This is a genomic window from Pseudomaricurvus albidus (assembly GCF_018863235.1).
Taxonomy (GTDB): domain Bacteria; phylum Pseudomonadota; class Gammaproteobacteria; order Pseudomonadales; family Cellvibrionaceae; genus Pseudomaricurvus; species Pseudomaricurvus albidus.
The window spans coordinates 286,317-343,403 of sequence record NZ_JAHKRS010000003.1 but is presented as its reverse complement, the minus strand read 5'-3'; the positions used below and the strand labels follow the sequence as shown (position 1 = coordinate 343,403).

At 53.8% G+C, this 57,087-nt stretch carries 54 protein-coding genes (2 of these 54 running past the window's edge); 27 read left to right on the top strand and 27 right to left on the bottom strand.

Annotated features, from left to right (window positions below):
• Both KOI40_RS08030 and KOI40_RS08025 read right to left on the bottom strand, forming a co-directional pair.
• On the bottom strand, positions 1–451 hold the 5' portion of the coding sequence (locus KOI40_RS08030; protein ID WP_216096981.1) for a glycerophosphodiester phosphodiesterase. 344 nt of this gene lie to the left of the window's left edge; the window shows 451 of its 795 coding nt (coding positions 1–451); its start codon is at positions 449–451; the stop codon falls past the left edge of the window.
• 58 nt (positions 452–509) lie between these two features.
• Complete coding sequence (locus KOI40_RS08025; protein WP_216096980.1) at positions 510–1,439, bottom strand: fructosamine kinase family protein; 930 nt, start codon at positions 1,437–1,439, stop codon at positions 510–512.
• Positions 1,440–1,630: 191 nt separating this feature from the next.
• Between KOI40_RS08025 and can the strand changes: the two genes are divergently transcribed.
• Positions 1,631–2,239, top strand: a complete 609-nt coding sequence (gene can, locus KOI40_RS08020) for a carbonate dehydratase (protein WP_216096979.1) — start codon at positions 1,631–1,633, stop codon at positions 2,237–2,239.
• Positions 2,240–2,287: 48 nt separating this feature from the next.
• Here can and KOI40_RS08015 read toward each other — a convergent pair whose 3' ends face one another.
• Positions 2,288–2,989 (bottom strand): TetR/AcrR family transcriptional regulator, encoded by a 702-nt coding sequence (locus KOI40_RS08015; protein WP_216096978.1) that lies wholly within the window; start codon positions 2,987–2,989, stop codon positions 2,288–2,290.
• Positions 2,990–3,099: 110 nt separating this feature from the next.
• Here KOI40_RS08015 and KOI40_RS08010 point away from each other — a divergent pair, with 110 nt between their 5' ends.
• From KOI40_RS08010 to rhlB, 5 genes are all read left to right on the top strand, one after another.
• Positions 3,100–4,617, top strand: coding sequence for a sodium:solute symporter family protein (locus tag KOI40_RS08010; RefSeq protein WP_216096977.1), 1,518 nt, complete (start codon positions 3,100–3,102; stop codon positions 4,615–4,617).
• Between the two features lie 180 nt (positions 4,618–4,797).
• Entirely contained in the window at positions 4,798–7,086 is a 2,289-nt protein-coding gene (locus tag KOI40_RS08005) for a TonB-dependent receptor (RefSeq protein WP_216096976.1), read from the top strand.
• Positions 7,087–7,225: 139 nt separating this feature from the next.
• Positions 7,226–8,167 carry an alpha/beta fold hydrolase gene (locus KOI40_RS08000; RefSeq protein ID WP_216096975.1) on the top strand — a complete coding sequence of 314 codons (942 nt, stop codon included), beginning with the start codon at positions 7,226–7,228 and terminating at the stop codon, positions 8,165–8,167.
• Between the two features lie 67 nt (positions 8,168–8,234).
• Positions 8,235–9,017, top strand: a complete 783-nt coding sequence (locus KOI40_RS07995) for a 3-hydroxybutyrate dehydrogenase (protein WP_216096974.1) — start codon at positions 8,235–8,237, stop codon at positions 9,015–9,017.
• Positions 9,018–9,174: 157 nt separating this feature from the next.
• Entirely contained in the window at positions 9,175–10,788 is a 1,614-nt protein-coding gene (gene rhlB / locus KOI40_RS07990) for an ATP-dependent RNA helicase RhlB (protein ID WP_233710106.1), read from the top strand.
• Positions 10,789–10,873: 85 nt separating this feature from the next.
• Here the strand turns inward: rhlB and KOI40_RS07985 are convergent, their stop codons facing one another.
• Positions 10,874–12,811 (bottom strand): acyl-CoA synthetase, encoded by a 1,938-nt coding sequence (locus KOI40_RS07985; RefSeq protein WP_216096972.1) that lies wholly within the window; start codon positions 12,809–12,811, stop codon positions 10,874–10,876.
• A 489-nt stretch (positions 12,812–13,300) separates the two neighbouring features.
• Here KOI40_RS07985 and KOI40_RS07980 point away from each other — a divergent pair, with 489 nt between their 5' ends.
• The 4 genes from KOI40_RS07980 to KOI40_RS07965 all read left to right on the top strand — a co-directional run bounded on the left by KOI40_RS07980 (position 13,301) and on the right by KOI40_RS07965 (position 17,462).
• Entirely contained in the window at positions 13,301–14,566 is a 1,266-nt protein-coding gene (locus KOI40_RS07980; protein ID WP_216096971.1) for an ABC transporter substrate-binding protein, read from the top strand.
• Positions 14,566–15,474 (top strand): carbohydrate ABC transporter permease, encoded by a 909-nt coding sequence (locus tag KOI40_RS07975; RefSeq protein ID WP_233710105.1) that lies wholly within the window; start codon positions 14,566–14,568, stop codon positions 15,472–15,474. The genes KOI40_RS07980 and KOI40_RS07975 overlap by 1 nt, the downstream gene beginning before the upstream one ends.
• 1 nt (position 15,475) lies before the next feature.
• Positions 15,476–16,318, top strand: coding sequence for a carbohydrate ABC transporter permease (locus tag KOI40_RS18410; protein ID WP_216096969.1), 843 nt, complete (start codon positions 15,476–15,478; stop codon positions 16,316–16,318).
• A 64-nt stretch (positions 16,319–16,382) separates the two neighbouring features.
• The gene (locus KOI40_RS07965; RefSeq protein WP_216096968.1) at positions 16,383–17,462 is read left to right on the top strand and encodes an ABC transporter ATP-binding protein; all 1,080 of its coding nucleotides are present in this window, start codon (positions 16,383–16,385) and stop codon (positions 17,460–17,462) included.
• A 100-nt stretch (positions 17,463–17,562) separates the two neighbouring features.
• Here KOI40_RS07965 and KOI40_RS07960 read toward each other — a convergent pair whose 3' ends face one another.
• The 9 genes from KOI40_RS07960 to gatC form a co-directional block, all read right to left on the bottom strand.
• Entirely contained in the window at positions 17,563–18,720 is a 1,158-nt protein-coding gene (locus KOI40_RS07960) for an AI-2E family transporter (RefSeq protein WP_216096967.1), read from the bottom strand.
• Positions 18,696–18,965: a hypothetical protein gene (locus KOI40_RS07955; RefSeq protein ID WP_216096966.1), complete on the bottom strand. Its 270-nt coding sequence runs from the start codon at positions 18,963–18,965 to the stop codon at positions 18,696–18,698. The genes KOI40_RS07960 and KOI40_RS07955 overlap by 25 nt, the downstream gene beginning before the upstream one ends.
• Entirely contained in the window at positions 18,940–19,446 is a 507-nt protein-coding gene (locus KOI40_RS07950; protein ID WP_216096965.1) for a hypothetical protein, read from the bottom strand. The genes KOI40_RS07955 and KOI40_RS07950 overlap by 26 nt, the downstream gene beginning before the upstream one ends.
• An 80-nt stretch (positions 19,447–19,526) precedes the next feature.
• The gene (locus KOI40_RS07945; protein ID WP_216096964.1) at positions 19,527–19,811 is read right to left on the bottom strand and encodes a glycine zipper domain-containing protein; all 285 of its coding nucleotides are present in this window, start codon (positions 19,809–19,811) and stop codon (positions 19,527–19,529) included.
• 161 nt (positions 19,812–19,972) lie between these two features.
• Entirely contained in the window at positions 19,973–20,731 is a 759-nt protein-coding gene (gene cysZ / locus KOI40_RS07940) for a sulfate transporter CysZ (RefSeq protein WP_216096963.1), read from the bottom strand.
• Between the two features lie 130 nt (positions 20,732–20,861).
• Positions 20,862–21,158: a PA4642 family protein gene (locus KOI40_RS07935; RefSeq protein WP_216096962.1), complete on the bottom strand. Its 297-nt coding sequence runs from the start codon at positions 21,156–21,158 to the stop codon at positions 20,862–20,864.
• A 63-nt stretch (positions 21,159–21,221) separates the two neighbouring features.
• Positions 21,222–22,673, bottom strand: coding sequence for an Asp-tRNA(Asn)/Glu-tRNA(Gln) amidotransferase subunit GatB (gatB, locus tag KOI40_RS07930; RefSeq protein ID WP_216096960.1), 1,452 nt, complete (start codon positions 22,671–22,673; stop codon positions 21,222–21,224).
• Positions 22,674–22,742: 69 nt separating this feature from the next.
• A complete protein-coding gene (gatA, locus tag KOI40_RS07925; RefSeq protein WP_216096958.1) occupies positions 22,743–24,197 on the bottom strand; it encodes an Asp-tRNA(Asn)/Glu-tRNA(Gln) amidotransferase subunit GatA in 1,455 nt (484 codons plus the stop codon).
• A gap of 55 nt (positions 24,198–24,252) precedes the next feature.
• Positions 24,253–24,534 carry an Asp-tRNA(Asn)/Glu-tRNA(Gln) amidotransferase subunit GatC gene (gene gatC / locus KOI40_RS07920; protein WP_369413160.1) on the bottom strand — a complete coding sequence of 94 codons (282 nt, stop codon included), beginning with the start codon at positions 24,532–24,534 and terminating at the stop codon, positions 24,253–24,255.
• 484 nt (positions 24,535–25,018) lie between these two features.
• Here gatC and KOI40_RS07915 point away from each other — a divergent pair, with 484 nt between their 5' ends.
• The 6 genes from KOI40_RS07915 to KOI40_RS07890 all read left to right on the top strand — a co-directional run bounded on the left by KOI40_RS07915 (position 25,019) and on the right by KOI40_RS07890 (position 33,896).
• Positions 25,019–26,053 carry a rod shape-determining protein gene (locus tag KOI40_RS07915; RefSeq protein WP_216096956.1) on the top strand — a complete coding sequence of 345 codons (1,035 nt, stop codon included), beginning with the start codon at positions 25,019–25,021 and terminating at the stop codon, positions 26,051–26,053.
• A gap of 97 nt (positions 26,054–26,150) precedes the next feature.
• Positions 26,151–27,014 carry a rod shape-determining protein MreC gene (gene mreC, locus KOI40_RS07910; RefSeq protein ID WP_216096955.1) on the top strand — a complete coding sequence of 288 codons (864 nt, stop codon included), beginning with the start codon at positions 26,151–26,153 and terminating at the stop codon, positions 27,012–27,014.
• The gene (gene mreD, locus KOI40_RS07905; RefSeq protein WP_216096953.1) at positions 27,015–27,497 is read left to right on the top strand and encodes a rod shape-determining protein MreD; all 483 of its coding nucleotides are present in this window, start codon (positions 27,015–27,017) and stop codon (positions 27,495–27,497) included.
• 137 nt (positions 27,498–27,634) lie between these two features.
• The gene (locus tag KOI40_RS07900) at positions 27,635–28,225 is read left to right on the top strand and encodes a Maf family protein (protein WP_216096952.1); all 591 of its coding nucleotides are present in this window, start codon (positions 27,635–27,637) and stop codon (positions 28,223–28,225) included.
• Between the two features lie 81 nt (positions 28,226–28,306).
• On the top strand, positions 28,307–29,800 hold the full coding sequence (gene rng, locus KOI40_RS07895; RefSeq protein ID WP_216096950.1) for a ribonuclease G: 1,494 nt from the start codon (positions 28,307–28,309) through the stop codon (positions 29,798–29,800).
• A 58-nt stretch (positions 29,801–29,858) separates the two neighbouring features.
• Complete coding sequence (locus KOI40_RS07890) at positions 29,859–33,896, top strand: YhdP family protein (protein ID WP_216096949.1); 4,038 nt, start codon at positions 29,859–29,861, stop codon at positions 33,894–33,896.
• Between the two features lie 15 nt (positions 33,897–33,911).
• On the opposite strand, the gene yjgA is transcribed toward KOI40_RS07890, so the two are convergent.
• The 12 genes from yjgA to KOI40_RS07830 form a co-directional block, all read right to left on the bottom strand.
• Entirely contained in the window at positions 33,912–34,436 is a 525-nt protein-coding gene (gene yjgA / locus KOI40_RS07885) for a ribosome biogenesis factor YjgA (RefSeq protein WP_216096948.1), read from the bottom strand.
• 25 nt (positions 34,437–34,461) lie between these two features.
• Positions 34,462–35,826: a magnesium transporter gene (mgtE, locus tag KOI40_RS07880; RefSeq protein WP_216096947.1), complete on the bottom strand. Its 1,365-nt coding sequence runs from the start codon at positions 35,824–35,826 to the stop codon at positions 34,462–34,464.
• Positions 35,827–35,968: 142 nt separating this feature from the next.
• A complete protein-coding gene (locus KOI40_RS07875; protein WP_216096946.1) occupies positions 35,969–36,238 on the bottom strand; it encodes an HPr family phosphocarrier protein in 270 nt (89 codons plus the stop codon).
• A 15-nt stretch (positions 36,239–36,253) separates the two neighbouring features.
• Positions 36,254–37,120, bottom strand: coding sequence for an RNase adapter RapZ (rapZ, locus tag KOI40_RS07870; RefSeq protein ID WP_216096945.1), 867 nt, complete (start codon positions 37,118–37,120; stop codon positions 36,254–36,256).
• A 246-nt stretch (positions 37,121–37,366) separates the two neighbouring features.
• The gene (ptsN, locus tag KOI40_RS07865; protein WP_216096944.1) at positions 37,367–37,816 is read right to left on the bottom strand and encodes a PTS IIA-like nitrogen regulatory protein PtsN; all 450 of its coding nucleotides are present in this window, start codon (positions 37,814–37,816) and stop codon (positions 37,367–37,369) included.
• Positions 37,817–37,837: 21 nt separating this feature from the next.
• The gene (hpf, locus tag KOI40_RS07860; protein ID WP_216096943.1) at positions 37,838–38,131 is read right to left on the bottom strand and encodes a ribosome hibernation-promoting factor, HPF/YfiA family; all 294 of its coding nucleotides are present in this window, start codon (positions 38,129–38,131) and stop codon (positions 37,838–37,840) included.
• A gap of 176 nt (positions 38,132–38,307) precedes the next feature.
• Positions 38,308–39,846, bottom strand: a complete 1,539-nt coding sequence (locus KOI40_RS07855) for an RNA polymerase factor sigma-54 (RefSeq protein ID WP_216096942.1) — start codon at positions 39,844–39,846, stop codon at positions 38,308–38,310.
• A 274-nt stretch (positions 39,847–40,120) separates the two neighbouring features.
• Complete coding sequence (gene lptB / locus KOI40_RS07850; protein ID WP_216096941.1) at positions 40,121–40,846, bottom strand: LPS export ABC transporter ATP-binding protein; 726 nt, start codon at positions 40,844–40,846, stop codon at positions 40,121–40,123.
• Positions 40,847–40,905: 59 nt separating this feature from the next.
• Positions 40,906–41,433, bottom strand: coding sequence for a lipopolysaccharide transport periplasmic protein LptA (gene lptA, locus KOI40_RS07845; protein WP_216096940.1), 528 nt, complete (start codon positions 41,431–41,433; stop codon positions 40,906–40,908).
• Entirely contained in the window at positions 41,420–42,007 is a 588-nt protein-coding gene (lptC, locus tag KOI40_RS07840) for an LPS export ABC transporter periplasmic protein LptC (protein WP_216096939.1), read from the bottom strand. Before lptC ends, lptA begins: the two co-directional genes overlap by 14 nt.
• 11 nt (positions 42,008–42,018) lie before the next feature.
• On the bottom strand, positions 42,019–43,014 hold the full coding sequence (locus KOI40_RS07835; RefSeq protein ID WP_216096938.1) for a KpsF/GutQ family sugar-phosphate isomerase: 996 nt from the start codon (positions 43,012–43,014) through the stop codon (positions 42,019–42,021).
• Between the two features lie 115 nt (positions 43,015–43,129).
• Positions 43,130–44,110 carry a calcium/sodium antiporter gene (locus KOI40_RS07830; protein ID WP_216096937.1) on the bottom strand — a complete coding sequence of 327 codons (981 nt, stop codon included), beginning with the start codon at positions 44,108–44,110 and terminating at the stop codon, positions 43,130–43,132.
• 348 nt (positions 44,111–44,458) lie between these two features.
• Here KOI40_RS07830 and KOI40_RS07825 point away from each other — a divergent pair, with 348 nt between their 5' ends.
• From KOI40_RS07825 to hisD, 5 genes are all read left to right on the top strand, one after another.
• Positions 44,459–45,115, top strand: a complete 657-nt coding sequence (locus tag KOI40_RS07825) for an MlaC/ttg2D family ABC transporter substrate-binding protein (RefSeq protein WP_216096936.1) — start codon at positions 44,459–44,461, stop codon at positions 45,113–45,115.
• 281 nt (positions 45,116–45,396) lie between these two features.
• Entirely contained in the window at positions 45,397–45,636 is a 240-nt protein-coding gene (locus KOI40_RS07820; protein WP_216096935.1) for a BolA family protein, read from the top strand.
• 78 nt (positions 45,637–45,714) lie between these two features.
• The gene (gene murA, locus KOI40_RS07815; RefSeq protein ID WP_216096934.1) at positions 45,715–46,977 is read left to right on the top strand and encodes a UDP-N-acetylglucosamine 1-carboxyvinyltransferase; all 1,263 of its coding nucleotides are present in this window, start codon (positions 45,715–45,717) and stop codon (positions 46,975–46,977) included.
• A gap of 74 nt (positions 46,978–47,051) precedes the next feature.
• Complete coding sequence (gene hisG / locus KOI40_RS07810) at positions 47,052–47,684, top strand: ATP phosphoribosyltransferase (protein WP_216096933.1); 633 nt, start codon at positions 47,052–47,054, stop codon at positions 47,682–47,684.
• A 55-nt stretch (positions 47,685–47,739) separates the two neighbouring features.
• Positions 47,740–49,050 carry a histidinol dehydrogenase gene (hisD, locus tag KOI40_RS07805; RefSeq protein WP_216096932.1) on the top strand — a complete coding sequence of 437 codons (1,311 nt, stop codon included), beginning with the start codon at positions 47,740–47,742 and terminating at the stop codon, positions 49,048–49,050.
• Positions 49,051–49,152: 102 nt separating this feature from the next.
• On the opposite strand, the gene KOI40_RS07800 is transcribed toward hisD, so the two are convergent.
• Both KOI40_RS07800 and KOI40_RS07795 read right to left on the bottom strand, forming a co-directional pair.
• The gene (locus KOI40_RS07800; protein ID WP_216096931.1) at positions 49,153–50,316 is read right to left on the bottom strand and encodes a trypsin-like peptidase domain-containing protein; all 1,164 of its coding nucleotides are present in this window, start codon (positions 50,314–50,316) and stop codon (positions 49,153–49,155) included.
• Positions 50,317–50,496: 180 nt separating this feature from the next.
• Entirely contained in the window at positions 50,497–51,003 is a 507-nt protein-coding gene (locus KOI40_RS07795) for a Z-ring associated ZapG family protein (protein ID WP_216096930.1), read from the bottom strand.
• Between the two features lie 459 nt (positions 51,004–51,462).
• Here KOI40_RS07795 and zapE point away from each other — a divergent pair, with 459 nt between their 5' ends.
• The 6 genes from zapE to sspA form a co-directional block, all read left to right on the top strand.
• Positions 51,463–52,608, top strand: coding sequence for a cell division protein ZapE (zapE, locus tag KOI40_RS07790; protein WP_233710104.1), 1,146 nt, complete (start codon positions 51,463–51,465; stop codon positions 52,606–52,608).
• A gap of 137 nt (positions 52,609–52,745) precedes the next feature.
• Positions 52,746–53,174 carry a 50S ribosomal protein L13 gene (gene rplM, locus KOI40_RS07785; protein WP_216096929.1) on the top strand — a complete coding sequence of 143 codons (429 nt, stop codon included), beginning with the start codon at positions 52,746–52,748 and terminating at the stop codon, positions 53,172–53,174.
• 16 nt (positions 53,175–53,190) lie between these two features.
• Positions 53,191–53,583 carry a 30S ribosomal protein S9 gene (gene rpsI / locus KOI40_RS07780; protein ID WP_216096928.1) on the top strand — a complete coding sequence of 131 codons (393 nt, stop codon included), beginning with the start codon at positions 53,191–53,193 and terminating at the stop codon, positions 53,581–53,583.
• 292 nt (positions 53,584–53,875) lie between these two features.
• Positions 53,876–54,475: a ubiquinol-cytochrome c reductase iron-sulfur subunit gene (gene petA / locus KOI40_RS07775; protein WP_216096927.1), complete on the top strand. Its 600-nt coding sequence runs from the start codon at positions 53,876–53,878 to the stop codon at positions 54,473–54,475.
• A 2-nt stretch (positions 54,476–54,477) separates the two neighbouring features.
• Positions 54,478–56,697, top strand: a complete 2,220-nt coding sequence (locus tag KOI40_RS18740; RefSeq protein WP_216096926.1) for a ubiquinol-cytochrome c reductase — start codon at positions 54,478–54,480, stop codon at positions 56,695–56,697.
• Positions 56,698–56,782: 85 nt separating this feature from the next.
• Positions 56,783–57,087: the 5' end (the start) of a stringent starvation protein SspA gene (gene sspA, locus KOI40_RS07765; RefSeq protein WP_216096925.1), read on the top strand. 328 nt of this gene lie beyond the right edge of the window; only the first 305 of its 633 coding nucleotides appear in the window; the start codon lies at positions 56,783–56,785; its stop codon lies beyond the right edge, outside the window.

Genomic DNA, 57,087 nt, shown 5'->3' with positions numbered 1-57,087 from the left:
GCTTGAATTCATACAGTTGACGGTGGTCAAAACTGGATACGACATAGTGTTCAAAACTCAGGTCGTTATCGCGGACAAACATTTCAAGGGTGTCGGCCACCAGATCGGCACAGTCCGGACTCTTTAACTCAATATTGAGGGTGGCCCGGTCACCGATGAGTTGCAGGGCTTCTGTCAATGTTGCAATCCGATTACCGCAGGCGAGAATCAATTCTTTCAGCTGTTGCGGGTGTTGATCGATCAGGCGACCCTGGCCGGGCAGTGTTTTGCCCAGGCGGCGGTCGTGTGTGATCAGCAACTCTCCGCCCAGATTCCAGACATCCAGTTCAATGGCATCTACTCCAATGTTGAGGCTTTCTTCAAAGGCTGCCAGTGTGTTCTCGGAAAATTGCTGGCTGCCGCCCCGGTGGGCGATGCACAACAGCGGTTTGGCCAGTAGGGTGTCTGTCATTGAATGTGCTCTCTGTGTTTTCGGTGCTCTGTTGCCGGCCGCAAATTGATGCAGTGATTTACACCAGCTCTTTTAGCTGCTGTTCGGCTTGCTGTCTATAGTTGGCGCCAAACAAATTGGCGTGATTCAGCAAGTGATAGAGTTGGTACAGAGGGCGTCTCAATGGGTAGTCTTTGTCTACGGGCAAGACGCGGTTATAGCCCCGGTAGAAGTCTTCCGGAAAACGCCCAAAAAATTCACTCATCGCCAGATCCGTTTCCGGATCGCCATAATAGCAGGCAGGATCAAACATGACGGGTATGCTGGCGCCTTGTGTCTGTCGATGAAATCCAATGTTGCCCCGCCAGAGATCTCCGTGCACCAGTGCAGGAGCGGGATTGCGGTGTTGCAGGTGATCCTGAACCGTTTGTACGATGCGCTGAATTTTCGGGTTGTCGGCGGAGGTTTTCCAGAGCAGCGTCAATTGGTGTCCTATGCGGTGATGGGCAAAAAACCGTGCCCAGTTTTGCTCCCAGTGGTTGGGCTGGTAACTGCTGCCACAATAACTGGGATGTTCAAAACCAAATTGATTCCCGACGGGAGTCTGATGGAGCCTGGCCAGTTGTTGGCCTGCTTCTAGCCAGTTGCCATCGGATTGCAAATCCAGAGCTTCCAGCAGCAGGTAACTGAATTGCTGATAGTGGCCGCTATCCAGGACTTTGCAGGTGCTAATGCAGCCAGGGTTCTGATGTTGATGAGCCAGGATTGCTTGTAGTCCCTGGGCTTCGGCCGTGAATAACGGTTGCCTGGCCAGCTGGTTGAGTTTCAGGAAAAACCGGGCTCCCGGTTTGCTGGGTTCGGTACTGTGAAGCAGATAGCTTTGGTGGGTATCGCCGCCGCTCACGGCCTGGGCTTTGGTGATGGGCCAAATTTGGGACGGGCCGGCTGGTGTCTTGTTGAGTGCATACTCAACCAGCCGGTTGATATCGTCGAGCGTCGGTTGCAGCATGGTGTGTCCTCTTGGCCGAGGTCTTATACTGCGATGATAGCCAGTGTCTGCCGTTTGGCAAGTGTGTGAGTGCTGGTGAACACTGACGGTTTGCGGTATAAATGTTTCGATATTGAGCCTGATTCCCCGGGGCATTTTCCCTTGTTATTCATCCTGAATAAACGCCCCCGGACCCCTGATGCGGAGCCGTCATGAGTAAACCCAAAGATCTTTTAGAAAACAACCGGTTATGGGCCGAAGGTGTCAAAGCGGCCGATCCGGAATATTTCAATCATTTGTCCCAGCAGCAAACGCCGGAATACCTTTGGATCGGTTGTTCCGACAGTCGTATTGCGGCCAACCAAATCGTTGCCATGGAGCCGGGCAGTGTTTTTGTGCATCGCAATATTGCCAATGTGGTTGTGCATACCGATCTGAACTGTCTGTCAGTGATTCAGTACGCTGTGGAAGTCCTGAAAGTGAAGCACATCGTAGTGGTCGGTCATTACGGTTGTGGAGGCGTTCAGGCGGCACTGGGGCCTGCGACCAACGGTTTGATCGATAACTGGCTGGAACATATTCGCGATGTGTATCACGATCATCAGGCGGCGGTTGACAGTGCTCCCTCTGAAAAAGAGCGGGTAAACCGGCTGTGCGAACTGAATGTGATTGCTCAGGTGGGGAATGTGGCGCAGACAACCATTGTCCGCAATGCATGGCGTGCCGGGCAGGATTTGACGTTACACGGTTGGGTTTACAGTCTGGAAGATGGGCTGGTGCGCGATTTAAAAGTCACCAAGGATGCGTCTGCCCTGAAATAACAGCTGGGTTTATTCTAAAACGTTTGTTTTCTTGATGTTGGCGAGTGATTAATGCTCGCCGCAGACTTGTCTAAAGCCCGCCGCCACAAACGGGATCATCCGGTCATAGGCTGCCCGGAAGTCATCGGAGCGGCACAGCCCCCGAGACATCTTGTCGATACGTCCTGTATTGGCAAAAGTTAACGACATGGCCCCGGACATATAGTGGTAGCACCAGTAGAGGTCTGCATCGTCCGACTGGGGCAGGGCTTCCCGCAATGCATCCACAAACACGTCGACCAGATCGTTGTAGTGTTTGCTCATCAGTACTGGGCCCCATACGGCGGAGTTGTTCACATACGCCAGCAGTGCGCAGTAATTCTTCCAGCCCTCATCATCACTTTCCTGTGCCACTTCCAGTGGGCGTAAAAAGGCTTCGATGATTTTTTCCACTGAAATTACGCCCGGTGCCGCCTCCTGCTGTGCATCCTGCAGGGCAGTCAAACGCTGTTCATTGAGAATCTGTGCGCGACGCTTGAAGACGGTATCGAACAGTTGCTGCTTGGGTCCGAAGTAGTAGTTGATCAGTGCCACATCCACGCCCGCTGCGTTGGCCAGAGTCCTCAGGGTTACGCCGTCGTAGCCGTGCAAGGCAAACAGCTCCTCCGCGGCATTCAGTATGCGGTCACCGCGTTCGGATTTGTCTTTGTCAGAACTGCGTGGGCGGCCGACTTTGGCGGGAGTCTTTGGGACTGTTTTCTGGGCGGGCATGGGAGTTTTCCGGTGGATTGAGACATCGATTCTACGCAAGGCTTGACAATTCAACAAGCGATGAATTTAAATGAGCTCATTCTAACGAGAATAATACAAGAGAGTGATTTATGTCTGCCGAACTGTTCAAGATCGTGGTAGTGGGCTTTTATGTGCTGCTGACCCTGTGGCTGTCCTGGGTGGGAATGCGCAAGACCCGGGATATCAAAGGCTTTTCCATCGGTAACAAAGACATGAGTCCCTGGGTCATTGGTATCACCATGGCGGCATCAGTCTCTTCTACCGCGACTTTCGTTATCAATCCCGGATTTGTCTATGTGCATGGTATGTCCGCGTTTGTGCATTACGCCGTGGCGGGCAGTGCCGGCATCATGTGTGCTTTTCTGCTGCTAACCCGACGTTTTCGTCAGTTGGGGGACGATAGCGGGGCAATCACCATTCCCGACTGGATCTATCAGCGCTATCAAAGCCGTTCACTCAGCACCTTCTTTGCGCTGATCAACTTGTTGTCCGTGGCCTTTGTGGTGCTGATTCTGGTGGGTTGCAGTCTGTTGTTGAGCCAGCTGTTCCCGATATCACAAACATGGTCGCTGACTCTGATCTTGCTGTTTGTGTTCTCCTATGTGTTGATGGGCGGCAGTTATGCTCATGCCTACACCAACACCTTTCAGGGTGTGATGATGATCGGTGTGGCACTGTTCATTTTTGTGCAGGGTTTTCACTATTTTCAGGGGGATGTGCTGGGGAGTTTGCGCTCTGTCGGTGAGAACTACGTGAGCATTTTCAATCCGGACAGCAGTCTCTATTACAGTTTCTTTTCGGTATTTTTCAGCGGATTTGTGGTCACTTTTGCGTTGATGATGCAACCGCATATCCTGACCAAAATGCTGTACCTGAAAAACGATGGCGATGTAAAACGCTTTCTTTGGTCCACCTTTTTGTCCGGCACCTGTTTTATGTTGATGCTGTCGGTGGGGTTTTACGCCCGTCTCAAGGGAATGGATGTACCTCAGCAGGATGGTGTGGTGGTGAGCTACATCACCTCGGAATTTTCCAATGTCAGTTGGGGGCCCTACGCGCTGGTCTTTATTTCCATCACTTTGCTCGCGGCAGGCATGAGCACCCTGGATGGTATTTTGGTGTCGGTATCGGCGATGGTCGTTAAAGATCTGTACCAGCCGTTCAGTGGCAAGGGGCAGTTTGAACATGGGCGTGGCCTGCTGCTCTCCAGAGTGGTGCTGGTGGCTGTCGGGCTGCTCGCGTATGTGGTGGCGTTAAATCCTCCGGCGTTGGTGGGATTATTCGCACAGAAGGGCGTCTACGGTCTGGCGGCAGCGTCTATGGTGCCGATTGTGCTGGGGACTCTGTTGCGCCAGCCGCCACCGGTTGTGGTGGCCTGGGCATCGGCTGCAGTGGGCTTGGTGGTGCATCTGCTGTGTACCTTTGCGCTGGGGGTGGCGAATCCGGCTGTTTCGGCCACCTATGCCATCGTACTTTCAGCGCTGACAGCCGCCATTTTGATGCTCGTTATTTCGTTTAAAAATAAAAATCCTTCTATCGATTCTGAATTATATTCAACATCTGTTGAAAATCCCGTTGACAATTCATCGGGTGTTGAATTTAAATAGGTTGCAAGAGTTAACGCTGTCCGAAGTTAGCTCACCTTTGCCATTCTCGTGTGATGGCAATTGGTAAGAGCGTGAAGTTTCAGGTCAGAGGTGTGGTGGTGAGAATGTGGTGCAGTCAGTGCCACTCTTATTGCTGCTACCGATGCCAATAATAAAAATCAAACAAGCAGGTTCAGAGCCATGAAGACAATTTCCCTTAGCAAAAAACCCCTCGCCGGAGTCATCGCTGTAGCTGTTGCCCTGTCCGGTTCCAACGCAGTTTTGGCGTCCGATAAAAAAATTGCCCTCGAAGAAGTGATTGTTACCGCGCAAAAACGTGAACAGAACATGCAGGAAGTTCCCGTGGCGGTGACTGCTTTTTCCGCAGATGACTTGAACAATGCCGGCGTGCAGGATGTGACTGAAATTCAGAAGTCGGCACCCAACGTCACCATGCAGGTCAGTCGCGGTACCAACACAACCCTGACCGCCTATGTGCGTGGTATTGGCCAGGCAGATCCCCTGTGGGGCTTTGAGCCTGGCGTTGGTTTGTATGTCGACGATGTCTATCTGGCTCGTCCGCAGGGTGGCGTGCTGGATGTCTACGATGTAGAGCGAATTGAAGTGCTGCGTGGCCCGCAGGGCACGCTGTACGGCAAAAACACCATCGGTGGTGCCGTGAAGTACGTCACCAAGCGTCTGACCGGTGAGCCTGAATTGAGCATCAGTGGTGCATTGGGTTCTTACAATCAGCGCGACATCAAAATTGCCGGCCAGATGCCATTGATCGAAGACAAACTGCTGTTTGGTGCTTCGGTGGCCCAGTTCAAGCGTGATGGCTTTGGTGAGTTTTTGCTGAATGGCGACGACAACTACAACAAAGATGTAACCGCTGCGCGCGTCAGTCTGGAATTTTTGCCTACTGAGAATTTGGCTTTCCTGTTTAATGCCGATAAGACCAATGACAACTCGAATGCCAAGGGTGGCCATCGGATGACCCCCAGCAAGCTGTTGCCTGCTGAGCCAATACCTTCTGATGTATTTGATTCCTACGCAGACATGGCGACCAATAACTCTGTCGACAGCGAGGGCGCATCTCTGACTGTAACCTGGGATATCAACGATTCCCTGGTGTTCAAATCCATCACGGCTTACCGTGAAGGAGAAACTTTTACCAATATTGATTTCGATAATACGTCCTTTGCTTCTGCACATGTTCCTGCCGTTTATGAAGACGATCAAACAACTCAGGAATTTCAGCTGAGTTACAGCGGTGACAAGTTAGATGTAGTTGGTGGTTTGTATTACTACGAAGGCACTGCGTCCGGTGCATTTGATGTATTGCTTGGTGCTTTCGATGCTTATTTTACTGGTCTGGGTTATGGACCTGGTAACTTTGATGCGGTAACAGCTGGTTCAGTGGATACCACCAGTTATGCAGCTTATGTACACGCAACTTATGCATTTAATGAGGCTTGGGCGCTGACGTTGGGTGGACGTTACACCATCGATGAAAAAAGTGCGGATGTTTATAAGGCACAGTTGATGGTGGATGGCATGTCTGGTCTGTTAGGAGGTCAGGATCTGAATGAAATTGAGGTTCTCACCGATTATCAAAACGACAATGACTGGAATCAATTTTCTCCCCGGGTCAGTCTGGATTATCGACTGAGTGATGACATAATGTTTTATGGCTCATACAGTCAGGGATTTAAAAGTGGTGGATTCGATATGCGTGGTGACGCGTCTATCAATCCAAACACCGTCAATGGTTATGATCCCGAAATTGTTGATACCTATGAGCTGGGAATGAAAGCCGAGCTGGCCGATGGGCGTATTCGCCTGAACGCAGCGGTGTTCTATTCTGATTACACCGACATGCAAGTAACGGTTCAGGAAAGCACCGATGGGGGTTCGAACTACGCCAGTTCAGTGCTTAATGCCGGTGAGTCTGAGATCCTGGGTTTTGAGCTTGAAGCAATAGCACAGTTGACCGAAAACCTGTCCACTAGCTTTATGTTGGGCTATATCGATGCAGAGTATAAGTCAGTGGAAACTACCGTGTCGAATCCGGATTATGATGCTGTGACCAATCCGTCGGCTCCGCCTACAATCGTGGAGGATATTGCTGATCAATGGGCGTTTGCCAATACTCCGGAAAAAACAGCAAGTTTAAAATTGAACTACGCCAAATCTTTAGGGAATTTGGGGGATATTGCTTTGTCTGCCGGCGCGTCCTATCGCAGCGAAACACAGATCTTTCAGGTAGAGTCTGCTATTGACGAAGGCAGTTATATTCTATGGGATGCCAGCGCAGTTTGGTATTCAGCGGATGAGCATTGGACCGTGGGTTTGCATGCTAAAAACATCACTGACGAAGAGTATCGTGTCGGTGGCTATAATTTTGACAACCTCGGCGCGGAGGAGGTTGTGGTGGGTTACTACGGCAACCCCCGAACCGTGAGTCTGAACTTCGGTTACAATTTCTGATTGAACGTATCGCTGAAGTCCTGTTGAGGTACTGGCATTGTGTCAGTCAGTACCGCAACAGATAATATTCTCTCCCTTGTCTGATAATTTTGAGCCTCCCGCTGCACTATTTCGTGAGGCTCTTTTTTCGGGAATAATCATGACGCCATACAAAGACATCTTTTATTCCGTTGAAGATGGTTTGCAGTTGCACGCGCGGGATTATGATTCTGCCTCGGCTGATAGTTCTCCAGAAAACTGCGACAAGATAACGGTTTTATGCCTGCATGGTTTGTCCCGCAATGCCGCGGACTTCGAACCTTTGGTGCAGGAGCTGAGCGGCGACTACCGTTTGCTGGTTACCGAGCAGCGAGGCCGAGGGCAGTCGCAATGGGATGCCCAGCATCAGCGTTACCACCTGCTGACTTATGTGCAGGATATGTGGCAGCTGCTGGATCATCTGGGCATTGAAAAAGTGGTGATCGTTGGTACATCCATGGGCGGTTTGATGGGCATGATCATGGTCAATCAGCAGCCGCAGCGTATTGCAGGGTTGGTGATCAATGATGTGGGACCGGAAGTTCATCCTGAAGGGATTGGCCGCATCATGAGTTACCTGGGCAAAAAGGAGCCGGTGAAAACCTGGCAGGACGCGGTGTCACAGACCCGTGATATGAATGAAGTGTGTTTCCCCTCCTATAACGATGAGCAATGGCTGGCCATGACCCGACGTCTGTTTCGGGAAAATGACCAGGGCGTGCCTGTGCTGGACTACGACCCTATGATCTCGGCACCGTTGACGGAAGATCAGAAGGCTGCAGCTCCCAGTGATCCATGGGCTTTGTTCAGAGGGTTAAAAGGGACGCCGCTGCTGGTCTTGCGAGGCGAGCTTTCCGATTTGTTATCAAGGGACTGTTTTTTACGCATGCAGTCAGAGTTACCCGAATTGACCGCGGTTGAAGTGCCCGCTGTTGGTCACGCGCCTGCGCTGGATGAAGCAGCAGCAGTGTCCGCTATTGAACAATTTTTACAGCGAGCAGACATCAAGCAGGCTTTTATACAGAGCAGAGTGGTTTATGACGAACAGAGCTCGCAGTTATAAAACGTCTGCTGTGGGTGGTGGAGAGGTTTGAGCGCCGGAGAATCAATCCGGCAGGCAGGATAAGTCTATGTTGAAGAATAAAGTCGCGTTGGTTACAGGATCTACCAGTGGCATCGGATTGGCGATTGCCGAGTCTCTTGCTCAAGAGGGCTGTCACTTGATGCTCAACGGATTTGGTGATGCCGGTGAGATAGAATCCTTGCAGGAAAGTTTGTCGTCAAAATATGACGTAAAGGTGTTTCATTCACCAGCTGACGTATCTCAGGCCTCGGAAGTGGCCATGATGGTAAAGACCACCGAAGAGTTGTTGGGTGGCGTGGATATTCTGGTGAATAACGCCGGGATTCAGCATGTGGCTCCCATTGAAAGTTTTCCGGCAGAGCGCTGGGACAGCATCATCGCGATTAATCTGAGCAGTGTGTTCCATGGAATCCAGAATGTGCTGCCAGGTATGAAGGCGCGTGGTTGGGGGCGTATCATCAATGTGGCTTCCATCCATGGGCAGGTAGCATCGCCGTTTAAAAGTGCCTACGTGGCGGCCAAGCATGGGGTGATTGGGTTGACCAAAACCGTTGCGCTGGAAACGGCCAAAAGCGGAGTTACCTGCAATGCCATCTGCCCCGGTTATGTGCTGACACCGCTGGTCGAAAACCAGATTGCCGATACCGCGAGAGCCCGAGGTTTGAGTGAAAAACAGGTCATGGATGAAGTGTTGTTGGGGACGCAGCCCACAGGCCGTTTCACGGATACCGAAGATCTGGGTGCGATGGCGGTGTTCCTGTGTGGCCCGGCGAGTCGAAATATTACCGGCAGTGTGCAGGTGATGGATGGGGGCTATACGGCCCAATAAGTCAGAAAAGTCCTGAAATGTCAGGAATCTGACCGTATTGAGGCGCCAAAATACACCGAATTGCTCCGCTGGCCTTGCCAGTACTGGGGCAAAGCGACATTCAGGCCCGATGAGTGTTATACTGGCGCCGTTTTGAACAGCCAGAATGAGACCCACTTTGATCGGTAACCTATTCCGTAAAATCACCGGCGGTAACTCCGGTGCCAACAACAGCTCCGAAAAGTCTGCTGCCAAGCCTTCTAATCGTCAGAAATCTGATGCCCAGAAGGCCTCCGCCAAATCCTCTGGCCAGCAGAATAACGGCAGCAAGCCTAATACTGGTGGTAAGTCCTCCAATCGCGGACAGAATGCGGCCAAGAAGTCGGGGGGCAAGTCCCAGCACCCGCACGGCGGCAAGCGTCATCATCAGCGTCAGCAACAATCTCCCAAGGTTGAGCAGGCCCCGTGGACTCTGGATGATTTCAAGGTACCACCGGTGGAAGGCAAAACCCGATTCCACGATCTGGATCTGCCTCTCGAATTGATGCACGGTATTGCCGATCTCGGGTTCGAGTACTGTTCTCCCATTCAGGCGCAATCCCTGCCGTTGACCCTCAATGGTCACGACATGGTGGGCAAGGCGCAAACCGGCACGGGTAAAACCGCCGCGTTTTTGCTGTCCACCATTGATGATTTACTGAAAAACCCCATTGAAGGCGAGCGTTACGCAGGTGAAGCCCGGGCGTTGATTATTGCTCCGACCCGCGAGCTGGTGATCCAGATCGCCGACGACGCCAAGGCGTTGACCAAGTACACCGACCTGAAGGTTCACACTCTGGTGGGGGGGATGGATTACGGTAAGCAACAGCGTCATCTGCAGGAAGATCTGGTGGATATTCTGGTGGCGACTCCGGGTCGTCTGCTGGACTTCTGTGGCAATCAGGACGTTTATTTGGATCAGGTGGAAGTGCTGATCATTGACGAAGCCGACCGCATGCTGGATATGGGTTTTATTCCTCAGGTCAAACGCATCATTCGTCAAACCCCGAAGAAAACTCATCGTCAGACTCTGTTGTTCTCCGCCACGTTTACCGATGACGTTCTCAGTCTGGCGGATCAGTGGACGGATGAACCCAAGCGTGTTGAAATCGAGCCTGAAAGTGTTGCGACTGACACGGTTACCCAGCACGTTTACCTGGCTGCGACAGAAGAAAAGTACACGTTGCTGTACAACATCCTCAAGCAGGAAGATGTGGACAGTCTGATCGTGTTTGCCAATCGTCGTGACGAATGCCGCAAGCTCCACGAGAAACTCGAACGTCACGGGTTTTCTGCAGGATTGCTTTCCGGTGAGATTGCTCAAAACCGTCGCGTAAAAACGCTGGATGGTTTCAAATCCGGTCAGCTGAAAGTACTGGTAGCAACCGATGTTGCTGGTCGGGGTATTCACATCGATGGTATCAGTCACGTGGTGAACTTCACCCTGCCTGAAGAACCGGAAGACTATATCCACCGGATTGGTCGTACCGGACGAGCAGGAAAGACCGGTACCTCAATCAGTTTTGCCTGTGAAGACGATGCGTTCCGTCTGATGCCGATCCAGGAGCTGGTGGGCAAGGATTTGCGCTGTGAGCAGCCACCAGAAGAACTGTTGGCTGAAACACCGGCCATGGGGCCGCGTAAAAAATCCGCGGATGATGACGATCGTTCACGCAGTGGTGGTTCCAATCGCGGTGGTCAGCGTCGTGGTGGTCGCAGTGGCGATCGTCGACATTCCTCATCGCGTCGATAGCGTATTGTTTTTATAGAGTTTTGTTTACCAAAAAAGCCGATGTGACCATCGGCTTTTTTTTGTGGCTGAAACAGAGCATCTGTGATCAGCTAATTACCGTTGTTTTAAACGCGTAAAGTCCCAGGGCGTGTTTCACGCTTTCAGTTTTTTCATCAGTTGGCAACGTTACCGTCACCGATTGGCCAAACTTTTTATCAACTTCTACATTTAATTCAAAGTCGCCGATTGCCAGGTTTGCGAGTTCCTGACGCACCAGTTTTGCCACGATGTCGTTGCGCAGATCCGGTTTAAACACCTTGCCTACAGCCGTCGTAGGAAGATGGCCAATAACATAGATCTCCTTGGGTACAGCTGCGCGTTCATGGATGTGTTCCTGTCCAAACGCGAGCAGTTCGTCCTCTGTTGCGCTGCTGCCAGGTTTTAACTGAATGTAGGCAACCGGCAGTTCACCTACACGGGTATCGGGCTTGCCGATGGCTGCCACGTCGGCGACGGCTTCGTGTTTAAAGAATGCTTCTTCGATCATCTGCGGGTCGATGTTATGGCCGCCGCGAATAATCACATCTTTGCTGCGGCCGGTGAGCCAGAGAAAACCGTCTTCGTCCAGGCGCCCAAGATCGCCGGTGTTAAACCATCCGTCTTCAACCCATTGTCCCTGATTGTGCTCAGGTTGTTTATAGCCGGAAAATACATTGGGACCGCTGATCGCAACGCAGCCAGTTTCGTTGACGTCACAATCGCGGAGATATTTGCCGGTTTTCTCATCGACTTCCACAATGCGCAAACCCATATAAGGCAGGCGACACCCCACCGAGCCAATACGATGTTTGCTGAAACGTGGCGTAACGGTGCTGACACAAGTGCCTTCGGTTTGCCCGTAGCCTTCAAACAGCGTGAGACCGGTTTTGCGTTCAAACTGGTGTGCCAACTCGGTGGCCAGTGGCGCGGCTCCGCAAATGGCGTATTTCAATGAAGAGAGGTCGTGTCCTTCCGTTGGAAAGTTCAGCAGGCCGGTGAGAATGGTAGGCACAGCGCTGAATGAAGTGACCTGATATTTTTCCACCAGTGCCCAGAAGTTTTCCATCAGTTGAGGCGTGCGGTAACCCTGCGGGGTGCCCAGCAAAATACCGGCGCCGCCAATCCAGGCAGCCAGGCTGCTAAATACCGCATTGACGTGGAACATCGGCAGACCGATGAGCGTGATGTTTCCTGTCTCGATATGCAGGGAAGTATTCACCTGAAAGGCGCAGGCCACCTCATTGGCGTGAGTGTGAGGCGCCAGTTTGGGGGTGCCCGTTGTGCCTCCGGTGTGAAAGTAGGAGGCAATGTCGTCAGAGGTGATTTCGCGGCCACTGTCCAGTGAACTGCTATTTTGTGAAGCAATCAGGCTGTCAAAGTCCAGCACATGAACCTCTGATCCATCGCCCCTTTGAACCGGTTGCAGGTAGTCAGGACGCTGTGAACGCACCGCCGCCTGGGCTTCGGCTGGCAAAATCGGCACCATATCCACAGTAATCAGAGTGTGCAGACTGGGTACTGCCTCAATCAATGCCTGAGCCTTGAGCCACAGGTCGTTGCCCGGGAGCGGCGCCAGCGTCACCAGTACCGAGCAATCCGTCTCCTTGAGCAGGGCAGCGATGTGTTCGGTTTCCAACAGGGGGTTGATGGGGTTGGCAATGCCAGCAGCTTCACTTCCCCAAATGGTGAAGACGGTTTGAGGCAGGTTTGGCAACAGCATGGACACGGTGTCATTGGGCGTCACGCCCAGATGGTGAAGGGCGTTGGCGGTTTGGGTCACTTTTCCCCGCAGGTCCTCAAAGCTGAATGTTTGAGCTTCCTCCTCCACGTTACCCTGAGCCAGGAAACGCAAGGCTACCTGGTCGCCAAAATGTTTGGCGGCATCCTGTAGCAGAGCGAAGGTGCTGGATGGCAGGGGGTAGTCGCTCCACGGGGTGGCTTCCAATTGTTTCAGGGCGTCAATGCCTGTCATTTCAAAGCGGGTGGGGAGGTACGGGTTGCTCATGGTCTCTCTCTTCACGGATTTTATTAGGCATCCATAATGGAGAATGCCCGAAGCCTGAGCAAGGTACATAGGGGACAACTTGTGTGACAAAGTGACGATGGAAGATTTTAAGCTGTTTGTCGATGAGCACGACCGCAGCTCAAGCATAGACAGAAGTGTCCATGACCAGATATTTTCTCTGCGCTGTATTGGTGATTTCTGATTGTTTTGCACAAGATCGAGGCAAGGTTGTCGTGATGGAATGCTACAAAGCTATATCGGTTGATGAGCCTTGAGACAGCAAAATGATCAGTGAATGTTTGCCTTGGGGCTGAAATGTCCGGCCAGTTGAAATTATTGGTGGATGAATTCTCCTTGCAGTCTTCTTAGAATCTGTCGCAGAAATTTCAGGTCAGTCTGTGCTGGCCTGGTGCTTGCTTGTGTTGTTAATCGGAACGATAAAAATATCAGAGAATAATGACCGATTAACGGCATAAGGAGCTGAACAGCATGAGGCGCATGGCGCTGACCTTACTGCTGGTTTTGTTTTGCGGCGGTGTTGTCGCAGAGAACGCAAGTCTTTCGATATCTTGCGGCGCACTTGGCGTTGAGCTGCAACTGTGCCAGCAGGGAGTTGATCACTGGTCGAGTCAGACGGGTGTTGAAGTCAACATTGTCTCGACTCCCAACTCGTCGTCTGAGCGGTTTGCACTCTATCAACAAATACTCGCGTCGCGCTCGTCGGATATCGATATCCTTCAAATAGATGTGGTCTGGCCGGGGACGCTCGCCCCGCACTTGATTGACCTGTCAGCGTATATCGATAAAGACCTTACCCGACAGTATTTCAAAACCCTGATTACCAACAACACAATTGACGACCGATTGGTCGCCATGCCCTGGTTTACTGTGGCAGGGGTGCTCTACTACCGTTCTGATTTACTCGAAAAGTACGAATTTAATCCCCCTGAAACCTGGCGACAACTCACCTCAATGGCTCGTCATATTCAAAACGCCGAGCGTGAAGCGGGAAGTCCGCGCATGCAAGGGTTCGTGTTTCAGGCAAAGGGGTATGAGGGGCTCACCTGTAATGCGCTGGAGTGGATCGACAGTTTTGGCGGCGGAACTCTGGTCAATCAACGCGGTGACGTTACGATTGGCAATCCCCGGGCCATCGCGGCTCTGGATCTTGCGGCGAGCTGGATTGGTGATATCGCGCCCCAAGGTGTGCTGAATTACGATGAAGAACAGAGTCGAGGCGTTTTTCAGTCCGGTAACGCGGTGTTTATGCGTAACTGGCCTTACGCCTGGGCATTGGGCAACGCAGCAGACAGTCCGGTGCGCGGCCAGATCGGTGTGGTTGCACTCCCAAGAGGCGGTGATCAAGGGCATCACAGCGGCGTGCTGGGTGGCTGGCAGTTGGCGGTCTCCAAATATTCAAAACACCCGCAGTTGGCTGCAAATCTGGTGCAGTACCTGACGAGCTACGCGGAACAGAAACGCCGTGCAACCGTTGGCTCATACAATCCCACGATCCCGGAGTTGTACCGAGACCCGGATGTACTGAAAGCAACCCCGTTTTTGGGCACCCTTTATAAATCCTTTGAGCAGGCGGTGGCCAGACCGTCGCGCATCACCGGAGATCAGTATGCTCGGGTCAGTGCAGAGTTTTATTATGCGGTGCACGAAGTGCTTGCCGGAAAAAAATCGGCTGCGGCAGCACTGCCAGGATTACAGCGAAAACTGGAGAGGCTTTCTCGGGGCGGCCAATGGTGATGGCAAGAGATACTGATTGTAAACGGGCTTCACGCTTGACTCGTCAGCGGGTTCGATGGGCCTGGATATTCCTGATGCCGATGTTGATGGTGTTGGCATTGGTCGCGGGTTGGCCCTTAATTAAAACCATTGCCTATGGATTTACTGATGCCAGTCTGATTGATCCCGAATCCGCGAACTTTATTGGTCTTGATAATTTCACCTATCTTTTACAGGACTCCTATTGGTGGTCGTCGGTATGGAATACGGTTGTCTTTGCGGTCGTATCCGTCTCACTTGAAACCGTTCTGGGGTTGATTATTGCGCTCACCTTGCATGCCCACTTCCCCGGTCGGGGTGGCTTGCGTGCTGCCATTCTGATTCCCTGGGCAATACCCACTGTGGTCTCGGCGCAAATGTGGAACTGGATGTATAACGATGTGTTCGGCGTTCTCAATCACGTGTTTTTGCTGTTGGGCCTGATTGATGACCCCGTTGCCTGGACGGCATCGCCAGACACTGCGCTGCTGTCAATTATCATTGTGGACGTTTGGAAAACCACCCCGTTTATGGCGTTGTTGTTACTAGCTGGACTGCAGATGTTGCCGCAGGAATGCTACGAGTCGGCACGAATTGATGGTGTACATCCGATCAAAGTTTTCTTTCGCATTACCCTGCCGCTTCTAAAGCCTACCTTGATGGTGGCCATAATTTTTCGTTTGCTCGACGCGTTAAGAGTGTTTGATCTGGTGTATGTCATGAGCGGAAACAACCATAACACCATGTCCATGTCGGTATATGCACGACAGCAGCTGATTGATTTTGGCGGGCTGGGTTTTGGATCGGCAGCATCGACACTAATATTTCTGATTATCGCGTTGTTTACGATCATGTATTTGTCCGTTGCTCGTGTGGGCAGGGAGTCTTAACGTGAATTTTAAAAAGTTCAGAAGATTGTTGGGTAAGACTGCATTTTGTCTGTTGTTGCTGTTAATCGTTGGTTACACCGTGTTTCCGTTTTACTGGGCGATCGTATCCTCGCTGAAATCCGGAGCAGCCTTGTTCAAAGTGGAGTTCTGGCTGTCGGATCCCTACTGGGAAAATTACGTGGCGGTCTTTCGTGAGCAGCCATTCGGGCGCAATATACTCAACTCACTCTTTGTTTCAGTGTCAACCGTTGTTGTTTCGCTCGCTTTGGCCCTGGCAGCGGCTTACGCTATAGGCCGGATTCAGTTTCGTGGGCGCATGCTGCTGTTGTTTATGATTCTGGGAGTGTCCATGTTTCCACAGGTGGCCGTTCTGTCAGGCATGTTCGAACTGATCAATGCGCTGGGTTTGTACAACAACCTGTTGGCGTTGTCGCTGTCCTATATGATTTTTACCCTGCCGTTTACGGTTTGGGTATTGACCACATTTATGCGTGAATTGCCCAAAGAGCTGGAGGAGGCCGCTATTGTGGATGGAGCCTCGCCTTTGGCTATTGTGTGGCATGTGTTTATGCCTCTGATGGGGCCAGCGTTGGTGACCACAGGGTTGCTGGCGTTTATCGCTGCGTGGAATGAGTTCTTGTTTGCTCTGACATTCACGCTTTCAAGCGAGATGCGCACGGTACCTGTAGCGATTGCATTGATTTCTGGGGCCAGTGCCTATGAGTTGCCCTGGGGCAATATCATGGCGGCCTCGGTAATTGTGACTGTGCCATTGATCCTCTTGGTGCTGGTGTTTCAGCGACGTATTGTGTCCGGACTGACTGCCGGGGCGGTGAAAGGTTAGTGTCACTTTCTGAATGTTTACATGATTGTCGCAATGCTTAACTATAAGAAGGAGTCTTAACATTATGGCTGCTATTTCTATGCAGGCCATTCGTAAAAGCTTCGGTTTTACCGAAGTGATTCAGGGTGTGGATTTTGAAATTCAGGATGGTGAGTTTACGGTGTTTGTCGGCCCGTCGGGCTGCGGTAAATCCACCTTGCTGCGATTGATTGCCGGACTGGAAGACGTGTCATCCGGCCGCGTTGTGTTTGATGATTTGGACGTGACGGAGTTGGCTCCCGCTGAACGGGGAGTGGCGATGGTGTTTCAATCTTATGCGTTATATCCACACATGAATGTCTTCGACAATATGGCATTTGGTCTGAAGCTGGCGAAGACTGATAAACAGACTATTTCCGAGCGTGTTCACAATGCCGCGAGCAAATTACAAATCGAACAGTTGTTAAAGCGTAAACCCAAGGAACTTTCCGGTGGGCAGCGGCAGCGAGTGGCGATTGGTCGGGCCATAGTTCGTCAGCCGCGAGTCTTTCTCTTTGATGAGCCTCTGTCCAATTTGGACGCAGCGTTGAGGGTGCAGATGCGTCTTGAGCTAAAACGGCTTCACCGTGAACTGGGTACGACGATGATTTACGTCACTCATGACCAGGTCGAAGCCATGACGCTGGCAGACCGGATTGTTGTCTTGAATGGTGGGCGGGTAGAGCAGATCGGCACACCTTTGCAGCTGTATCGTCAACCTGACAATGTCTTTGTCGCCGGGTTTATCGGTTCGCCCAAAATGAATTTTTTGAATGCGTCTGTTCTTGAGCGGGATGGTTGTGAAGTCACTCTGGATATCGGACAGGGAAGTATTGTTCAGGCCAGTGTGGCCGGGTCATCTACAGTCGCCGTTGGAGATCAGGTAACACTGGGGCTCAGGCCTGAACATATCACCCTTTCGAATGGCGAGGGACAAGTGACCGGGGAGGTGCTTGCGGTAGAGCATCTTGGAGCAGAGATTTACGTCCACCTGAAGCGTAAAGGCGAAGAACCCTTGGTGTTCAAGTGTCATGGAGAGACGGCAGTGTACGTGGGACAGAGTGTTTCCGTGGAGGTGTTGCCGGAAGTTTGCTATTTATTTGATCAGACTGGGAGAGCATTGTGACAGAGGTGCCGCGTGTGAAAAGCTGGTGCCGAAGCTGAATTCCGAAAAATCCTGTTTTCACAGGATGGTCCGTTGGCTGTTAATGTCTGGCCTGGGAGGCTCAGGCTGGAGCTTCAATCAAGGCCACCCAGGGAGAGAGTACATTCAGCTGGTCTGCCACCAGTTTCAGGCAGACCAGAAGTGGCACGGCCAGCAGCACACCTACCGCTCCCCACATCCAGCCCCACAGGACTAGCCACAACATCAGCATCAACGGGTTGAGTCTCATGTGTTGCCCCAGGACAAGGGGAGTAATAAATTGGGCCTCAAGCAGGTTGATGCCAAAATAAATGGCGGCAGGCAGCAGCGCATCCCAGCCAAATCCGTATTGCACCGTTCCGGCAATGCTCAAAATGCAGACACTGATCAGCGGGCCGACATAGGGGGCAAAATTTAACAGGCCTACCAGTGCCCCCCACAGTAACGCATCGTCCATACCCATAAGCCACAGCATCAAGGCGGTCACCATGCCGAGTCCGCTGTTGATCAGGCTGACCGTCAGAATGTAGCGGGAAAGCTCGCGCTGAATTCTATCCACGAGCTTGGCGGCGTGTTGCTTGTTTTTGACCTGGGGCAAGACTTCGGTTGCCTGATGGTAGAGGTGGGGGCCGAAGATCATCAGAAACAGCGTCACAATCAGGAAGGTCAGAAACTGGGCTATCACCAGAGGTGTTGCGCTCAGAGCCGAGATGACTATTTCAAGGCCTCCCTGAGTGAGTCGTTGGGACAGCGGGTTGTCCTCGGAAGGTGGCGGTGTTTTTTCTTCGGTGGTGAAAAAACTGAAAAATCCTTTCTCTTCTGCGGCAGGTTTCGCTTTGGCGGTGACAGAGTTATTGAAGGCATCCAGCTCTTTTGTCAGCTTTTCGGACAGTTCTGGCAAGCGGGAGGCCCATTTCTGTGCCGGCTCAGCCAGCTCAATGCCCAGAAGGGTAAATGGCCCGCCAATGGCAGCCAGCAGAACAATGGCCGAGAAGCTGCGGGGAATGTAATAGCGTTTAAGCACTCTCACCAGCGGGCTGAGCAGTAACGCAAACAGGAGTGCCACGACTATGGGCATCAACAGGGTCTTGGCGAAATAGAGGGTGTAGATCAACGCAAGGCCGAGCAGCCAGTGCAAGGCGGTGGTTCTGGTGGTGATGGCTCGCGGGGTATCGGATTCTGTACTGGCTTGGTGGGAGGTGTCTTGCGTTGCCGTTATCCGCTGGTTGTGCCCGTCCATTGTTTGATCACCGTGTGTATCAGAGGTTGTGTTTTGAATCCGAGAGCGCCAATGGCGTAGGCGCTGTGCAGTCCCAGGCGTCCGGTGATCAGACCCGCAACCAGACCGCTGCCGACCAGCCACCAGGGGCTTAGGCTTTGCAGAGAGCGGATAGAGTCCTGACTGCTCTTTTGGAATGGCTCCAGCTGGGCAGTGAGCCGTTGATCCAGTGCCTGAATGTCACGTACCAGATGCGCGCGTTTCATCGCGGGGGGTGTCTCCGGTGGGTGCTTTTCCAGTATGCAGGTTACCCGTTTGCACGCCTCCCATAAAGGACTGGAGGTGTTCGCGGGTTAAAGGCAGCGACAGGCTGCGTTTGTAGCGTTTCCAGAGCAGTCTGAGGGAAAGCAAAACACCCAGCTGCAACAACAGGAAGGTAACCAGTCCGGGAGTGACAGAGCCGCTGTAATCCACCACGACCCAGGCAAGCAAAACGGACAAACCCAGCCATGTCAAAAACACGACAGGCAAGGCCAGTAACAGCAAGCAAAACATCCTGCCGGCATCGCTCACCGCCAGTTTGATTTCCAGTGCAAACAGTTCAGCGAGATTGGAGCCCGCTTCTGTAGCCTGCTTTATCCAGTCTGACCAGATTTCAAGAGGCTCATCACTCGTGTCGTCGGGCTGCTTTGCTCTTTGATCCTGTGGTTGAGTGGACAGGGTTTCTTGCTGACTGGTGTCTGTCATCTATGACTTCTTTCGTTGACTGTTGTTGCCGTTCCCGTTCCCGTTCCCGTCCGCGGCGCGGTGTGTCTTTGGGGCAGCCGTTATTTACGGGAGAGCAGCTGCGACAGGATAAAGCCGGCAGCGAAGGCAATGCCCAGTGTGGCCAGAGGCTTTTCTCTCATATAGGCGTCGGCCTGAGTGCTCAGTTCGCCGGCTTTATCGCGCCCTTTGGCCAAGTGTTCAACCGCGTCTTGTTTTAGATCCATGCCTGCGGCTTCTGCAGCTTTGCGGAAATGGCTCTTGGCTTCCATGAGTTTGTCGTAGGCTTCCATAACGGATTCTTTACTGGCAGCCAGTTCGTCGTGCTTTGTATCCGAGGTGCTCATACAATCCTCCTGAGGATGAGTAGCGCATTTGGCCGAGATCTGACATCAGACTAGTTGATTGAGACTTATTTTCCAAGCGGTTGAAGTGGGCCGAGTACAAACACGTCGTGTGAAGACGCAGACAATGAGTAAAGAGTCTGTATCCGGGCAGGTTCCGTCGGCTACTGGCGGATGGAAGTCCCGGAACCCTGTTTTTCCAGCTCATCAATCCAGAACAGGGTTCCACCCACTACCGCTATGGGCATGACGAAAATATTGAGCAGCGGAACCATGGTGCCCAGCATCACCAGGCCGCCGAGGCTGAAGCTGGAATACTTGCGATTCCAGAGGCGGTTGCGGGTATCTTTAAACGTCAGTTGGTTGTTATCCGCCGGGTAGTCAACGTATTGAATCGCCATACTCCAGGCTCCCCAGAGAAAACCGATCACCGGTACGATGACATTGATCAGGGGGATAAATGACAATACAAACATCAGAATCAACAGCGCCAGACCGCGCAGGATGAAATACCACAGCTTGACCATCTCCCGCCCGAGGGTACGAGGGATCATATGCCTCAGGGATTCTGGAGCGGGGCCTGTGCCCTTGACCAGAATCTCGGTTTTCTCCGCCAGTATGCCGTAAAAGGGGGCGGCGATGATGTTGGTGATCATGCTGAAGCTGTAGCCGTAAACGACCAGTACCAGCGCGGCAAAGATGACCCACAGAATCCAGGCGAGAAAATCCAGCCAGCCCGGCAAACTGCCCAGCAGCCAGCTCATGGCTACACCGAATTGTTGTATCAACAGATAGGTGGCCGCAAAAAACAGCACCAGATTGATCAGTAGAGGTACCAGAACAAACAGCCTCAGTTGCGGCGTGACAATCAGTTGTGCTCCGCGGGTCAGATAGGTCATTCCATTGATTGGGCTGTTGGTCATGTCGGTAAAACTCGTCGCTGAGTTGTGGTCGATGGTTTGCCTGAAACCCGTGATGGGATTTGCTGGTGGTCTTCATCGGGAGCAGCGGTTCAGGCTGGGGAAAGCTGCTCCCGATGATGGGCCGTGGCTATTACTGACCGCCGGCTTTTTTCAGTACGCTGGCGTACTCGTCACCCAGACGGTGTTCACTGACGATTTGCAGCAGGGTTTTGCCGGCTTCGTTTGTCGAGTTGATGTCACGGCCACTTTCCTGAAAAAATTTCACGAAAGTTTCAAAGTTTTCTACATTCATGCCGCGGTAGGCTTTTTCCAGCATGTGGAAGTCAGCGTTCATGTCGCCATAAGGCTGAATGTCTAAAAAGGTTTTGATGCGCTCGTCGTCAAACACTTCGCCGAGTACTTTTTGTTTGTCTTTCTTTAAGGACATGGGACTTACCTTTGTCGTATCTCTGTAATGTTCATTGAATGCTGTGAGCCTGCATGGATCGGCTTACAGCATGGAGTTCAGTTTTTTCGCAAGAATCTGATTCACCAGTCCGGGGTTTGCCTGACCTTTGGTGGCTTTCATGATGGGGCCCATAAACCCGCCCATCTTCTTCTTGCGTTTGTCCGGTTCTGAAGCCAGCCAGTCTTCCAGCATGGCCTGATTGGCGGCAATCACTTCATCGACAATTTTTTCCAGTTCGCCGGTGTCTGACATTTGCTTCAGACCTTTGGCTTCAATAATGGCGTCGGCATCGCCTTCGCCCTGCCACATGTCTTCGAAAACCTGTTTGGCAATCTTGTTGGAAATGGTGTTGTCTTTGATGCGGGCAATCAGTCCCGCCAGCATGTCGGTATTGACCGGGCTGCTGGTGATGTCTTTTTCTTCCGCGTTCAGGTGGGCAGACACTTCGCCCATGACCCAGTTGGCGGCCAGTTTGGCATCGCCACACTTCTCTGTGGTGCTTTCGAAGTAGTGGGCGGTCGCTGAGTCGGCCGCAAGAATGCCGGCATCGTATTCTGACAACTTGTACTGTTCCACAAAACGCTGCTGGCGGGCATCGGGCAGCTCAGGCAGGGTCTGGCGTACGGCTTCAATAAACTCGTCGTCGATTTCTACCGGCAGCAGGTCGGGGCAGGGGAAGTAGCGATAGTCGTTGGCTTCTTCCTTGCTGCGCATGGAGCGTGCAACTTTGGTATCGCCGTTGTAGAGACGGGTTTCCTGAATCACGCTGCCGCCGTCTTCGATCAGATCGATCTGACGCTCGACTTCCAGAGCGATACAGTCTTCCATGAACTTGAACGAGTTCAGGTTCTTGGTCTCGGTGCGGGTGCCAAACTCTTCGGTGCCTTTCGGGCGCACGGAGATGTTGACGTCAAAGCGCATGGAGCCCTGTGACATCTCGCCGTCGCATATGCCCAGTGAGGTGACAATGGAGTGCAGTTTGCGGGCAAAGGCCACCGCTTCTTCGGCGCTGCGCATGTCCGGTTCGGAAACGATTTCAATCAGCGGCGTGCCGGCGCGGTTCAAATCGATACCGGACATGCCGTGAAAGTCTTCGTGCAGGGACTTGCCTGCGTCTTCTTCCAGGTGAGCGTGGTGAATGCGGATCGACTTGGTGCTGCCGTCGGCCAGCTGAATCTCTACGTGACCGGGGCCGACAATGGGGCTTTCCAGCTGGGTGGTCTGGTAGCCTTTGGGCAGATCCGGGTAGAAGTAGTTCTTGCGCTCAAAGACAGAGCGTTTGCCAATCTCGGCGTCGATGGCCAGGCCGAACATGACCGCGTAGCGGAACGCCTGTTCATTGGGGACTGGCAGGGTGCCGGGCATGGCCAGATCGATGGCGCAGGCCTGAGTGTTCGGTTCCGCGCCAAAGGCGGTGCTGGCGCCGGAGAAAATCTTGGTCGTCGTGGCCAGTTGCACGTGCACTTCCAGGCCAATAACTGTTTCCCATTCCATAATGTGATGCTCTTATGTGTAATCGTCAGCGGATGAGTGGTGTTGGTGTCACTCATCCAGCCGCTGAATTCAATCAATATCCGGTGCAGTTTGCTTGTGGTGATCGGTCACCTGCTGGAACTGGTGAGCGGCGTTAAGCAGCTTGCCTTCGGCAAAGAAGTTGCCGATCAGTTGCAGCCCCACCGGTTTGTTGTCCACCAGGCCACAGGGGATCGATACGCCGGGCAGGCCCGCCAGGTTGGTGGCGATGGTGTAGATGTCTTCCAGGTACATGGCGACCGGATCGCTGCTCTTGGCGCCGAACTCAAACGCCGGAGAGGTGGCGGTTGGCCCCATAATCACGTCAACTTCGTTGAAGGCATCGACAAAATCCTGCTTGATCAGTCGGCGTACCTGCTGCGCCTTGCGGTAGTAGGCGTCGTAGTAACCGGCAGACAGAGCGTAAGAGCCCACCAGAATGCGGCGTTTAACTTCTTCGCCAAAGCCTTCGCCGCGGGAGCGTTTGTAGAGATCGTTCAGGTCTTTCGGATCTTCGCAGCGGTAGCCGTAACGGACTCCGTCAAAACGTGACAGGTTGGCGGAACATTCCGCAGGGGCAATCACGTAGTAAGCCGGTACGGACAGATCTGTGTGTGGCAGGCTGATCTCTTTGATCTCGGCGCCCAGTTTCTCAAACTCCTTGATGGCGGCTTGTACGCGCTCGCCGGTCTGCGCTTCGAGACCTTCACCGAAATATTCTTTCGGCACACCAATGCGCAGCCCCTGCAGGCTGTTGTTCAGGCCGGCGGTGTAATCTTCCAGCGGTTGATCGACACAGGTGGAGTCTTTGGCATCGAAGCTGGCCATGGTGTTGAGCATGATGGCGGCGTCTTCGGCGGTGCGGGTCAGTGGGCCGCCCTGGTCCAGGCTGGAGGCAAAGGCGATCATGCCCCAGCGCGATACCCGGCCGTAGGTGGGCTTCAGGCCGGTCAGGCCACAGAGGCTGGCCGGTTGACGGATAGAGCCGCCGGTGTCGGTCGCGGTGGAGGCTGGAGCCAGATGGGCTGCAACTGCGGCCGCAGAGCCACCGGAGGAGCCGCCGGGTACGCAGTTGGTGTTCCAGGGGTTTTTCACCGGGCCATAGAAGCTGCTCTCGTTAGAGGAGCCCATGGCAAACTCGTCCATATTGACCTTGCCCAGCATTACGGCGCCGGCCTTGCGGTAGTTTTCCACCACGGTGGCGTCATAGGGCGGAATAAAGTTATCCAGCATTTTGGAGCCGCAGCTGGTGCGTACGCCATTGGTGCAGAAGATATCCTTGTGAGCGATGGGTACGCCGCACAGAGCAGGCGCGTCGCCCAGAGCCAGGCGCTCATCGGCTTCTTTGGCCTGTGCCATGGCAATGTCTTCGGTGACGGTAATATAGCTGTTGTAGCGGCTGTCCAGACGAGCGATGCGATCCAGATAGTGGCGCGTCAGCTCGACACTGGAAAAATCCTTGTTGCGCAAGCCTTGGATCAGCTCGGCAATGGTCAAATTGTGCATGGGGGTGTCCTGGGTGTTTAAGTCAGTAGGCTGAGGGTTATTGGATGACAGAGTGTTAATCAATAACCTTCGGCACCAGATACAGTCCTTGCTCCGCCGCAGGGGCTAAAGCCTGAAAATCTTCACGTCGATTGCTCTCGGTTACCACATCGGCTCTCAGGCGCTGGGTGGCGTCCAGGGGGTGAGCCATTGGGGCAATGCCGTCGGTGTCGGCGGCCTGAAGTTGGTCTACCAGGGTCAGTACGTCCGTAATGCTTTTGGCGACCTCATCGACGGTTGAGTCTGCAATCTCGATGCGCGCCAGTTCAGCCAGCTTTGCAATGTCTGAACGATCCACTTGTATCTCCGAAAATTAAGGGCTTGTACCCGGCGGGAGAATAGGCGTTTTAGGGCCTGTTTTCCTCATGTCAGGGGTATTCAGCGGGCTTTTGTGAATAAGGGCGCTAAAGTTACCATATTTGCGCCTTGCTCTAAATCCCTGCCGTTGATAGAGTTCGTTCATTTAAGGGTCTCTGTCGCGTTTTTCCCATAATATGCTCCGTGCTTGCCGGCTTTTGGGCCATTTTGCGCTCTGTTCGTCATTGAGGGCTGCGCACAAACGGGAACTAACGCGTGGTATCGGAGTCTATTGCCGCTGATTTCTAACGTGTGAGTACGTGCTATTACTGCTAACGTTATGAGGTGGGTGTGCACCGCTGTCAGGTTTTGACTGCAGTGGGGCCGACGGACTCCGGGTGAATATATGTAGAACGTATATTGTGTATAAAGAGCCCCTGTGAACCCTCCATTGAAAGACCACTAAATAAGGTTTAACCAAGTACATGTTAAAACGCCTGCGCGGAGTTTTCTCCAACGACCTTTCCATCGATCTGGGAACAGCCAATACACTAATTTACGTCCGCGAACGTGGAATCGTGCTTGATGAGCCTTCCGTTGTGGCGATTCGCCAGCACAACGGCCAAAAAATCGTAGAAGCCGTCGGTGTGGAGGCCAAGCGGATGCTGGGTCGTACACCGGGTAACATTACGGCCATCCGTCCCCTGAAAGACGGTGTCATTGCCGATTTCCAGGTCACCGAGAAGATGCTCCAGCACTTCATCAAGAAAGTACACGAGAACAGCTGGTTCCAGCCTAGCCCCCGAGTGCTGGTGTGTGTGCCCTGTTTGTCCACCGAAGTTGAGAAGCGCGCTATTCGTGAGTCTGCACTGGGCGCCGGTGCCCGCGAAGTGCGTCTGATTGAAGAGCCTATGGCGGCAGCCATTGGCGCTGGCCTGCGGGTTGAAGAAGCCACGGGTTCCATGGTGGTGGATATCGGCGGTGGTACCACCGAAATTGCCATTATTTCGTTGAACGGTGTGGTTTACTCCGATTCCGTACGCATTGGTGGCGACCGTTTCGACGAGGCGATCGTGAATTACGTGCGTCGCAACTACGGTAGCGTGATTGGCGACGCCACCGCTGAACGCATCAAACAGGAAATTGGCTGTGCTTACGCCGGCAGTGAATTGCGCGAAATTGACGTGCGCGGTCGCAACCTGGCCGAAGGTGTGCCACGCAGCTTTACATTAAACAGTGACGAGATTCTCGAGGCTCTGCAGGAACCTCTGGCTGGCATTGTTCAGTCTGTGAAGAGTGCCCTGGAACAGTCACCACCGGAATTGGCGTCTGATATTGCCGAAAGCGGCATCGTGTTGACTGGCGGCGGCGCCTTGCTGCGCGATATCGATCGTCTTTTGACCGAAGAAACCGGACTGCCTGTCATTGTGGCGGAAGATCCTCTCACCTGTGTGGCTCGTGGTGGTGGCCGTGCAATGGAGCTGATGGACAGCCGCAGCATTGATCTGCTGTCCAGTTGATCTCAATTCACTCATTCAATCAGTAGCCTGCAGGGGCTGAGCAGGAGCGAGCACCATCAAACCACTGTTTTCTCAAGGTCCCTCAGCGGCTTCCCGGGTGACGGGGCTGGGGGCGATTGCCCTGATTCTGATTCTTCTCAACGTGTACACCGACCTGCTGGATCCTGTGAGGGCGAAGCTGGGGTCGGTGGTCGCGCCTCTCTATTGGGTGGTGGATACCCCCCAGTCGGTCCTTGAATGGGGACAGGAGACCTTCCGTAGCCGCAATGAGTTACAGCGTGAAAACCAGGAACTCAAAGCGGAATTGTTGATTCACAAGCGCAGACTGCAGCGCATGGCAGCTCTGGCGGCAGAAAACGTGCGGTTGCGCCATTTGCTCAATTCCGCCGAAACAGTTAAAGACCGAGTCCTGGTGGCGGAATTGATCGGTGTTTCACCGGATCCGCTCACTCATCGGGTGATCGTCAACAAAGGTCGTGAAGACGGCGTGTACCTCGGACAGCCCTTGCTGGATGCTCATGGGTTGATGGGGCAGGTGGTTGAAGTCAATGAGTTCTCTTCCCAAATCCTGCTGATTACCGACGCGACCCATGCCTTGCCGGTGCAGATCAACCGCAACGGCGTGCGGGCTGTGGCGGAGGGCACGGGCGATCTGTACCGTCTGAAACTGCGTCACCTGGCCAATACTGTGGACGTGCGCGAGGGCGATCTGCTGGTCAGTTCCGGTCTGGGCCAGCGCTTTCCTGTGGGGTATCCGGTGGCGAAGGTCACTTCCGTGGTTCACGATCCCGGAGAGCCGTTTGCCCGGGTTGAGGCGCGTCCTGAAGCGCAGCTCAACCGCAGTCGTCACGTGCTGCTGGTCTTCAGTGGCGAAGGTGATCCGGTGACGGCGCCCGCCCCGACCCCTGCTGTACCGGTTAAGGCCAAGGCCGCACCGGCCGGGAGCGGCGAGGAGCCCTAGATGATCAGAGCCCATAACCGATTCATCATCTGGCTGTCGTTCCTGGTTGCGCTGTTGCTGATGATCTTCCCGCTGGGCCGTGAGAGCGGCTGGTTGCGCCCTGAATTTGTCCCGATGTTGGTGATTTACTGGGTGCTGGTGATGCCCCAGCAAAGCAGCTTGCTGTTTATCTGGGGGTTGGGCTGTTGTCAGGATCTGCTGGAGGGCGTGATGTTAGGCCAGCATGCCATGGCATTGATGGTGGTGGCCTATGTCTGTCTCTTGTCCTACCAGCGTATGCGCAACTACACCCTCTGGCATCAGACGTTCTTTGTGTTTGTCCTCGTTGGGCTTTACCAGCTGGTGGATAACTGGGTTCACAGCCTGCAGGGGCATGCTGCGCAGAATTTGATCTTTCTTATGCCGGCCTTTACCAGTGCGCTTATGTGGCCATTGCTGTGGATCTGCCTGGAGCGGATCCGAATCAGTTATCGCGTCAGTTGAAGTATTGGGCGAAAATAAGTGCCAGAATACGGTTTTATTTGAGATTTCCTACTAAACTGGAGCTTCCCGTTAGCGGCATGGTCCGGTATCACCCTGTAAACTGACAAGTCTCATCGGACTGAAAATACAACTTGAGCATGGCTGATTTATACCTCGCGTCCCAATCTCCCCGTCGACGAGAATTACTCTCTCAAATTGGTGTCAAATATCAGGTGCTCTCGGTGGCTGTGCCGGAAGAGCAGCAGGCCGGTGAGTCGCCGGAAGCCTATGTTCAGCGTTTGGCCTGTGAAAAGTCGCAGGCGGGGTGGCTGCAGTTAACCTCCTCAACCGATGACACTCCTCCGGGGCCTGTACTGGGAGCCGACACGCTGATTGAAGTGGACGGACGGGTGCTGGAAAAGCCCGCGAATGAAGCCGACGCGCTGTCGATGATGGCCGCCCTGTCGGGGCGTTCACACCGGGTATTGTCAGCAGTGGCTCTCACATCCACGCAGGGGACCCGGAGCAGGCTATCCTCTACAGAGGTGGCCTTTCGCAAGGTAAGCCCGGATGAAGCGCTGCGCTATTGGCGCACCGGAGAGCCGGTCGATAAGGCAGGTGGCTATGCAATACAGGGGCTGGGCGCAATTTTTGTGGAGCGCCTGTCCGGCAGCTACAGCGGGGTTGTCGGATTGCCGCTGAGCGAAACCAGAGAATTATTAGAAGAATATGGTGTGACTGTTTTGTGATTCGTTAGTGGGTATAAACCCCGGCTAAGGGGGGAATCCGGGTAACGTGTCAGCAGCGCGCGATGTAAAAGGAATAAATGGATGAGTGAAGAGCTATTGGTCAATGCCTCGCCTACCGAGACGCGCACGGCGCTGGTGGAAAATGGCATGCTGCAGGAAGTCTACATCGAGCGCACCCAGCGCAAGGGTTACGTCGGCAATATTTTCAAGGGCAAGGTGGTGCGTGTGCTGCCGGGTATGCAGGCGGCGTTTGTAGACATCGGGCTGGAGCGCGCCGGCTTTATCCATGCGGCGGACATCGCGCCGTTGGGCGCTGACGGTATGGAAGACCGAAATGCCGAAGTCGAAGACATTCGCAACATCGTGCGTGAAGGCCAGTCGCTGGTGGTACAGATTCTCAAGGATCCCATCGGCACCAAGGGAGCCCGTCTGACAACCCATCTTTCTGTCTCCGGTCGCTATCTGGTGTACATGCCACAGACCCGCCACATAGGAATTTCCACCCGAATTGAGGATGAAACCGAACGCGCCCGTTTGAAGTCACTGGTGGAGGACACGGTTGCCGAGTGGGCGGAGCAGCCTCTGGGGGCCGCGGCCGATGGTGGGTTTATCATTCGCACCGTCGCAGAGGGGGTGCAGGGCGATGAGTTGTGTGCAGATATCCCTTTCCTCTACCGTCTGTGGCAGGAGCTCGAAGAAAAAATCAAAACTGTGCCGGTAAAAACCGTCATCCACGAAGATCTGCCGCTGTTTATGCGCACGTTGCGTGATCTGGTGAAGCCGCGAATTGAAAAGGTGCGAGTCGACTCCCGTGAAGTACACGCCCAGATGGTGAGTTTTGCCGAGAAGTACGCACCGGAAATTGCCCGCCGGATTGAACATTATCCCGGTGAGCGTCCTTTGTTTGAGCTCTATGGTGTTGAAGACGAAATCCAAAAGGCCCTGGAAACCAAGGTCCAGCTCAAGTCCGGGGGGTATCTCATTATCGAGCAGACCGAAGCCATGACCACGGTGGATGTGAATACCGGTGCGTTTGTTGGACATCGCAATCTGGAAGAGACGATTTTTAAAACCAATCTTGAAGCGGCCACTGCCATTGCCCGCCAGCTGAGGCTGCGCAATCTGGGGGGCATTATCATTCTCGATTTTATTGATATGAAGGATACGGAACACCAGAGACAGGTGTTGCGCACGCTGGAAAAAATGACTGAGCGGGATCACGCCAAAACCTCCATTACCGGGGTTTCTGAGCTGGGACTGGTGGAAATGACCCGCAAGCGCACGCGGGAGTCTCTGGGACAGGTAATGTGTGAGCCCTGCAGCACTTGTCAGGGGCGGGGCACGTTAAAATCTGCCGAGACGGTCTGTTACGAAATCTTTCGTGAGATTCTGCGGGAAGCCAGGGCATACAATAACGAAAAGTTTTTGGTGCTGGCCTCTCAGACGGTGATTGAACGCTTGCTTGACGAGGAGTCTTCCAACGTTGCGGATCTGGAAGAATTCATCAGTTGCACCATTCAGTTTCAGGTCGAGAGTATCTACAGCCAGGAGCAATACGACATTATCCTGGTGTGATGTTGCACTGGATGCAATGTGGTTTGTCGGGTGTCCTTTAATGTGTCAGGTTTAGTTCATGGGTAAGACGCGCTCCCACAGGGTTGTGGAGAAGCTGATCGGATTTGCCGCAGTCACGGTGATTGTGGCGGCAGTGGTGGTTCAACTGGGGCGCTGGTTGGCTCCCTTGGTCACCGATAATCGTGTTCGTATCGAGAATTACCTCTCGGAGCAGCTGGGGGCCAGCGTTCAGATTGGCTCAATTGAAGCGCGCTGGGAGAGTCTGCGTCCCGAGCTGTCGGTGAATCGTATCTCGGTGGTCAACGCCGAGGGTGATCAGGTGCTCGCAGTAGAGCATGCCTCGGCTCAGTTGGGGCTGCTGTTGTCGTTGCAGGATTTGGACCTGCGGCTGTGGCATGTGGATCTCAAAGGCGTGGCAGTAACGCTGGAGCAAACCGCTGCTGGCGGTTGGCAGTTACCCGGCGTGACCACTGCAGAAAGCTCTTCTTCGCTGTTTGATCCGGTGGACGCGTTACTGATCAGTCGTCACATCCAGTTCAGCGATGTACAGGGCCGGTTTAATTTCATAGATGGGGCTCAGCAGCAGATCGGTTTTACCGAGATGCGGCTGGATAACGACCACTTCTTTCATCGTCTCAAGGGTGATTTGGACCTGCCGGGAAGACCGGATACCGTCCAGTTGCTGTATGAGGGGTTCGGGGACCCCAGAGATCGCGATGAATTTGTCGGCAATGGTTACCTGAAGCTCGACAATTACCCACTCACCAGTGCGGTCGCTTTTGTCTCTGAAAGGGCCGCCGCTCACGCGGGCATTGAGGACGGGCAGGTATCCGCGGAAATCTGGCTGAACTCCCGGCCGGATCATCCGAGTGTCTTGCAGGGCTCGGTTAATTTTCACCGGACTACCGAGATCAACTCTGCCATTCCCCAGCGGGTTAGCGGGAAGATTGCCGGGCGTTTAATCTCCCCATTGCAGTGGGATCTGAATTTTCAGGATGTTCAGGCGTTCTGGAGCGACCGACAAAGTCATCCAGTCAGTGTCGGATTGAGCAGTGACGACACTGGCCATTGGCTGGTGCGTGTTCCGCAGCTGGATCTCACGGAGTTGTCCCGAGAGTTCGACAGCATCAGTCGCATGCCGGAAAGTCCAGTGTCGGAAAAGGTTCGCTCACTGGTCAATGATCTTGGAGCTACCGGCTTGGTCAGCAACATCCATGTCACGATTCCCAAAGCATCACCGATGGATTTTGTCTTGCGGGCCAACCTGCAGCAGGTATCGGTGAATGACTGGAAAGGCGCTCCGGAAATCCGGTCGTTGGATGGTTATCTGGAAGCGTCCTCGCGCAGTGGTTTTGTTGAAATAGACAGTCCCAATGGATTGCTGATGCATTTCCCCCAGATTTATCAGCGTGCTTTTGAGTTTGATCGTGCACAGGGGATAGTGGGTTGGACAGTGCGCCCAGATCAGAATCAGGCGCTGGTTTTCAGTAACCGGTTAAGCATGCAGGGGGCACTGGGGGACGCCAGTGGTTATTTCTATCTGGATGCCCCGCTCGAACGCAATTCTCGTCCTTTGGAATTGATGCTGCAGATTGGCTTACAGGACGGACATGCACTGGACCATAATAAGCTCGTGCCTAAAGTGGTACCGGACAACTTGCTGGATTGGCTGGACAGTGCGATTGTCGGCGGTGAGGTGTCCTCGGGCGGTTTTCTGATGGAAGGGTATTTCGGTGCGGGAGCAGCGAGCACCCGCTCTGTGCAGGTGGCGTTGAATGTGGAACAGGGCGATCTCAAGTTTGATTCTCGCTGGCCATCATTGAAATCCCTGTCAGGTTTTTTGGAAGTCGACGACACTCTGGTGCAGGGCTGGGTGGATGAGGGCCAGTTTCTTGCGACCGCCCTCGAGCCCACCTATCTGGAAGTGGCAAATAATCCTGTCGGTGAAGGTTCCCTGCTGCAGATTAACGGCTCGGTTCTCGGTGATGCCAGTTCCGGCCTGGAGCTGCTGACGCAAACTCCGATTCGCGACGTGTTGGGTTCCGGATTGGATGATTGGCAATTGAGTGGCGACATGAATGCTCAGGTCCAATTGCATATTCCACTGAAGGCCGGTGAGCCCGGCAGCCGCCAGCAGGTGGATGTGGCGCTGGACAATGGCAGCTTGTCGATGACCGGTCTCGGTCTGGAATTTGACCTGGTGAGTGGTGAGCTGGAGTACTCTGATCAGCTGGGGCTGAATGCGAAGTCTGTTTCTGCTCGTCTTTGGGAGCAGCCCCTGGCTTTGAGTATTGGGTCGGCGCCTTCGTCCCGTTCTCAGGCCATGACCACGCGCATAGGATTCGAGGGGCCACTGGATTTTGCCCGCCTGGCGGAGTGGGCACAGCGGCCGGAGGCCCTGTTTGTCGAGGGTATCGTGCCGGTCTCCGGAACTGTCACGGTTGCGCCGGGGGAGATTCCCGTGCGCGTTCAGGCGAGCAGTAATCTTTTGGGGGCACTCATTGATCTGCCGCCACCCTACGGAAAAGCAGCCTCTGAAAAACGTTTGCTGCGTGTGGATATTCCCATTGCCAGCAGCCACACAAGCTACCGTTTTCAATACGATGAACTGGTGGCGGTCAATCTCCAGGCGGCGAAGGATCAGCCACTGCAGGGGCTGATTGCTCTGGGTATGCCCAGTCAATTGCCTGTCAATGATGGACTTTGGCTGGCTGGACAAATCCGGACTCTGGATGCAGAGCGTTGGTGGCCGGTGTTACAGCGCTATCAGACTTTCTCTGAGCAGCTGGGGGGCAATCAGACAGCCCCTCAAGCGGAAGGCGTTTCTCCGGGACTGGTCTCCCGTGCGACTGTCGCAGCTCAGGCAAATTTGAACCTGAAACTGCTGATCGATGAGTTTAGCTGGGGTGATGTGCAGTTGAAAGACGTGCAGGTGGGCGGCGGGCAGCACAAACAGGGCTGGCGTATTCGATTTGACGATGAGCGGGTCAAGGGGGCTTTTTTTATGGCCGACGACGGCAGCCCACTGGATATCGATCTGGATTACATCAATTGGCCGGCACTCTCATCGGCTCCTGAGGCGGCAGCCGAAGGTGACGGGGGGCTAAGCCAGCGCTTAAATGCCATACAGCCCCAGGATATTCCGGCGTTGGATTTCTCCGTGAACGATTTAAGTTTTGGCGAAAAGCATTACGGCGGCTGGAGTTTTCAATTGCGCCCAAACTCAAAAGGGCTGGTGATCTCCAATTTGCTGGGCAGTGTCGACGGAATTCGCGTGACGGCCAGAGATGCTGAGGATGCAACCAAGGGCGTCGCTCAACCCGAAAAAGGCGCATCGCTGATCTGGAGAAAATCCTCGGACTCGAAACAATCAACCCGCTTTTATGGCAAGCTGGCCGGTGACAATTTGGCAGACATCTCCGATGCCTGGCAATTGCCGCGGATGATGGACAGTGAATCGGTGGATTTGAATGTATATTTTCGCTGGCCAGGGAATCCTGCGGATTTCTCTCTGACGGATTTGCACGGCAAGATGAAAATTGATGTTCAGGACGGCCGTTTTTACCGCTCTACCGGTCAGGCCAGTAATGCCTTGCTGCGTTTACTCGGGCTGTTCAACTTCGACAGTTGGATACGTCGGTTGCAGTTGGATTTCTCGGATGTGTTCAAAGGCGGGACGCCCTTCGAAAGCGTGGCCGGTGAAATACAGTTCGATCAGAATATGGTGTATCTGACGGATCCTATCGAAGTTAAAAATACGTCATCGGTACTTAAGATGGGTGGCAAGATTAATTTAGAGGATGAAACCCTGGATACTTCACTGGTAGCGACTCTTCCGGTGGGCGGAAACGCCACGGTGATTGCGGCCTTCGCCGGTGGTTTACCCGCTGCTGCGGGCGTTTACGCCATCAGTAAAATTTTCAAAAAACAAATGGAGCGGGTTGCCAGTGTCAGCTACAGGATCAAGGGATCCTGGAGTGATCCGGACATTGCGTTCGACAAGCTGTTTGATAATAAAGCCGCTCAGGACGCTGCTGACGACAGTCGGGATGCAGCAAGAGATGGCCGAAGACGGGAGAGAAAGGCGAGTGAATAACTCGCCTTCACGGGATCAGGCCTCGATCAGTTCGCGAATGTAACGAAACAGTTTGCGAGCTGAAGTCGGCGGTTTCTGCTGACTTTGTTCTTTCTGTGTATTGCGAATTAACTGGCGCAATAGCTGTACGTTACAGCCGGGAAACTCATCCACAAACGTTTGCAGGGCCTCGTTACCCTCTTCCAGTAAACGATCGCGCCACTGTTCAGCCTGGTGTTGAATCTTGGTGTGTTCCTGCCCAATCGAGATCACCCGATCGTAAGCGGTTTTAATGTCTTCTATATTTTCGGCCTTGCGCATCAACTTGCCGATAAATTGCAGCTGACGGCGGCGTCCCTCGCGGTGTTTCATGCCCCGTGCCTGATGAATGGCGTCTGCCAGCTCGCCTTCAATGGGAATGCGGGCAATGAATTTGTCGCTAAGTTCGACAATTTGTGCCCCCAGTTCCTGAAGCGCCGCCATTTCTTTTTTGACGTCAGTTTTTGACTTTACGTATTCTTCGTCATCGTCGCGGTCGGGAAAATCGTCAAATTGAGACATCGGGTATATCCACTAAAAATGAGAGTTAAGCATAAAAATAGGTGGCGAGACCGAGGAAGGCAAAGAAGCCGACCACATCGGTAACGGTGGTTAATGCCACGCTGCCTGCCAGCGCCGGATCAATTTTCATGCTGCGCAGTGTGATGGGCAGCAGGGCGCCGGCGACGGAAGCCGTAATCAGATTGATGACCATCGCCGCGGCAATGATGGCGGCGATGGTCATATCCTCAAACCACAAGCCGGCGATCACAGCCATTAGTCCCGCCCACAGCAGACCATTCAAAAGGCCCACCAAAAATTCTCGCGAGAGCAGCCAGTTGATGTTGTTGCGCCCGATCTTGCCAAGCGCCATGCCCCGGATCATCACCGTTAAGGTCTGGCTGCCGGCTACTCCGCCCATGCTGGCGACAATAGGCATCAGCACAGCAAGAGCAACGACCTTATCGATTGTGCCCTGAAAAATGTTAATAACCGCTGAGGCGATAATGGCCGTCAGCAGATTGATGCCCAGCCAGATAGCACGCCGTGGTGCGGTTCTGGAGACTGGGGCAAAGGTGTCCTCTTCCTCATCGAGACCGGCCATCCCCATGAACGAGTGATCGGCGCCTTCACGAATGACGTCAACCACGTCATCAATGGTAATCCGGCCGACAACAATGCCGTCTTCATCCACCACCGGAGCCGAAACCCAGTTGTGACGTTCAAACAGACTGGCCACCTCGTTCTCGGGCATGTGCGCCGGGATGGGTTCGAAATCGGTACGCATCAGCTCCCGCACGGTACTGGTGGGGGACGAGGTGAGCAGCCGTGAGAGGGGCAGCAGGCCGACGTATTCTCCCTTGCTGTTGACCACAATCAGACTGTCAGTGGAATCCGGTAACTGGTCGTGACGGCGCAGGTAACGAAACACCACGTCGAGCGTCACCCGGGGGCGGACCGTGACCGTGTCTGTGTCCATCAGGCCGCCGGCGGTGTCCTCGGCATAGGAGAGAACCTGCTCGACCCGCAGGCGATCCTGAGCGTCCATCGCCGCCAGTACTTCCTGAATTACCCGGTCGGGCAGGCGTTGCAGGACATCGGCCAAGTCATCCGTGTCCATGCCTTCTGTGATGGCGACAACCTTTTCGGTGTCCATGCCGCGCAGGAATTGCGCCTGAACTTCTTCGGACAGTTCCTGCAGGACTTCACCTTCCAGGTCTTTGTCGACCAGGCGCCAGAGTACGCGACGGGATGGTGGTGGTGAGGATTCCAGCAGGTGAGCTATTTCGACTGGCTGTAAGCCGTTGAGCATGCGCCGTACCTGTTGAAAGGTACCGCTTTCCAATGCCTCATTGATCTCACCGAGTTGTGCCTGAGTTAAAGCGAGCAATTCATCGGTGTTTTGAGACATAGGCGTTCACACGTATCCGTTTTGAAGGAGGGTAATGCCGAGTATTCTAATGGTGCTGGGCGCCATAAGCTAGGGGAAGCAGATTTTCGCTCGCGTCAGGGGGTATTCCGGCGGAAGGAATGGCGTCTATGACGGTGGGTGATTACTCGTCTTCGTCAAAACGGTTATTGATCAGTTCGATGATAGCCTCCATGGCCTCTTGTTGATCCTGACCTTCTGCTTGCAGGGTGATAACGGTGCCCTGATTGGCTGCCAGAAGCATCAGTGACATAACGCTTTTGGCGTCGACCAGTTTTCCGTTCAGGCCTACTTTGATTTGGCTGGAGTAGCGGGAGGCTGTATTGGCGAATAAGGCCGCTGCGCGGGCATGAAGTCCCAATTTGTTAATGATGGTGACGGTCTCAGTCAGCATAGTGCTCTCAATGGATTATGTTTTTTGTAATTGTTCCAGTTCCCGATGCCTCAATTGAGTGTTGGGGTACTCATTTTTGAATGTTTTATAGAGGCGTTCACACAAATAGACAGATCGGTGATGGCCGCCCGTGCAGCCAATGGCCACGGTGAAATAACTTCGGTTGCTGTTGATGAAGCGGGGTAGCCAGCGTCGCAGATAGCTGCTGATGTCTTCGAACATGTCGTTGACGTCTTCCTGGGCTTCCAGAAACTCAACCACTTCCTTGTCTTGGCCGCTGAAGCTGCGCAGGTGCGGTTTCCAGTAGGGGTTGGGCAGGCAGCGCACATCAAATACCTGATCCACATCCACAGGAATGCCGCGTTTAAAGCCAAAAGACTGGAATTGCAAAGCCATTCCGGGACCGGTGTTGCCGACAATGCGCTGTTTTACCAGATCCCGAAGCTGATGCAGTGTCAGGTTACTGGTGTCGATGGTCAGATCCGCAGAGTTGGCAATGGGCTCTAGAAATCTGCGCTCGAGTGCGATGGCTTCTTTCAGGTCTGTCGTCTGACCGCTGAGAGGGTGCTTGCGACGGGTTTCACTGAAGCGTTGAATCAGAACAGGGCTGCGAGCATCGAGAAACAGAATTTCGCATTGCAGGCCTGGAATCTTGGCCTGAGACAAAAACTCGGGAAACTCCTGCAGGTCCTGCCAGGTGTTGCGGGCATCAATACTGACTGCAAACGATTGGCTTTGGGGGTGTTGATCCAGCTGCCTGACCAGTGACGGCAGCAGCGAGGCGGGCAGGTTGTCGATGCAGGTGAAACCGACATCTTCGAGGACATGTAAGGCTGTGCTTTTCCCAGAGCCGGAGCGGCCGCTAATCACAACTAAACGCATGGGAGTTTCTGCCTCGCTGGTTACTTCGTGTCAGGTGTTCGCTGGTGATACCCCCATCAATGGGTATCAACTCATGCAGTTTTATTACTATGTTAAAGGTACCTTACTTTCTGAGGATTACAAAACAGCGTCGGGATCTGGCGTGATTGCAATGCTGGTAGGCACCTCGGGTGTTTTTGGTGTCAGGGAAACGCAATGGGCATCAGGGATTGGCCGGTTTTCCTCTGACTGACGCTGTGAGGCTTGTTACAGCGTTGCGTTGGCATCCTGTTCCGTCGCGGCCTGGTAGAGGTTGTCAGAATCACTGGCGTCACGGAGGCTTTGTAAATAGCCGGGCTGATGCAGTTGCTCAGCAATGGCGGCCAGGGTCTGAAGATGCTCGTCGTGTGCTTCTTCGGGCACAATCAGGGCAAACAGAATGTCCACGGGTTGACCGTCGATGGACTCGTAATCGATGGGGCTTTGCAATTGTATCAACGCGCCGACGGTACTGGCGCAGTTATTGATGCGACAGTGAGGAATGGCGATGCCTTCTCCTAACCCTGTTGATCCCAGGCGCTCCCGGGAAATCAGGCTGGTGAAAATGTCATCGGCATTGAGTGTCGGTTGGTCTTCAGCAATCAGTTGTGAAATGACTTGCAGAGCGCGTTTTTTACTGCCGGCCTCAACACCGCAAAGGGTGCGGTGTTGAGACAAAAATGATCGTACTTGCATAGGTTAGCGGTGATGATTTCGCATCTTTTCTTTGTGTTTAATGAGTTGGCGGTCCAGTTTGTCAGCCAGTAAGTCGATCGCTGCATAGAGGTCTTCGGACTCGCTGTCGGCAAAGAAATCTTTTCCGCTCACGTGGACGGAAGCTTCCGCCTTTTGGCGTAGTTTATCAACAGATAGTATGACGTTGGTACTGGTAATTCGGTCGTGATGTCTTTCGAGGCGGTCTAATTTGGAGTTGACGTAGTTTTTGATAGCGGTGGTCAGTTCAACGTGGTGTCCACTGATGTTGATTTGCATGCGGTGCTCCTCTTGTCGTGAAACATAAATCGTGAAACGTGGGTCGTACAACTTTGCTATAAAACGTCACCGCTTGTCGGCGGTGACGGTTAAAGCCCCGAAGGGCTTTGACCTGTATCCAGAGTGGGCGACCAGTCCCGATTGCTGTGGACCCGTAATGCTGTCAACAGCGGCTGTCAGACCAATCGCTTACGCTCATTGGATGCGGGTATTCCCAGTGACTCGCGGTATTTGGCAATGGTGCGTCTGGCGACCTTAATGCCCTGTTCGGCGAGCAGTGTCGTGATTTTGCTGTCACTTAACGGTTTTTGCGGACTTTCTGCCGCCACCAGCTTCTTGATGATCGCCCGAATGGCCGTCGACGAGCACTCGCCTCCGGAATCGGTGCTGACATGGCTGGAGAAGAAGTATTTCAGTTCGAAGATGCCCTGCGGGGTGTGCATGTATTTTTGCGTGGTCACCCGGGAAATGGTGGACTCGTGCATGCCGACGATTTCGGCCACATCATGCAACACCAGGGGTTTCATGGCCTCGGCGCCGTAATCCAGAAAACCACGCTGTTTTTCAACAATACAGGTGGACACCTTGAGCAGAGTTTCATTGCGGCTCTGCAGGCTTTTCAGGAACCAGCGGGCTTCTTGAAGGTTGTCGCGGAGAAAAGAGTTGTCATTGCTGGTATCTGCCCGTTTAACCATAGACGCGTAGGTGTCGTTAATACGCAGTTTGGGGGCGATGTCGGGATTCAGATTCACGGTCCAGCGGTCATCCTGTTTGGTCACAAACACATCGGGTACGACGTACTCGGTTTCGCCACTGTAGATGCTGTCCCCCGGACGTGGATTCAGGCTCTGAATCAAAATAATGGCATCTCGCAGCTGGGCTTCCTTGAGCTTGGTTTTTCTCATCAGCTGCTTGTAATCGCGGCTGCCCAGCAGCAGTAAGTGGTCTTTTACTATGAGTTTAGCATCTTCCCGGCAGGGTGTAGTGTTTGGTAGCTGGTTCAGTTGAATCAGCAGGCATTCGCTCAAATCCTGGCTGGCAACGCCGGGGGGATCAAATTGCTGCAATCGGTGCAGAACAGCGAGGACTTCGTCCAGCTCAAGCTCTTCCAGCTCGTCTATCAGGCTCTCGTGGATCTCTTCGGCGTTCATGCTGAGCATGCCGGAATCTTCAATGGCGTCGATGATCGCCATGGCAATCACCTGATCGCGATCCGACATGGGGGTCAGGTTCAGTTGCCACATCAGGTGTTGGTGCAGGGATTCGTCGCTGCCGCGTCGGGCTTCGTAGTCGCTGTCGTCTCCGTCCTGAGCGGCCAGACCGCTGCCGGAAGGGGCTGACTGATAAACGTCATCCCAGCTGGTATCGACGGGAAGGTCTTCGGGAATGGTGTCGCCCCAATCACCTTCAGGGCTGTCGTCGCTGTTTTTATCAACGCCACTTTGATCGTCCTGGGCGCTGGCGGTTGGCTCCCGGTCGCTGTCCTTGTCTTTGCTGCTCTCTGGCTGTTCTTTGGGGGTGTTAATGCTTTCTTCGGAGCTGTCGGCTCCGGAATGGTCGTCTTCGCTGACTTCCAGCATGGGGTTGGAGTCCAGGGCTTCCTGGATCTCTGCCTGCAGGTCGAGCGTTGACAGCTGCAGCAGACGAATGGCCTGTTGCAGTTGGGGGGTCATGGTGAGCTGCTGACCCAGTTTCAGTTGTAACGACTGTTTCATGTATGGCTACGGCTCTGAGTAAATCACTACTCTGCCGCAATGCCAGCGTGTCTTGAGCTGTATGAGAGGTGCGGCAGAATCCTTATCTTGCGACGATCTGATGTTTTTGGTGGTTTTCGTTGATCGTCCGGAGAGCAAGTGTAGCCAGAGTAACTGAGGAGAACAACATAAACAAGCAAGATTTATGCCTGTTTTTACTGTGCTGGGAAAATAAAGTGACAGGAGAATGTCGGAATCCCACAGGGGTGGTGTTTCGTGCAACGCACGCAGCACACTATAAGCTGAATTGATGTCCGAGGTAAACCTCTCTGACCTTTGTGTTGCTGAGCACCGTTTGCGGTGCGCCCTCGGCAATGATGTGGCCTTCGCTGACAATGTAGGCCTTCTCGCAGATGTCGAGTGTCTCGCGAACGTTGTGATCGGTGATCAGAACGCCGATGCCGCGATCCTTCAGGTGCTGAATGATGTGTTTGATGTCGTTGACGGAGATGGGGTCAACGCCGGCAAAGGGTTCATCCAGCAGAATGAATTCCGGGTCAGTGGCCAGTGCGCGGGCAATTTCGACCCGACGTCGCTCGCCGCCGGACAGTGCCATGCCAAGGCTGTTCTGGATATGGCTGATGTGGAATTCTCGCAACAGTTGATCGAGCTTGTCCTTGCGCTGCTGGCGGTTCAGGTCTTTGCGGGTTTCAAGAATGCTGAGGATATTGTCATTGACAGTCAGCTTGCGAAACACGGAGGCTTCCTGTGGCAGATAGCCGATGCCGGCTCTGGCCCGGCCGTGCATGGACAGATGGGTCAGATTCTTTTTGTCGATGGTCACCTTGCCCTGATCCGCTTCCACCAGTCCGGCGATCATGTAAAAGCAGGTGGTTTTACCGGCTCCATTGGGACCCAGCAACCCAACAATCTGGCCGCTGCTGACCGACAGGGAGACGTCGATCACGACGCGACGGCTTTTATAGCTTTTCGCTAAATTGAGGGCGTTGAGTGTGGGCATGGCGTGGGTCTTTTCCTTAAATCCGGCGCAGGGTCAGTGTTGTGGGTATGGCTCAAAGCTTATTTTGAGGAGCGCTCACTTTTGGGCGGGATAGTCATGTGAATGCGATCCGGGTTGGTGGTGCTCTTGTTGCCCTGGGCTTTGACGACGGAAGTTTTCATGTCGTAATCAATTTTTTTGCCGGTCAGTGTGGTGCCGTCGCCCTGACGCAGCGAGGCGTTTTCACTGATGTGCAGTTTTTCCGTGTCCAGCAGGTATTCGATGGTTTTGCCCTTGGCAATGACCAGCTGTTTGTCGGGTGCGGGAATCTGTTGGTACTCGGCGCGATCCCCGGTGGCTACAACCCGGGAAATTTCGTTGTTCACGCTGTAAATCACTACCTTGTCCGCTTTGATGCGCATGCTGCCCTGATCCATCTGAACTGCCCCGGTGTAGGTGGTAATGCCTTTTTTCTCGTTGCGTTCGGCACTGTCGGAGCTGATGTGAATCGGTTGTTCCCGGTCACTTTCCAGAGCCAGCAGTGTGGAGCTGAACCCGCCCAGGATCAGTGGCATAAGAAAAGAAATGGCGAGTTTATTGGGGGTCATGTATGCCTCGGACATTGGATAGCAATTTTATGGTGTCTGTCTGCAAGTACGCTTCCATGCCGACGGCATGGGTGGTGTTACCGGGGCTGGTGATAATAACAGGTTTGTCGGTTTCAGCGTATTGCTGTTCTGGTTTTACGACCAGGTACGGTGTTGTGAGTTCCGAAGATTGTCCAAGATTGTCTGTTTGCGAGATGTGGACTTTGCCCCAGAGTTGAATCAATTTGCCGTTGTTGCGCGCCTTGCCGGTGTTGGAAACAATGGTTGTGGGCGGCTGGTCCGCCGAGTACATCGTCAGTTCCGGCTTGGTCAGGTCGGCGTAATCTTTGGCGGTGCGACGCTTGGGGTTGATTTGATAATAGCGGGTCTCTTCGGCGACAAACACCGAGCTGAGCTGGCCGTTTTCATCGTAGCGCCGACGCTCGGCATTGTGAACGATGTTGGTCGGGTATTTGGCGGCGCGAGGGGCTTCAGGTTTCTGTGTCAGGAAGGTCTCGGGAGGAGAGTCCCAGAAGACCAGAAACAGACATGTCAGCAGAATGAGAAACCCCGGAGCCAGCCAGTTCTTGTTCATGATGCGTCGGCCTACATTACGCCGGCACGAAGGATGTCGTGCATATGAATAACGCCGATGGGGCGGTGTGCGTCGTCTTCAACAATCAACGCAGTGATCTTGCGGCTCTCCATGATCCCCAGGGCTTCAGCGGCCAGCATGTTGTGGTGAACCGTTTTGGGGTTGGCAGACATGACCTGCTCCATGGTGGCGGTGCTGAGGTCGGCTCCCTGGTCGACACAGCGGCGCAAGTCGCCGTCGGTGAATACCCCGAGCAGGTGTCCGTTGGGCGCTGTGACGGTGGTCATGCCAAAGCCTTTCTCGGTCATTTCCACCAGTGCCTGGCTCAGTGCGGTGTCGGCGCTGACGCGCGGCACTTCACCGTCTTTGTGCATGATGTCTTCTACTTTCAGCAGCAGTTTGCGCCCCAGGGCGCCACCGGGGTGGGAGAAGGCAAAATCTTCAGCGGTGAAACCGCGCGCTTCCAGCAGGGCCACGGCCAGCGCGTCGCCCATGGCCAGGGTTACGGTGGTGCTGGTGGTCGGAGCCAGGTTCAGTGGGCAGGCCTCGCTTTCGATGCTGATATCCAGGTGCACGTTAGCAGCCTGCGCCAGAGGTGAATCGGCTTTGCCGGCCATGCTGATCAGGGGGATGCCCATGCGCTTGAGGAGCGGAAGCAGCATGACAATTTCCGCGGAAGAGCCCGAATTGGATATACCGATGACCACATCGTCGCGAGTGATCATGCCCAGATCGCCGTGACTGGCTTCGCCGGGGTGAACAAAGAACGATGGGGTGCCGGTACTGGCAAGGGTGGCGGCAATCTTGTTGCCGATATGTCCGGATTTGCCCATGCCGGTGACGATCGTTCTGCCTTTGCAGTTGAGGATCAACTGGCAGGCGGCCACAAAGGTGTCGTCAATGCGTTCATTGAGAGCCGCAACGGCCTCGGCTTCGATGCCGATGGTGCGCTGGCCAGCCTTGATGAGCTGGGCGGTGTCGGTCAATGGTGTTGTGGTCTGGTTCATAAGCTAAATCTACGGGTCTCAATCTGAAAATCAGGCTGGCTGGTTGTCGTCAGGTTCCGGCCGTTTACTGACAAGATTATCGGCAAACCGCGACTATGGAAACCTCAGGCGACGATCAGCGAAACAGCAGGAAAAAGTAAAAAATGTAGCCGGCCAGTAACAGGCAGCCGATGCGGCGACCGAGGCGGGCGACTCCGTGGCTCTCCGGGTGTCGGTTGCGCACTTTGTAATCAATAATAATAGCTGCCGCCAGCAGGAGCGTGATACCGCCCATGGCCATAAAGTCACGGCTGAAGACATCGCTCTCCATCACAGGCGGATGGATGATGCCCGGCAGTGACATGACGGCCAGAATGTTGAAGATGTTGGAGCCGATAATGTTCCCCAGGGCCATGTCGTGGTGGCCTTTAATGGCACTCATGACTGAGGCTGCCAGTTCCGGCAGGCTGGTGCCAATGGCGACGACGGTCAGCCCGATGATCAGCTGGCTGACGCCAAAGTCTTCGGCGACAATTTGCGCACCCCAGACCAGCAGGTCGGAACAGGCGATCAGCACACCAAGACCAACCACAAACCAAAAGAAGGCGATACCCGTCTTCATATCGGGTATTTCATCGTCATCGACGAGCTCCTCCGGGTGGCCTTTTTTGCTGCGGGTCATGATGTACAGCAGAGGTATAAGACCGCCAAGGAGCAGATAGCCTTCCAGAGGGGACAGGGTAGCGTCGTAGAGCGCAATGCCGGCAGCGACAGTCACCAGCAGTAAAATGGGAATTTCCTGGGTCAGCAGGTGCTTCTGGATGGGCATTGGCGCGATCAGTGCGGTTATCGCCAGCACCATACCAATATTGGCCAGGTTGGAGCCCAGAGCATTACCGATGGCCAGCTCGCCACTGCCCTCCATTGCCGCGCTGATGGAAACGACGATCTCTGGAGCAGAGGTGCCGAGTGATACGATAGTCAGGCCAATGATTAATCGACTTACGCCAAAGTTGTTGGCGATTGCCGCGCTGCCGCCTACAAAGCGGTCGGCGCTCCAGATAAGCCCGCCAAAGCCAACGAGAATTGCAATCCAGGCCAGCCACAGTTCTGACATTGAAGATCCTTAAGCTTGTGTTCAGCAATAATGGTGCAGATTAAAGGGGGCAGATGGTATAGTGGCCTGCTCGGAAAGTCAGCCGTAAAGTGTATTTTTCTGGAAATTGCCGACCTTATCGCTTTTTGGATGCTGCGGGTTAAACCATTGATCGTCGCAGGGTTCTAAGTCAGTGAGAAGTCTGACAGAGCCCGTGGCTCAGATATCAGTCAGTTGCTCTGGCAGCGAGAAGTCGTACTGTGATATTCAGATCAATCGGACAAGACCAGTGCTGCGTTATTTAGATTAGAACTGCATTTAGATTAGAGCTGTATTTAGATTAGAACTACATCAGGAGAGTAGGGCGAGATGGAACAACATCCAATACGTAAGAAAGCCGTATCGATTGCGGTATTTATTAGTGTGTTTTTCAGCGCAATGTGGGTTCAGGCGCAGGATTCTGAGTCCGGGAGCTACCCGGTTGATGGTCCCTATGCGCTGGTTGAACAGGTGACACGGGATATTCTGGATGTGGTTGAAGACAAGAAAAACTTGCTCGACGAGGATCCGGAAGCCTTCTATGCGGCTGTGGGTGAAGTGCTATCACCGGTTGTGGCGTTTGATTATATCGCCAGAGGGGTGATGGGAAGTTACGCCAAGAAGGCCACCCCTGAGCAGCAAGAGAGATTCAGCAGGGTGTTCCGGGATAACCTGATCAGTACCTATGCCAAGGGTATGGCTGTCTATGGGCAGCAGAAAATTGTTTTGGTGCCGCCCGAGCAACCCGTTGGTGATCAGCGTAAAGTCAGTGTGGTGCAAAAAGTACAGACTGAGGAAGCCGAGCACACAGTGAATTACACCATGGGGCTGAGTCGTCAGGACAATCGCTGGAAACTGCTGAATGTGACGATTAACGGCATCAATCTCGGGGTTACTTTCCGCTCCCAATTTGCCCAGGCTATGCGTAAGGATGGCGATCTGGATCAGGTCATTGAAGGCTGGTCTGCCCAGGGGGCGCAGGGCTGAGAGTAATTCAGCAGCATTGGCCGGCCCCAAAAACCGTGTTTTTGGCGCATTTTTCAACTCTTTTTCCCGTTCAGCTATCCTGAATTGAGTGAAACGCTGCGAGGGTGGTGCGAGCGTCGGCCTTTTTCTTTAAACTACGGCGCCTTTTTGTTCTTGCGGCGGCGTACCAACCTGTAATCCCGGGCAGTGCGATGGCAGTCGGTCAGCATCGCGGACAAAGTCAGGGGATTTAAGCTGCCTGAATCGGGCATATCAAGCAACGAAACAGACGAGGACGGGGTATGCAACCTGAAGAAATTAAAGCGTTATTAGAGCAGCAGATTGCCAACAGCCAGGTTGAGGTCAGTGTCGATGGCAGTCACGTCAATCTGATCGTGGTCAGTCCAGCCTTTGAGGGGCTCAACCCGGTCAAGAAGCAGCAGCTCGTATACGGGGCTTTATCCGATCAGATCGCCAGCGGCCTGATTCACGCGGTCAACATGAAAACCTACACTCCGGAGCAGTGGGCTGCTCAGGCGTAATACCGCTTGGCGGAGGGCTGACCCAACAGTTTGGGGGCAGCGATTGAGATTCATCATTCAGAGATAAGCGATTCCTACATGGATAAATTAATCATCACAGGCGGGCGCGAGTTGTCCGGTGAAGTTCGGATTTCCGGCTCGAAAAACTCAGGTTTGCCGATTTTGGCGGCGACGTTGCTGGCGGACTCCCCGGTGCACGTGTGCAACCTGCCGCACCTGAATGATATTACCACCATGCTGGCGCTGCTGCGCTGCATGGGGGTGGGCGTGACCATCGACGAAAAAATGTGCGTCGAAATTGATCCCACCAGCATTAATGACTACACGGCGCCTTACGATCTGGTGAAAACCATGCGCGCTTCCATTCTCGTGCTCGGCCCGATCCTGGCTCGCCACGGGGTGGCCAATGTGTCTTTCCCCGGCGGTTGTGCCATTGGCAGTCGTCCTGTGGATATTCACTTGCGTGGCCTGGAGGCCATGGGGGCCGAGATCGAGGTGGATGAAGGCTATATTCGCGCGAAATCCAATGGTAGATTGAAAGGCGCCCATATCTTTATGGATATGGTTACCGTGGGCGGCACCGAAAACCTGTTGATGGCCGCTTCGCTGGCCGAGGGCACCACCATTCTGGAAAACGCTGCCCGCGAGCCGGAAGTGGTCGACTTGGCTAATTGCCTGGTGGCAATGGGCGCTGATATCTCCGGCATTGGTACCGACACGCTGACCATTAAGGGCGTCGAGCGTCTGAATGGCTGCACTTATTCTGTTATGCCGGATCGTATTGAAACCGGCACCTTCCTGACGGCTGCAGCAGCTGCTCGCGGAAGGGTTCTGCTGAAAGACACCGACGCCAGCATCCTGGAAGCGGTACTGCTCAAGCTGGAAGAGGCTGGCGCCTACATCACTACCGGTCCCGACTGGATCGAGCTGGACATGAAGGGTAATCGCCCCAAGGCCGTCAGTCTGAAGACCGCGCCTTATCCCGCTTTTCCAACGGACATGCAGGCTCAGTTTACCGCGATGAATGCGGTTTCCGAGGGCACGGGTACAGTGATTGAGACGATCTTCGAGAACCGTCTGATTCAGATTCACGAGCTCAACCGTATGGGCGCCAATATCAAACTGGAAGGTAACACCGCTATCGTCACTGGTGTTGAAACCCTGAAAGGGGCGCCGGTTATGGCTTCTGATTTGCGCGCGTCGGCCAGTCTGGTGATTGCCGGTATGGTGGCTGAAGGTGAAACCATTGTGGATCGCATTTATCATATCGATCGCGGCTACGAATGTATCGAAGAGAAGCTGCAGCAGTTGGGTGCCAATATTCGTCGCGTACCCGGCTGATAGACGATTGAGTTGTTAGAACCTGATGGCTGTTAAAACTGTCAGGTCCCATGAAAGAACGTAAGAATTAAGTTATGTCGCACATGTTGACCATTGCCCTTACCAAGGGGCGCATCCTGAAAGAAACCCTGCCGCTGCTGGCTTCTGCGGGTATTGAGCCGGCTGAAGATATCAGCAAAAGTCGCAAACTGATTTTTGCCACCAATCAGGAGCATGTGCGTCTGTTGATCCTGCGGGGCAGCGATGTGCCCACCTATGTGAAGTTTGGCTCTGCCGACATGGGCATTGCCGGCAAGGACACCTTGATGGAAAGTGGCAGTGAAGGTCTCTATGAGCCGGTGGATCTGGGAATCGCCCGCTGCCAGCTGATGACCGCAGCCGTCAAGGGTGTCAAAACCCCGGATGGCCGCATCAAGGTTGCGACCAAATACGTCAACGTGGCCAAGCAGTATTATGCCGCGCAAGGACGTCAGGCAGACATTATCAAGCTCTATGGGGCGATGGAGCTGGCTCCGATCATGGATCTGGCTGATGAGATTGTCGATATTGTGGATACCGGCAATACCTTGCGTGCCAATGGCCTTGAGCCTCGTGAGCATATTGCTGACATCAGTTCCCGTCTGATCGTGAACAAGGCTTCCATGAAAATGAAGCACGACCAGATTCAGCAGGTGATTGATGCTGTCCAGCAGGCTGTTGGCGGCTAGCCCATCCTGATTTTATTCTTTGTTGAGTTTTATACCGTCCCAGCGAGGCCCGTTCATGACATCCTTACCCATCAAACAGCTTAATGCCAGTGCTGCCGACTTCGAGAGCCAGCTGGATGCTCTGCTGGCCTGGGAGTCGGTGTCCGACCATTCGGTGGCCGAAACCGTGGCCAGGATTCTGGCGGATGTTAAATCTGAGGGCGACACTGCTCTATTGCGTTACACCAATCAGTTTGATCGGCTGGGCGCAAACTCTGTGACAGATCTGGTGATTCCCAAAGCCCGTCTCGAAGAGGCGCTGACGAAGGTGAGTCCGGAGCAGCGCAAAGCGCTGGAGGCTGCGGCCGAGCGGGTGCGCAGCTATCACGAGCATCAAAAACAGGATTCCTGGAAATACACTGAAGCTGACGGCACCGTGCTGGGTCAGCAGGTAAGGGCGATGGATCGGGTGGGACTCTACGTGCCCGGTGGCAAGGCCTCTTATCCGTCGTCGGTACTGATGAATGCCCTGCCAGCCAAAGTGGCGGGTGTAGACGAAGTGATCATGGTCGTGCCGACCCCGGATGGTGAAGTGAACGAAATGGTGTTTGCCGCCGCGGCCATTGCCGAGGTCGATATGGTCATTACCGTGGGCGGTGCCCAGGCTGTGGCCGCACTGGCTTACGGCACCGAAACGGTTCCCAAGGTGGACAAGATTGTCGGGCCGGGCAATATCTTTGTTGCGACCGCCAAGCGTTCGGTTTTCGGTACCGTGGCCATTGATATGATCGCCGGTCCTTCCGAGATTCTGGTGGTTTGCGACGGTAAAACCGATCCTGACTGGATCGCCATGGATCTTTTTTCGCAGGCGGAGCACGACGAGCAGGCGCAGTCGATTCTGGTGTCTCCCGATGCCGATTTTCTGGAGAAGGTGCAAGAGAGCGTGGATCGCTTGCTGCCAACTCTCGACCGTGAAGACATTGTTCGCCAGTCGATGGCGGACCGCGGGGCTTTTATCAAGGTGGATGATCTGACGCAGGCGGCTGAAGTGATCAATCGCATTGCTCCTGAGCACCTGGAGTTGTCAGTGGCAGATCCTGAAGCCATGTTGCCGCTGGTGCGCCACGCAGGCGCTATCTTTATGGGGCGTCACACGGCTGAGGCGATTGGCGATTATTGCGCAGGTCCGAACCACGTTTTGCCCACTTCGGGAACAGCTCGTTTTTCTTCGCCGCTGGGGGTGTATGACTTCCAGAAGCGCAGCTCGATCATTTACTGCTCCCCGAGAGGCGCGTCAGAGCTGGGTAAGGTGGCGTCAGTGCTGGCCCGCGGGGAGTCGCTCGAGGCTCACGGGCGCTCTGCTGAATACCGTATTTTGGAAGACTGATGGTGTAGCAGGCCGGCTTCACCGGCCTTGGCTGGCATCCCGCTAAACCCGCCCTTTTGGGGGCGCTCCTCGCAGGTTAAGTCTCTCGATGTCGGTGGCGGTTCAGCCGTTGTTGGTAGGGGGCTTGACCCCCAGAACACCGTTGACGGTCACTTTCTCGCCGTTTCTCAACACTTCGATTTCGATCTTGTCTCCCGGGCGCCCCTGGGCCACCTGCATCATGCTCAGGCGGCCGTCGCTAACGGTCACATTGTTCATGCGCAAAATAATATCGCCGGGTTGCAAACCGGCTTTAAAGGCGGGGCTGTTGTTGTAGATGGCGGTAATGATGACGCCGGTCGGGGCGTTCAGCTTGAATGATTGAGCCAGCTCAGGAGTCATTTGCTGGGCCTCAATGCCCAGCCAGCCACGCACAACCTGGCCGTAGCTGACCAGGTCCCGCATGACTTTTACTGCGGTATCTGCCGGAATGGCAAAGCCGATGCCTACAGAAAAACCGGTCTTATCCAGAATAGCGGTGTTAATGCCCAGCAGGTTGCCGTGGGCGTCGATCAGTGCTCCACCAGAATTACCTGGATTGATAGCCGCGTCGGTCTGAATGTAATTCTCGTAGGTGTTGATTCCCAGCCCGTAGCGCCCGGTGGCACTGATGATGCCCTGAGTGACAGTCTGTCCGACCCCGAAAGGATTGCCGATAGCCAGCACCACATCGCCAATCTGTGCGTTGGCAGGGTCACCCACCTTGATGGAGGTGAGGTCAGTGAGAGGGATTTTCAGGACGGCCAGATCGCTTTCGGGATCGGTGCCCACCAGTGTGGCCTGGGCCTCACGCCCGTCTTGCAGCAGCACCAGAATTTCGTCGGCGCCTTCGATCACGTGATTGTTGGTCAGCAGATAGCCTTCCGGGCTGATGATAACTCCAGACCCCAGTGCAGATTGCATGCGCTCCTGTTGGGGCAGGTCAGAATTATTGAAAAAGTGGCGGAACAGCGGGTCGTCCAGCAGCGGGTGGCGCCGGCGTTTCAGCTTGGTGCGGGTGTAGATGTTCACTACGGCAGGTGCAGCACTGTTCACCGCCTCAGAGTAGGATACGGGGCCGCCCCAGCCATTGGAGCTGGGGGTTAGTGTGCCTATATGAAAGTTGCGATCAGTTGTGTTGTCGCTGCCGGCGCCATTGCTGTTCAGCCATAATATGATGCAGGTGCCGAGCAGTAGGCCGGCAATGACGGGCCAGCCAAAAAACTTCGTCAGGCGGGAAAGAGGCAAGTGGAGCTCCGCGTATCTGTTTTTGTGGTGTCGACAGCAATTTCGGGGGAAGTCTAAAAAGCCGGTGACAAAAGTGATCTCATGAGAAGCGGATTATAGAGGGGAATGCTGTTGCTAGGCCAGTCCGCAGGGCGGTTTGACCTCCCGCCGCGGACTGGGGAGAGAGGTCTTGAGGTGGTGTTACGCGTCCGTTTTGCCTGCTTTGGGCTTCAACGGATGGTCTGTGGTGTCAGATGGGTGAGGGTCGAGTCCGAAATCTTCGCTCAGTTGACCCTTGCCATCGGCAGCTCTGGGCGCCCAGTCCCGAGGGGCAACGGTGTCGTGGCTACCATCGGTTTCCTGAGTTGATTCTTTCTGTGTATGGGAAAGCAGCTTGCCGTCGGCGGCGTCGATCAGCTGGCGGCTGATGTCAGGATTGGTCAGCTTGAGGGCGCTGTCGGCGAGGTATTCGTGGACCTCTTTGTAACTTTGGGTCAGGGAGTTCACCAGTTGGGAGGTCTCAGCAAAGTGTTCCGTGACATCCTGCTGGTATTCTTTCAGCTTGTCCTCAGCCTGTTTGACTCTGCTCTCCAGTTCGCGATTTTGCTTTTCGTCGGGGTGCAGGGACTTGGTCAGAAGGGATCCAAGCGCTGCGCCGATGAGAAGGGCGGCAATGGCGGTCATGATAAGTGTGCTGAGAGTGAACACTAATTAGTCTCCTGGTTAACAAGCGGTTAAAGCAATCTTTGAATTAAAGCATCGCGTGACAGCGAGCCAGGGATTGGGCTGGACTTCGCTGCGAAGCGAACGCAAGAATAGCACCTTCGCTCAGGAATGCCGTTGTTTTATGGTTCGTTGCTATTATCAGGGGCTTCCTTGTGACTTTTATTATACGCCCATTCTTTGGCGCTATGCTCATTCTTTATGGGGGAAACTGGTCACAGCCTGTGGCGTTTTTACTGAGAGGTCTGGTGCGGTAAGGCTTGCGCAGGTGTATTGAGGTCGCTACAGTGAGCGCCGATTTGTCGCCGAGGGCCTTGGGTGCCGCGCCGGCAGCAGCGATCGAGCTGTCTAACTTCCTGTTTTTGATGTTATTAAAGATAGTAGAGCAATGAAACTCATGGCATTTATATTTCCAGAGCGGGCATCTGCAGAGCAGGTGTCTCCATGACTGGGTCGGGCATGATGGTGAGTGCCGAGACGCCCCTCGAGCGCTATCAGGCCGACCTCAAAAAAGATGGCTTTAACTATGATCCTGCTCAGGAGATGGCCGTCGAGTTGCTGCAAGATCTCTATGACCGGTTGGTGAGTGCCTGGCAACAAGAGCAGGCACCTAAAGGGTTTGTTGGGCGTCTGAAAGGTGTGTTTGCCTCAGAGTCTCAACGTGAACTGCAGCGAGGGCTGTACTTCTGGGGTGGTGTCGGTCGCGGCAAGACCTACCTGATGGATAATTTTTATGAGAGCTTGCCTTTTTCCGACAAGATGCGGGCTCACTTTCATCGCTTTATGCGCCGTGTACATCAGGAGCTGCGCTCGCTGGATGGTCAGAAAAACCCGCTCAATACCGTTGCCGATCGCCTGGCTAAAGAGGCGCGGGTAATTTGTTTTGATGAGTTTTTTGTCTCAGACATTACCGATGCCATGATTTTGGGGACTTTGATGCAGGCCCTGTTTGATCGGGGGGTCTCGTTGGTGGCAACGTCGAACATTGTGCCCGACGGCCTCTATAAGGATGGTCTGCAGCGGGCCCGTTTTTTGCCGGCGATTGATATGCTGAACAAGCATACGCTGGTGGTGAATGTGGATGGTGGTGTGGACTACCGTTTGCGGGCGCTGGAGCAGGCCGAGCTGTATCATTTCCCCCTGGACGCAGAAGCGGATGCCAGTTTGCTGGCGAGTTTTGAAAGTCTGGTGCCGGACAAGAATGAAATACGTGCCAATACCTCGATTGAGGTGGAGGGACGTCCGATACGGGCGCGTTTTGAGGCAGATGATGTGGTCTGGTTCGATTTTATGGCGCTGTGTGACGGTCCCCGCTCTCAGAACGACTATATTGAGCTGGCCAAGGAATATCATGCCGTTTTGGTGGCCAACGTGCCCGCACTGGCGCGTGATACGGATGATCAGGCTCGCCGCTTTATCAATATGGTGGATGAGTTTTACGACAGGAACGTAAAATTGATTATTTCTGCTGCCAATCCGCTGGCTGAGATCTATGGTGGTGGCAAGCTGAGTTTTGAATTCGAGCGTACGGTCAGTCGTCTATTGGAGATGCAGAGTCAGGAATATCTGGCGGCGCCCCATCGCCCCTAGTCCGGTTTGGGTGGGGTGTCGAAAGGCTGATTGGGCAGGTGAGTTTGTGCTTGCGCCCGGCGGGGGTTGTCTATATACTCCGCGCTCCCTTTTTTGGGCTTGTTTACAATATTCGTCGAATCAAAGGCAAATACAACATGAAGACTATTAGTGCCAAACCAGGATCAGTTCAGCAAGACTGGTTCATTGTCGACGCAGAAGGCAAAACTTTGGGCCGCATGGCCGCAGAGATCGCAACTCGTCTGCGTGGAAAGCATAAGCCAGAATACACCCCTCACGTTGATACCGGTGACTACATCGTTGTCGTTAACGCTGAGAAAGTGCGTGTAACTGGTAACAAAGCCAAAGACAAGATCTACCACAGCCACACCGGCTACCCTGGTGGTCTGAAGTCCATCAGCTTCGAAAAGCTGATCGACAAGGCTCCTGAGCGTACTATCCAGAGTGCTGTTAAAGGCATGCTGCCCCGTGGGCCGCTGGGTCGTGCAATGTTCAAAAAACTGAAAGTTTACGCTGGTACCGAGCATCCACATGCTGCGCAACAGCCTAAAGAACTGAACATCTAATCAGGAGCTGATGATAATGGCTGCAACACAATACTACGGTACCGGACGCCGTAAAACTTCCACAGCTCGTGTATTCATTACTCAGGGCAGTGGCAACATCGTTGTTAACGATAAAACTCTGGATGATTACTTCGGCCGCGAAGTGGCTCGCATGATCGTGCGTCAGCCGCTGGAGCTGGTTGATATGGTTGAAAAGTTTGACATCAAAGTAACCGTCAAAGGTGGCGGTAGCTTCGGTCAGGCTGGCGCCATTCGTCACGGCCTGACTCGTGCTCTGATGGAGTACGACGAGAGCTTGCGTCAACCTCTGCGTGCTGCGGGTTATGTTACTCGTGATGCTCGTGAAGTTGAGCGTAAGAAAGTGGGTCTGCGTAAAGCACGTAAGAAGCCTCAGTTCTCGAAGCGTTAATTCGTTTCTGCAAACAGAATCGTCTTGTTATCGCGATTCGGCTTGCACAAAATTGGCCCAGATTGCACTCAGTCTGGGCTTTTTTTTGCGCCCCTGTCTAGAATACCCTTATTGAAAAGGTGGTTATGCCTTGTCACAGAGGGGCAACTTCTTTACTATGTGGCGATTTATTTAAGCTATTTTAGACATCCGTAAATCTTTAAAATTCAGTAAGTTACTGACTGTTTTGTAGGCACGTGCAGCCAGTAGGTCACATGTTGTTAAAGTAACGCTGTTATGGGAGAAAAACGTCATGAGCAATGACGGAGTGAACGCAGGTCGGCGCCGTTTTCTGACGGCCGCTACCTCTGTAGTTGGGGCTGCAGGTGTTGTGGGGGCTGCTGTTCCTTTTGTGGGTTCGTGGAATCCTAGCGCCAAAGCCAAAGCTGCAGGTGCACCAGTTAAAGCGAATTTGAATAATATCGAAGAGGGTCAGATGGTGGTCGTAGAGTGGCGCGGAAAGCCCGTCTACGTTGTACGCCGTACGGCAGAAACCCTCGCCAACCTCCCCAAGTTGAACGATGAGCTGCGCGATCCTGAGTCGGTTGAGCCACAACAGCCTGAATACGTGAAAGGCGTGGCCAGAACCATTCCGGGTAAGGAAGAGTTCCTGATCTTGCTGGGTCTGTGTACTCACCTGGGTTGTGCGCCTATGTACCGTCCCGAAGTGGGTGCGGCCGATCTGGGCGGCGATGACTGGCTGGGTGGTTTCTTCTGCCCGTGTCACGGTTCCAAATATGACCTTTCCGGACGAGTTTACAAAGGTGTTCCTGCACCAACGAACCTGGAAGTACCCCCGCACTCATACGACACTGACTCGGTGATTACCGTCGGTGTGGATCAGGAGGCTTAAGAATGAGCAAATGGACTGATTTTATGGGTTGGGTTGACGCACGTTTGCCAGTGACGCGCGCGTGGGAAACCCACATGAGCAAGTACTACGCTCCCAAGAACTTCAATTTCTGGTACTTCTTTGGGGTGCTCTCTATCCTGGTTCTGGTTAACCAGCTGCTGACCGGTATCTGGTTGACCATGAACTACACGCCAAGTGCCGAAGAGGCATTTGCCTCGGTGGAATACATCATGCGTGATGTGGACTACGGCTGGCTACTGCGGTACATGCACTCCACCGGCGCCTCGGCGTTTTTTGTGGTGGTTTATCTGCACATGTTCCGTGGCTTGATGTACGGTTCCTATAAGGCGCCGCGTGAGCTGGTGTGGATCTTCGGGATGACCATTTATCTGGCGTTGATGGCAGAGGCCTTTATGGGCTACGTACTGCCATGGGGTCAGATGTCCTACTGGGGTGCTCAGGTAATTGTTTCCCTGTTCGGTGCTATTCCGGTTGTGGGTGATGATCTGGTTCAGTGGATTCGCGGTGACTATCTGATCTCCGGTGCTACGCTTAACCGTTTCTTCTCTCTGCACGTGGTTGCGTTGCCGATTGTTATTCTGGCTCTGGTGGTGATGCACATTCTGGCGTTGCACGAAGTGGGCTCTAACAACCCCGACGGTGTTGAGATCAAGAAGAACAAAGATGAAAACGGTGTGCCAAAAGATGGCGTTCCTTTCCATCCGTTCTATACCGTGCACGATCTGGTAGGTGTGACAGTATTCCTGTTTGTCTTCTGCTTCGTGATGTTCTTCATGCCGGAGATGGGTGGTTTCTTCCTGGAATACGCGAACTTTGAAGTCGCTAACGGTCTGAAAACTCCTCCGCACATTGCGCCGGTTTGGTATTTCACGCCTTTCTACGCCATCTTGCGTGCTGTCACCATTGATATCGGTCCTCTGAGCTCCAAGTTCCTGGGTCTGGTGGCCATGGGTGGTGCGATTGCGATTCTGTTTGTCCTGCCCTGGCTGGACAAGAGCCCGGTTAAATCCATGCGCTACAAAGGTTTCATGCCTCGCGTATCGCTGTTGCTGTTTGCTGCCATGTTTGTGGTACTGGGTTACCTGGGTGTGAAAGCGCCAACTGAAGGTCGTACTGTACTGGCTCAGCTGGCAACGGTTTACTACTTCGCCTTCTTTATCCAGATGCCGATGTACACCAACCCGCTGAAAAAGCAGACCGGTATCGTCAACATTGTTGTCAGCCTGCTGCTGGGTGCCCTGTTGCTGAAACTGTCCTGGGATGGTGCAAGTAAGTACCCGCTGTTTATCGTTCTGTTTGGTACTGCAATGGCTCTGTTTGTTGCCGCTACGCCTTGGTTGACCGCCAAAGACGGTGTTGAAGCCGAGCCGGAGCGTGTACAGGCGAAAGGTCTGCCGAAGCTGCTGGTTTGGGGTGGTTTCCTGCTGTTCCTGGTGCTGACCGTTGCCCCAATCAAAGCAGTTGCTGCTGAAGGTGCTTTTGATTGCGGTTCTATCCAATGTGATAAAATGGAGCCGGATCTGCAAGACAAGGAGTCCCTGCAGCGTGGTGCCAAGTGGTTTGCCAACTACTGCATGGGGTGTCACTCAGCAAAGTTTTCTCGCTACCAGCGGGTAGCGGATGACCTGGGTGTTCCTCATGACGTGATGATGGATAACATTGTCTTTGGCGATCAGAAAATCGGTGAGCTGATGGATATCTCCATGCAGCCGAGCCAGTCAAAAGGCTGGTTTGGTGCTTCGCCACCGGATCTGACGCTGGTTGCCCGCTCTCGCAACCCAGAGTGGCTGTATACTTACCTGCGCAGTTTTTATGCCGATGACACGCGTCCTACTGGTGTGAACAACAAGGTATTCGACAAGGTTGCCATGCCGCATGTCATGCTTGAGCTGCAAGGCCTGCAAGAGTGTGCGCCGGGTCCAAAACTGGATCATCACGGCAAGGTCATTCGTGATCCGGTAACCGGTGAAGCCATTGCTGAAGCCGAGTGTGGCAGTCTGAAAGTTGGCGAAGTAAAAGGCACCATGGATGAGAAGGAGTTTGATCAGGCTATCTACGATCTGGTGAACTTCCTCGAATACGTCGCCGAGCCCATTGCTGTAGATCGCGAGCGTATCGGTGTGTACGTGTTGTTGTTCCTGAGCGTACTGTTTGTCTTTGTCTATCTGCTGAACCGTGAATACTGGAGAGAAATCCACTAGATTTTCGGGGTTTGGCTTTCCGGGCGGGCTGCAAGAGCAGTCCGCCCGTTTGTGTTTTTAAATTCTACTTATTGAGGTGAAGCCCATGGGCGTTGTTGCCAAGCGTTCTTCCATGACCTATTTCTCTGATGCCTGTGATCATTACAGTCATCGTGTTCGTATTGTTTTGGCCGAAAAAGGTGTGTCTGTTGACATTATCGATGTAGATCCCAAAAACAAGCCTGAAGAACTGGCGGAATTGAACCCCTACAATGCTTTGCCAACTTTGGTTGACCGCGAATTGTCCCTGTACGAAACCAAGGTCATGATGGAGTATCTGGATGAGCGTTTCCCTCATCCCCCGCTGTTGCCTGTTTACCCGGTGGCCCGTGCACAAACCCGTCTTTGGAT

Bases quoted from the DNA above. Each gene is read 5' to 3' on its own strand.
- KOI40_RS08025 (WP_216096980.1), bottom strand. From the start codon at position 1,439: ATGCTGCAACCGACGCTCGACGATATCAACCGGCTGGTTGAGTATGCA.
- can (WP_216096979.1), top strand. From the start codon at position 1,631: ATGAGTAAACCCAAAGATCTTTTAGAAAACAACCGGTTATGGGCCGAA.
- KOI40_RS08015 (WP_216096978.1), bottom strand. From the start codon at position 2,989: ATGCCCGCCCAGAAAACAGTCCCAAAGACTCCCGCCAAAGTCGGCCGC.
- KOI40_RS08010 (WP_216096977.1), top strand. From the start codon at position 3,100: ATGTCTGCCGAACTGTTCAAGATCGTGGTAGTGGGCTTTTATGTGCTG.
- KOI40_RS08005 (WP_216096976.1), top strand. From the start codon at position 4,798: ATGAAGACAATTTCCCTTAGCAAAAAACCCCTCGCCGGAGTCATCGCT.
- KOI40_RS08000 (WP_216096975.1), top strand. From the start codon at position 7,226: ATGACGCCATACAAAGACATCTTTTATTCCGTTGAAGATGGTTTGCAG.
- KOI40_RS07995 (WP_216096974.1), top strand. From the start codon at position 8,235: ATGTTGAAGAATAAAGTCGCGTTGGTTACAGGATCTACCAGTGGCATC.
- KOI40_RS07985 (WP_216096972.1), bottom strand. From the start codon at position 12,811: ATGAGCAACCCGTACCTCCCCACCCGCTTTGAAATGACAGGCATTGAC.
- KOI40_RS07980 (WP_216096971.1), top strand. From the start codon at position 13,301: ATGAGGCGCATGGCGCTGACCTTACTGCTGGTTTTGTTTTGCGGCGGT.
- KOI40_RS07975 (WP_233710105.1), top strand. From the start codon at position 14,566: ATGGCAAGAGATACTGATTGTAAACGGGCTTCACGCTTGACTCGTCAG.
- KOI40_RS07965 (WP_216096968.1), top strand. From the start codon at position 16,383: ATGGCTGCTATTTCTATGCAGGCCATTCGTAAAAGCTTCGGTTTTACC.
- KOI40_RS07960 (WP_216096967.1), bottom strand. From the start codon at position 18,720: ATGGACGGGCACAACCAGCGGATAACGGCAACGCAAGACACCTCCCAC.
- KOI40_RS07955 (WP_216096966.1), bottom strand. From the start codon at position 18,965: ATGAAACGCGCGCATCTGGTACGTGACATTCAGGCACTGGATCAACGG.
- KOI40_RS07950 (WP_216096965.1), bottom strand. From the start codon at position 19,446: ATGACAGACACCAGTCAGCAAGAAACCCTGTCCACTCAACCACAGGAT.
- KOI40_RS07945 (WP_216096964.1), bottom strand. From the start codon at position 19,811: ATGAGCACCTCGGATACAAAGCACGACGAACTGGCTGCCAGTAAAGAA.
- cysZ (WP_216096963.1), bottom strand. From the start codon at position 20,731: ATGACCAACAGCCCAATCAATGGAATGACCTATCTGACCCGCGGAGCA.
- KOI40_RS07935 (WP_216096962.1), bottom strand. From the start codon at position 21,158: ATGTCCTTAAAGAAAGACAAACAAAAAGTACTCGGCGAAGTGTTTGAC.
- gatB (WP_216096960.1), bottom strand. From the start codon at position 22,673: ATGGAATGGGAAACAGTTATTGGCCTGGAAGTGCACGTGCAACTGGCC.
- gatA (WP_216096958.1), bottom strand. From the start codon at position 24,197: ATGCACAATTTGACCATTGCCGAGCTGATCCAAGGCTTGCGCAACAAG.
- KOI40_RS07915 (WP_216096956.1), top strand. From the start codon at position 25,019: ATGTTAAAACGCCTGCGCGGAGTTTTCTCCAACGACCTTTCCATCGAT.
- mreD (WP_216096953.1), top strand. From the start codon at position 27,015: ATGATCAGAGCCCATAACCGATTCATCATCTGGCTGTCGTTCCTGGTT.
- KOI40_RS07900 (WP_216096952.1), top strand. From the start codon at position 27,635: ATGGCTGATTTATACCTCGCGTCCCAATCTCCCCGTCGACGAGAATTA.
- rng (WP_216096950.1), top strand. From the start codon at position 28,307: ATGAGTGAAGAGCTATTGGTCAATGCCTCGCCTACCGAGACGCGCACG.
- KOI40_RS07890 (WP_216096949.1), top strand. From the start codon at position 29,859: ATGGGTAAGACGCGCTCCCACAGGGTTGTGGAGAAGCTGATCGGATTT.
- yjgA (WP_216096948.1), bottom strand. From the start codon at position 34,436: ATGTCTCAATTTGACGATTTTCCCGACCGCGACGATGACGAAGAATAC.
- mgtE (WP_216096947.1), bottom strand. From the start codon at position 35,826: ATGTCTCAAAACACCGATGAATTGCTCGCTTTAACTCAGGCACAACTC.
- KOI40_RS07875 (WP_216096946.1), bottom strand. From the start codon at position 36,238: ATGCTGACTGAGACCGTCACCATCATTAACAAATTGGGACTTCATGCC.
- rapZ (WP_216096945.1), bottom strand. From the start codon at position 37,120: ATGCGTTTAGTTGTGATTAGCGGCCGCTCCGGCTCTGGGAAAAGCACA.
- hpf (WP_216096943.1), bottom strand. From the start codon at position 38,131: ATGCAAATCAACATCAGTGGACACCACGTTGAACTGACCACCGCTATC.
- KOI40_RS07855 (WP_216096942.1), bottom strand. From the start codon at position 39,846: ATGAAACAGTCGTTACAACTGAAACTGGGTCAGCAGCTCACCATGACC.
- lptB (WP_216096941.1), bottom strand. From the start codon at position 40,846: ATGCCCACACTCAACGCCCTCAATTTAGCGAAAAGCTATAAAAGCCGT.
- lptA (WP_216096940.1), bottom strand. From the start codon at position 41,433: ATGACCCCCAATAAACTCGCCATTTCTTTTCTTATGCCACTGATCCTG.
- lptC (WP_216096939.1), bottom strand. From the start codon at position 42,007: ATGAACAAGAACTGGCTGGCTCCGGGGTTTCTCATTCTGCTGACATGT.
- KOI40_RS07835 (WP_216096938.1), bottom strand. From the start codon at position 43,014: ATGAACCAGACCACAACACCATTGACCGACACCGCCCAGCTCATCAAG.
- KOI40_RS07830 (WP_216096937.1), bottom strand. From the start codon at position 44,110: ATGTCAGAACTGTGGCTGGCCTGGATTGCAATTCTCGTTGGCTTTGGC.
- KOI40_RS07825 (WP_216096936.1), top strand. From the start codon at position 44,459: ATGGAACAACATCCAATACGTAAGAAAGCCGTATCGATTGCGGTATTT.
- KOI40_RS07820 (WP_216096935.1), top strand. From the start codon at position 45,397: ATGCAACCTGAAGAAATTAAAGCGTTATTAGAGCAGCAGATTGCCAAC.
- murA (WP_216096934.1), top strand. From the start codon at position 45,715: ATGGATAAATTAATCATCACAGGCGGGCGCGAGTTGTCCGGTGAAGTT.
- hisG (WP_216096933.1), top strand. From the start codon at position 47,052: ATGTCGCACATGTTGACCATTGCCCTTACCAAGGGGCGCATCCTGAAA.
- hisD (WP_216096932.1), top strand. From the start codon at position 47,740: ATGACATCCTTACCCATCAAACAGCTTAATGCCAGTGCTGCCGACTTC.
- zapE (WP_233710104.1), top strand. From the start codon at position 51,463: ATGACTGGGTCGGGCATGATGGTGAGTGCCGAGACGCCCCTCGAGCGC.
- rplM (WP_216096929.1), top strand. From the start codon at position 52,746: ATGAAGACTATTAGTGCCAAACCAGGATCAGTTCAGCAAGACTGGTTC.
- rpsI (WP_216096928.1), top strand. From the start codon at position 53,191: ATGGCTGCAACACAATACTACGGTACCGGACGCCGTAAAACTTCCACA.
- petA (WP_216096927.1), top strand. From the start codon at position 53,876: ATGAGCAATGACGGAGTGAACGCAGGTCGGCGCCGTTTTCTGACGGCC.
- KOI40_RS18740 (WP_216096926.1), top strand. From the start codon at position 54,478: ATGAGCAAATGGACTGATTTTATGGGTTGGGTTGACGCACGTTTGCCA.